The organism is Streptomyces sp. NPDC001492, assembly GCF_053597275.1.
In genome coordinates, this window is sequence record NZ_JBSFHW010000059.1 from 1 (window position 1) to 54,471 (window position 54,471).

Genomic DNA, 54,471 nt, shown 5'->3' on the forward strand with positions numbered 1-54,471 from the left:
GAACAATTCTTGAGAAAACCCCCGCACCATTCGGTGCGGGGGTTTTCTGCGTTTCAAGGCTTTTAGGCTCCGGGCCCTTCAAAGAGGGCCCTCCCCTTACAAACGTCCCGCCGCCTTCAGGGCCAGATATGCATCGGCCAGTGCCGGCGCCAGTTCTTCCGGGGTCTCGTCGACGACTGTGACTCCGTGACGGCGGAGCTGCTCCGCGGTGCGGTGGCGTTCACTTTGGGCTTGGGCAGCGGCTGCAGCTTCGTAGACGGACTCGGTGCTTCCACGGGCGTTCGCCATGCGCGCGATGTATGGATCCGCCACTGATGCCATCAGAATGGTGTGGCGCTGGGTGAGTTGGGCGAGCACGGGGAGCAGACCTTCCTCCACGGGGGCCGCGTCGAGGCTTGTGAGTAGCACGATGAGTGAGCGGCGGGGGGCCGTGCGGAGTGCGGTCGCTGTGAGGCCTCGGGCATCCAGTTCGACCAGTTCCGGTTCGATGGTGGCCATTGCGTTCACCAGGGACGGGAGGACGTCGCGTGCTGTGCGGCCCTGGACGAGGGCGCGTACCCGACGGTCGTAGGCGAGCAGGTCCACCCGGTCGCCGGCGCGTGAAGCGAGAGCTGCCAGGAGCAGGGCCGCGTCCATGGAGGCGTCGAGGCGTGGGGCGTCCCCCACGCGGCCGGCTGAGGTGCGGCCGGTGTCCAGGACGATCAGGATGTGGCGGTCGCGTTCGGGGCGCCACGTGCGCACGGCGACGGCGGACTGGCGGGCCGTCGCTCGCCAGTCGATGGAGCGGGTGTCGTCCCCTGGGACGTACTCGCGCAGGCTGTCGAATTCTGTCCCTTCGCCGCGGGTGAGCACGCTGGTGCGGCCGTCGAGTTCGCGGAGACGGGCGAGTTTCGAGGGCAGGTGCTTGCGGCTGGTGAAGGGGGGCAGAACGCGTACTGTCCAGGGAACCTGGTGGCTGCCTTGGCGTGAGAACAGACCGAGGGGGCCGTAGGAGCGGATCGTCACGCGGTCTGCTTGACGGTCGCCGCGGCGGCTGGGGCGCAGACGGGTGGTGGTCCGGCGGCGTTCGCCCGCAGGCACGGTCAGGCGGTGGCGTGAGGCCGCGATTTCCGTGCCGGGCTGCCAGCTGCTGGGGGGCCAGGCGTCACGCAGGCGGGCGCGGAGGAGACGGCGCGACGGGTTGGTGACGGTGAGGGTCACGTCGGCGGTCTCGCCCAGCCGGACGGATGTGTCGCCGGAGCGGGTCAGGCCGAGGCGCCGTACCGGGGCCGCGAGGGCGAAGTCGCAGGCGCAGGCCAAAGCCAGGGGGCCGTTCACCGCGAGGATGCCCGTCCAGCTGGGGTCCCAGATACCCATGGGGAGGGAGCCGAGTGCCGCGAGGAGCGCGGCGCGTCCGGTGAGTGGCATCAGCGGGGAACGGGGACGTGGGTGAGGATTGCGTTGATGACGGAATCCGCTGTGACGCCTTCCATCTCGGCCTCGGGGCGGAGTTGCACGCGGTGTCGGAGAGTGGGGAGAGCCAAGGCCTTGACGTCGTCGGGGATGACGTAGTCACGGCCCGTGAGCCATGCCCATGCGCGCGAGGTGGCAAGGAGGGCCGTGGCGCCGCGTGGGGAGACGCCCAGGGTGAGGGAGGGCGACTCGCGGGTGGCCCGGCAGATGTCCACCACGTAGGCCGTGATTTCCGGGGAGATCGCCGTCTTGGCGACCGCGGCACGGGCGGCCTCCAGGTCGGCCCCGCCGGCCACGGGGCGTACGCCGGCGGCACGCAGGTCGCGCGGGTTGAAGCCTTCGGCGTGTCGGGTGAGGACGTCGATCTCGTCCTGGCGGGAGGGGAGAGGGACCGTCAGTTTGAGGAGAAAACGGTCCAGTTGGGCTTCGGGGAGGGGGTATGTGCCCTCGTACTCGACCGGGTTCTGGGTTGCGGCAACAAGAAACGGGTCGGGGAGCGGGCGCGGGGTGCCGTCGACCGTGACCTGGCGTTCCTCCATGGCTTCCAGGAGGGACGACTGGGTCTTCGGGGGCGTGCGGTTGATCTCGTCCGCCAGGAGGAGGTTGGTGAAGACCGGACCGGGCTGGAACGAGAACTCGGCGGTGCGAGTGTCGTAGACCAGGGAGCCCGTGACGTCGCTCGGCATGAGGTCGGGGGTGAACTGCACGCGTTTGGTGTCGAGTTCGAGGGCGGAGGCGAGGGCGCGTACGAGCAACGTTTTGGCGACCCCGGGGACTCCTTCCAGTAGGACATGTCCGCGGCAGAGGAGGGCGACGACGAGGCCGGTCACGGCAGGGTCCTGGCCGACCACGGCTTTGGCGATCTCGGCGCGCAGGGCTTCCAGGGAGGCTCGGGCTTTGCCCGGGTCCCCGGTCTGCCCGGCGTTGTCAGTGGTCGGGTCCATCATGGACGGCGTACCTCTCTTTCGAGGGCGTCGAGTTGGTCGGCGAGGGCGATGAGAGCCGTGTCGTCGGCGGGTGGCGGGCCGAAGAGGAGGGAGTTCAGAGTCTGTCCGTCGCCGTGGAGGTGGGCGGACAGGGCGGGGAGCAGGGCCTCGGGCGCGTGCGCCTGGGCGACGGGGACGCCTACGAGGGGGGCGAGGCGGGTGCGGGTGGTGGAGCGTAGAGCGGCGGCCGCGCGGTCGCGGGCGTTCGCCTTGCGGTAGAGACGGGCGCGGCCTTCCACGGTTTCGGAGGCACGGATCGCCACGGGGAGTTTTTCGGGCACGAGGGGGCCCAGTCGGCGCGCCCGCCAGAAGGCGGCGAGGGCTGCCGCGAAGAAGAGTTGCAGTGTGCCCCAGCGCCAGCCGGAGGGGAGCAGGTCGAAGAAGCCTTTTTCGTCGCCGGTGTCGGTGGAGGAGTTGTCGGAAAGCGAGGGGAGGTACCAGACCAGATGGGGGCGGGAGCCGAGGAGCTGGAGGGCGAGCGAGGCGTTGCCCTCCTTGTCGAGGCGGTCGTTGAAGAGGATGTCGGGCGCGCCGAGGACGACGGTGTCGCCGTCTCCGGAGGTCTCCGGAATGCGCAGGAGGGTGGCCAGCCGCTCGCTGCGGTAGCACTCGTCGGCGCCGAGGCGTGTCGTCGTGTAGCGGATGCCGCCCGTCTCTGCGGTGCCCGCGCGGCGGGCGGCGGGCAGTTGGCAGTCGGGGGCGAGGGCCGAGTCGAAGCTGGTGGCGGGGTCCGCGGTGACGCCGGGGGCGAGCTTCTCGACGGACGAGCTGCCTGGGGCGACGAGGACGGTCCGGCCACCGGAGTGCGCGATCGCGGAGTGCAGCCTGGTCTGTTGACGGGGCGTCAACAGGTCGGGGAGGGTCACCAGGAGAGTTGTGTCCGGGGCGGCTGCTGCGCGGGCTCCGTCCAGAGTGGTGACCACGCGTGTGGACACACCGCGGTCCGCGAGGAGTTCGGCCACGGCCCGGCTGCCGTGGGAGTCGACGGAGCGTGGGTCGAGTTCGCCGTGCCGCGTGTCGGAGCGGATCACGGCGATCACGACGGCCGCCGCCAGGAGGAGCACTACAGCGAGTGCAATGCCGCGTGCGCGGGTCCACACCTGCCGTGCGGTGGGCGAGGCCGAGGTGGAGGGGAGCATGACCTCGGTCGTCATCCGGCGGCTCCCTGGCGGGCGTTGTGGGCAGTGCTGGGGCTGCTGCTCGCGAGTTGGGGCTTGGTGCGTTCGAGGTCGCGGTCGAGTTCGGCCATGCGGTGGTACGACTGCTCACTCGCCCTTCGGCCGCCGTATGTCACATCATCGAAGTCCCGGGCAGCGGCGTGCAGCCGGTCCCGGTGGTCGGGCAGTACGCGGCCCGCTTCTGCGGCTGCCTCGTCCGCGGTGCGGCCGGGGCGGATGTCGAGCAGCGCGCGTTCCTCGAGGGAGCGGACGATGGCGCGCATGCGTTCCTGGACGGCTTGGTTCCAGTGGCCCTGGGCGGCGTGCGCCTCGGCGGCCGCGCGGTGTTCGGCGGCGCTGCGGGGGCGATCGTCGAACAGGGTGGCGGACGAGGCGGGTTCACGCCGTGGTGTGCCCAGCCGCCACCACAGCGCGCCCAGCAGTGCGAGGACGGCCATGATGACGACGACCAGGCCGAGTGTGCCTCCGGGGGTCGCGGCCGCCGCCGAGCCGAACAGCTTGTCGACCCAGTCCCAGAAGGCGTTGAGGGCGCGCTGGAACAGGCTGGGGTCGTTCTCGTGGTACATGCGCTTCGACAGCTCTCGACGGGCTGCCTCACGTGCGGGGTCCCGAGGGATCGTCACGGGTGGCTCGTTGCCGGAGTGCGCCAGCGACAGGACGGATGTGTTGCCGGCGCGCAGCAGCGTCCGCATGGCCGACTCTGCGGCGCGCGGCAGGGCCGTTGGCACCGCTGTGAGACCTCCCCCCGTGATGCTCACCGCATCAGCCTCCCGAGCCTGTGTCGGTGCCGTAGCCCTGGACACCGGCAGCGCGTCCCAATTCGAGATCCAGGGCTTCGCGGCGGATGCGCTGGTCGATGTAAAGGAGCACGGTGACACCGGCGTTGATCGGGAAGGTGATCATGGAGCCGATCACCGAGCCGATCCCACTGATGATGAGGAAGGTCCAGCCGAGGTTGTTGCCCTCACCGTTGAGGAAGCCGACGACGCCCTCGCCGCCGAGCGCTGCGGCGAGGAAGGTGAAGGGGACGACGACGATCGCCGAGATGATGTTCGCGATGATTCCGGCGAGCAACTGGATGCCGAGGACACGCCACCAGGAGCCTCGGACCAGCTTCGCGGATCGGCTCATCGACTTCACGACGCCCTGCTTCTCCAGCATCAGTGCGGGCGACGCCAGGGAGAAGCGGATCATCAGCCACAGGGCGACGACGCCGGCGGCGAGGCCGCCCAGGACGGCGAGTGCGACACCCCCGTCGGTGTTCCCGAAGACCGCCACGAGGATGCCGGGCAGCGCGCCCCCGAACACAATGGTGATCGCGATGAGGGGCAGCAGCAGGATCAGGCCGAACAGCTTCACGACCTGAGGGCGGGCGTCGCGCCAGGCCTCGCCCGCGGTCACGGGGCGGCCGAGGACCGCGCGGCTGGTGACGGCGGTGAGCAGGGCGGTCGCCGCGACTGTGGCGATCAGAGTGATCAGGAAGACCGCACCGGAACTGAGCATGACCTCGCCCATGGCGCGGGCCAGTTCGCTCGCGGTGGCGCTCGGCTCGTCGAGGGCCGCGGTGCTGGTGTCGTTGAGCACCAGGCCCTGGAGCAGGATGACGAGGACCTGGGTGACCACCGCGACGGTCAGGGAGATGCCCAATACCGTGCGCCAGTAGGTGCGCATGGTGGAGACGGCGCCGTCGAGGATCTCGCCCACGCCGAGCGGGCGGAGCGGAATGACACCCGGCTTGGCGGCCGGCGGGGGGCCGCCCCAGCCGCCGCCCCATGCGGGGTACCCGGGAGTGCCGTGGGCCTGGAAGCCGCCGGGACCGTGGGCTCCTGGGCCGGGGGGAGGCTGGGTGCCCCAGCCCGGGCTGGGCGGTGGGGGCGGCGGAGCAGGTCGGTCGGAGCCGGCGGGCGCGGACCACTGGCCGGGTGGCGGCTGCTGCTTGGACCACTGCGGGCCGGGGCCCTGCGGGTCAGGCGTGCCCTGCGGGTCGGAACGGGGCTGGTCCGCGGGCTCCGCGGGGCCGGGGCGGTCGGTGGGCCCGGCAGGGCCGGACGCGCCGGGCTCCTGCCCGTCGGACGGGGCAGATCCGGGCGAGGCCCAGCCCGGAGTGTCTTTCATCGTCGCTCCTTCACGGTGCCCGTCCGCGGTCGCGGCGGCAGGTTGGCAGCCATCGTGCCATGGGGTGGTCGCCGGGGTACCGGCCGCGGTATGGGCTGCACACCTTCAATTGTCCGCCGGATAAGGGGCAGACTGACCGCATGGCTGATCAGTACGTGCAATCCGGCGAAGACAGCAGTCCGACCGAGATACCGGCGATCCGCTGGGAGGAGCCACCAGAAGGGCCCGTACTGGTACTTCTCGACCAGACGAGGCTGCCGGCAGAGGAGGTCGAGCGGGTTTGCACGGACGCGCCCGCGCTGGTGGAGGCGATCCGTTCGCTGGCTGTGCGCGGGGCGCCGCTGCTCGGCATCGCGGGAGCGTACGGTGTCGCGCTCGCCGCCGCGCGCGGCTTCGACGTGGACGAGGCCGCAACCGCGCTGGCGGGTGCCCGGCCCACTGCGGTGAACCTCGTTGTCGGTGTGCGCAGGGCCCAGACCGCCTACCGGGCCGAGTTCGCCAGGAGCGGCGACGCCGGGCAGGCTGCTGCGGCGGCGCTCGCCGCGGCCCGTCGGCTGCACAAGGAGGACGCCGAGGCCAGTGCCCGTATGGCCGAGTGTGGGCTGGCACTTCTGGACGAGCTGTTGCCCGGTGGCGGGCACCGGATCCTCACCCACTGCAACACCGGGGCGCTGGTGTCGGGCGGGGAGGGGACCGCGTTCGCGGTGGCGCTCGCGGCGCATCGCGCGGGGAAGTTGCGGCGGCTGTGGGTGGACGAGACGCGTCCGTTGCTGCAGGGCGCTCGACTGACCGCTTATGAGGCGGCTCGCAGTGGCATGGCGTACACCTTGCTCACGGACAACGCGGCGGGCTCGCTCTTCGCGGCGGGCGAGGTGGACGCGGTGCTGATCGGGGCGGACCGCATTGCGGCCGACGGTTCCGTGGCGAACAAGGTCGGAAGTTACCCGCTCGCGGTGCTCGCGCGGTACCACCATGTGCCGTTCATCGTGGTGGCACCGGTGACGACGCTGGATCCGGACACCCCCGACGGGGCCTCCATCGAGGTCGAGCAGCGGCCCGGCCATGAGGTGACCGAGATCACCGCACCCCAGGTGCCGGTGGCAGGAGCGGAAGCAGGAGGCGGAGTTCCGGTGGCGCCGCTGGGGACCCAGGCGTACAACCCGGCGTTCGATGTGACGCCGCCGGAGTTGGTGACTGCGATCGTCACAGAAGAGGGTGCCGTCTCACCCGTGACGGCTGAGGCCCTTGCGGAGCTGCGTGCCAGGTCGCGCGAGGTGACGATCAGCTGAGGGTGAGCTCGGCTCGCGGGCGAGGTCTGCCGGGTAGCGGTCCGGGGCCGGCAACGTGCGCTCCTCGACCGTCCGCCAGTGAGTGGGATCGGGGCGGGCAGGCCACGTCCGTCGTGGCATCGCTGCACTCTGGCCAAGGACTGCTGGACCGACCGTATGGTCAGCCTCCGCCTACCCTGGGTAGCTGACATCAGTGTCTGAGATCGACGTCGCGGGACAGGGGCAGACAGTGACGGCCGGATACGACTATCGTCACGGGCCAGTGACGCTGCTCACCTGCACCTTCGCCACCGTTATGAGAATGGGATGATGTCGTTTATGAAGGGACGAGTCCTTGTCGTCGACGACGACACGGCACTGGCCGAGATGCTCGGCATCGTGCTGCGTGGTGAAGGTTTTGAGCCGTCTTTCGTAGCCGACGGCGACAAGGCGCTGGCCGCATTCCGGGAGAGCAAACCCGACCTGGTGCTGCTCGACCTGATGTTGCCCGGGCGGGACGGTATCGAGGTGTGCCGCCTGATCAGGGCTGAGTCGGGCGTGCCGATCGTGATGCTCACAGCCAAGAGCGACACCGTCGATGTGGTGGTCGGGCTGGAATCGGGTGCCGACGACTACATCGTGAAGCCGTTCAAGCCGAAGGAGCTGGTCGCCCGGATCCGGGCGCGGCTGCGGAGGTCGGAGGAGCCGGCACCGGAGCAGCTGGCCATAGGTGACCTCGTCATCGATGTGGCCGGTCACTCCGTGAAGCGCGAGGGGCAGTCGATCGCGTTGACGCCGCTGGAGTTCGATCTGCTGGTGGCGCTGGCGCGGAAGCCGTGGCAGGTGTTCACGCGCGAGGTGCTGCTCGAGCAGGTGTGGGGATACCGGCACGCTGCGGACACCCGGCTTGTGAATGTTCACGTGCAGCGGCTGCGCTCCAAGGTCGAGAAGGACCCGGAGCGGCCGGAGATCGTGGTGACCGTCAGGGGCGTCGGTTACAAGGCAGGGCCCAGCTGACATGTCCGGTGACAGTGCCGCTTCGGCGCCGGGGCCGGACAGGGTCGGCGCGGGGCGGCCTGTCGGCCGGAGGACGACAGGATCGCGCTGGGGCCGGCTGCTGGAGGGCGGGCTGCTGCAGGGCGGCGTCCAGGGCAGCCCGGTGCTCCGCTTGTTCATGCGCTGGGTCCGTCGGCCGTTGCTGCCCGTCATGCGGCTGTGGCGGCGCAACATCCAGCTCAAGGTCGTCGTCACCACGCTGCTGATGTCCTTGGGCGTGGTGCTGCTGCTGGGATTCGTCGTCATCGGCCAGGTGCGCAACGGGCTGCTGGATGCCAAGGTGAAGGCCTCGCAGAGTCAGGCCACCGGCGGGTTCGCCGTGGCCAAGCAGAAGGCCGACGAGGCGGCGACCGGGACCAGCGACGACGGTACGGCGGCGGACGCACGGCAGTCGCAGAACCTCACCTCGTGGATGAGCGACCTCGTGGAGTCCCTGTCCAGCGGTGGCCAGGGCGCCTTCGACGTGGTGACGCTGCCCGGGGGCGTCGACAACAGTGGCGGCGGTCGCGGACCGCGGGCATCCGGGTACGTCGATCCGACGGCCAGCGTGCCCGAGGACCTGCGCGCGCGGATCAACGACGACACGACGGCCGCCCAGAGCTACACCCGCATCCAGTACAGCAACAACAAGGAATCACAGCCGGCACTCGTCATCGGCAAACAGGTCAACGATCCCAACGGCGAGCCGTACCAGCTCTACTACCTCTTCCCGCTCACCCAGGAGGAGAAGTCACTGAGCCTGGTCAAGGGCACGCTGGCAACCGCGGGGCTCTTCGTCGTCGTACTGCTCGGGGCCATCGCCTGGCTGGTGGTACGGCAGGTCGTCACGCCTGTGCGGATGGCGGCGGGGATCGCCGAGCGGCTGTCCGCCGGGCGGCTGCAGGAACGTATGAAGGTCACCGGCGAGGACGACATCGCCCGCCTCGGTGAGGCCTTCAACAAGATGGCGCAGAACCTTCAGCTGAAGATCCAGCAGCTGGAGGACCTCTCGCGGATGCAGCGGCGGTTCGTGTCGGACGTGTCGCACGAGCTGCGGACACCGCTGACGACCGTGCGGATGGCGGCGGACGTCATCCATGAGGCGCGGGAGGACTTCGATCCGGTGACCGCGCGGTCGGCGGAGCTGCTGGCCGACCAGCTGGACCGGTTCGAGTCGCTGCTCGCGGACCTGCTGGAGATCAGCCGGTTCGACGCGGGGGCGGCGGCGCTGGAGGCGGAGCCGATAGACCTCAGGGAGGTCGTACGGCGCGTCGTCAGCGGGGCCGAGCCGCTCGCCGAGCGCAAGGGCACCCACATACGGGTTCTCGGCGACCAGCAGCCCGTCGTCGCCGAGGCGGACGCGCGGCGCGTGGAGCGGGTGCTGCGCAACCTCGTCGTCAATGCCGTGGAGCACGGAGAGGGCAAGGACGTCCTCGTCAAGCTGGCCGCGGCCGGTGGGGCGGTCGCCGTCGCGGTGCGCGACTACGGCGTCGGACTCAAGCCCGGTGAGGCCACGCGCGTGTTCAGCCGCTTCTGGCGGGCCGACCCGGCACGCGCGCGTACGACCGGTGGTACGGGCCTGGGGCTGTCCATCGCCCTGGAGGACGCGCGGCTGCACGGCGGCTGGCTGCAGGCCTGGGGGGAGCCCGGCGGCGGCTCGCAGTTCCGGCTGACGCTGCCGCGGACCGCGGACGAGCCGCTGCGGGGCTCGCCGATACCCCTGGAGCCCAAGGACTCGCGGCGCAACCGGGGACTCAACGAGGCGGGGCTGCCGCGCGGCGACAAATCCGCCACCGTGCCCGCGCAGCCGGTCGCGGACCAGATACCGCACATGGCCCCCAGAGGGGGCGGAGCGGCCCCCACAGCCGACCCGACGGCACTGCCCGGGAACGGCGCGCGTGTGGTGCCCCGTCCGGCTTCCGGGACCAGACGACGCAACGAGACGCCCGGCGAGGACGGAGCCGAGACCTCGAGCCGCCCTGACACCGGGCCGGAGGACTCGAAGAAGCAAGGGGAGGCATTTCGTGGCCGCTGACCGCTTGGGGGGCGCCGGACGCAGACCGATGCGCGCGGCGGCGTACGCAGCCTGTGGCGCCGTACTGCTGGCGGGATGCGCCTCGATGCCCGACAGCGGAGACCTGCGCGGTGTGGACTCCACGCCGCGACAGGACACCCAGGTGCGGGTCTTCGCCATGCCGCCTCAGGAAGACGCCCAGCCCTCGGACATCGTCTCCGGTTTCCTCGAAGCGCTGACCAGCGACGATCCGAACTATTCGACGGCGCGGCAGTACCTGACCAAGAGGGCGTCTCAGGGCTGGAAACCAGGGCTGTCCAGCACGGTCCTCGCCAACGGGCCCGGCATCGCTCCCAGCCGCCTGGGAGGCCGGGAGGGCGACGACCTTTCGTTCACGCTGACCGGTACCAGGGTCGCGAAAGTGGACGAGCAGCAGGCGTACTCGCCCGACAACGGGCCCTACGACGCGCCGGTGCATCTCACGCGCGACAAGAAGACCAAGCAGTGGCGCATCGACATCCTGCCGCAGGGCGTCGTCATGGGTAAGTCGGACTTCCAGCGCAACTACATGTCCGTCAACAAGTACTACTTCGCCTCCAACGCCGCGGCCGGGACAACGGCGCCGCCGGCGGCCGTCGCCGATCCCGTGTACGTCCGTCGGCGCGTGGACCCCATGACACAGATGGTCCGCTCGCTGCTCAACGGGCCCACGAACTGGCTCGATCACGTGGTGCGGACCAGCTTCCCGACGGGTACGGCGTTGAAGGACAGCGTCACCACGCTGACGCCCGACGACCAGAACAAGCTGACCGTGGAGCTGAACGAGAAGGCCCGCCGGGTCGGTCACGGCCAGTGCAACGAGATGGCCGCCCAGCTCCTGTTCACTTTGCAGAACCTCACCCCCGCGGTGGACCAGGTCGAGCTGCAATCCGGCAATGCGCGGCTGTGCTCGCTTCGCGAGGCCGACGCCGCCACCGCGCGCGGCACGATGCAGCAGCCCGGTTACCTGTACTTCATCGACAGCAAGAACCGGCTCGTACGGATGGGGAGCGGCAACAACAGCAGCTCCAGGGCCGAACCGGTGGCCGGGGCGCTCGGCGAGGGTGCGAAGCAGCTGCGCTCGGTCGCCGTGTCGCACGACGAGAACAAGGCGGCCGCCGTCTCCGGCGACGACAAGGAGCTGTACGTCGCGTCGCTGGTGTCCGGCGACTCACTCGGGACCCCCCTACTGACCAGCCACGCCAAGTCCGAAAAGGACCGGCTGACGGCGCCCAGCTGGGATGTCCACGGCGATCTCTGGGTGGCCGACCGCGACCCCGGCAACCCCCGGCTGCTGTTGCTGGAACAGGGCAGGGGCGAACCGCTCGCGGTGAAGGTCCCGGAGCTGGACGGCCGTATCAAGGACGTCCGGGTGGCCGCCGACGGGGTGCGCATCGCGCTCGTGGTGGCGAAAGGCAAGAAGAAGTCCCTGTTCATCGGGCGGATCGAGCGGCGGCAGGAAGCCGCGGAGGACCGGCCCACCGTCTCGGTGCTCGGACTGCACTCCGCAACACCGGAGTTGGAGGACGTCACAGCCATGTCGTGGGCCGGGGACAGCCGGCTCGTGGTGGTCGGGCGTGAACAGGGCGGACTGCAGACCATGCGGTACGCGCAGGTCGACGGGTCCACGCCCGAGGGACCGGCACCCGCGGCCCTGTCCGGGATCAAGGAGATCACCGCGGCCGAGTCCGACCGGCTGCCGTTGGTGGCGGACTCGGAGGACGGGATCGTACGACTGCCGTCCGGCGGGCAGTGGCAGAAGGTCACGGACGGGGTGGCGCCGGTCTATCCGGGGTGACGCCGTCTCGCGGGGGAGCGGTGAGGTTGGCCGGGGCAGGGTGTTTCCGGCCGGAGTGAGGGGGCGATGTGCACCCCGGGCGACTTGTCCACAGGGAGTTATCCACAGGGCTGGCCGGGGGGCTCGGGGGTTGGCAGAGTGGTGGGCATGCGGGGGTGGTGGCAGGACCTCACCGACCTGGTGCTGCCGGCCGAGTGCGGAGGCTGCGGGAGGCCTCGCACGGTGCTCTGCCCGGAGTGCCGTGCCGTCCTGAGCGGGACCGCACCGAGCCGGGTGCGACCGGTGCCGGAGCCGCCCGGGCTGCCCGTGGTGCACGCGGCCGCCCGGTACACCGACGAGGTGCGAGCCACGCTGCTGGCCCACAAGGAACGGGGCGCGCTGGCCCTCGCGGCACCGCTCGGCACGGCACTGGCAGGGGCCGTGCGGACGGGGCTCAGGGAAGCGGCCGGCCCTGTCGCTGCGGCCGGCGGAGTGCCCGTACTGCTCGTTCCTGTTCCGTCCTCGCGTGCGGCGGTACGGGCGCGGGGCCACGACCCGGCACGACGGATCGCGCTCGCGGCGGCGGGCGAGCTGCGGCGGACCGGGACCGTGGCCCGAGTCCTCGCCGTGCTGCGGCAGCGACGCGCCGTGGCCGACCAGTCGGGACTCAACTCCCGGCAGCGGATGGACAATCTCGCGGGCGCCCTGGCGGTGGCTCCCGGGGGTGACCGGCTGCTTCGCGGCGGTTCGGTCGTGCTTGTCGACGACCTGATGACCACCGGTGCGTCCCTGGCCGAAGCGGCGCGCGCCGTGCGGGCGGCGGTCGAGCCGGAAGGGAGGGCGGGCGCGCACGGAGGGAGAGAACAAGAGGCGGCTGCGCAAGGGCAGTTCTCGGGGCTGGTTTCGTACGACGAAGCAACTTCGGCCGTGTACACGGCAGCTGCTCGGGAAGGCACAGGAGAACGGATCGTCGGCTCGGCGGACGCGGGGCCCGCTGGTATGCACTCAGTGCCAGGAATGGCGGGTGCGGGCGGCGCAGATGAGGTGATCTGCGCAGCTGTGGTCGCGGCGCCCCCAGATTCTTTCGAAACAAACCGGAACTGACTGCCAACTTGCATCGTTGCAGGTAATGAGAGGGTCAATTCACCTGAACGGAGGTACGCCGCGGTAGAGGGTGACGACATCCGTCCAGGCGAGATATGTTCGGTTGTGAGAGAAAGGCGCAGGCCATCGCTCTCGTACCCGAATGCCGTGCTGCGGGTTTTTCACAATCACCCGTCGCGGTGGAGTGGAGATCTCGTCTGCGGGGGAGGAGGTGGAAGTCACCGAGTCCGTAGGTTCCGGAGCTCGCCGGAACCTGGTGCAAAAGGGAGATGCTCCGCCAGTGGAGCGGAGTGATCCGGGAACGGAGTTCTGCGTGGACATCGTCGTCAAGGGCCGCAAGACCGAGGTGCCCGAGCGGTTCCGCAAGCACGTGGCCGAGAAGCTGAAGCTGGAGAAGATCCAGAAGCTCGACGGCAAGGTGATCAGCCTCGACGTCGAGGTGTCCAAGGAGCCCAACCCCCGACAGGCCGACCGTTGTGACCGAGTGGAGATCACGCTCCGCTCCCGCGGTCCGGTGATCCGGGCGGAGGCGGCGGCCAGCGACCCGTACGCGGCGCTGGACCTGGCGGCGGAGAAGCTGGATGCCCGGCTGCGCAAGCAGCACGACAAGCGGTTCTCCCGCCGTGGCGCGCGCAGGATCTCGGCCGCCGAGGTCCCCGACCACGTCCCGGGCGCGGCGACGCTCAACGGGAACGGCCACCCCGTCCACAAGGAAGACCAGGACGGAGTGCCCACCAAGAAGATCGGCTCACTGGAGGTCAAGGGCGAAGGCCCCCTCATCGTCCGCGAGAAGACCCATGTGGCCTCCCCGATGACCCTCGACCAGGCCCTCTACGAGATGGAACTGGTCGGACACGACTTCTACCTGTTCGTCGACTCCGAGACGAAGGAACCCAGTGTCGTCTACCGGCGGCACGCCTACGACTACGGCGTCATCCACCTCAGCACCGACCCGATGGTTGCCCAGGCGCAGTCTCCCGCGCCCGGCGGCACCCTGGGCGGCTGACCCGCGCGGCTGACGGCTGAGCCGGTGCCCCTGGAGCGCCTGTGCGCCCCCAGGGGCATCAGTGTGCGACCCCTTCACGAACCGCTCTGACACCGCGTTGTCGCCCGGGCATGGAATCATGGCGGCAAGGGCCCAACCGGTGGGCCGCTGCCTTGGGTTGGCGATGGCACAGCACCACAGGCCACACAGCCTTCAGGGGGAGGAACGATGGCGGACAGCTTCGGACCGATGCATGAGGAGGATGCCGACGGCGGCGTCGTCGGCATGGGCCCGGACGCGGGCTCTCCACGCAAGGAGCCGATCAGAGTCCTTGTCGTGGACGACCACGCCCTCTTCCGCCGGGGCCTGGAGATCGTGCTCGCGGCCGAGGAGGACATCCAGGTCGTCGGGGAGGCCGGGGACGGCGCGGAGGCCGTCGACAAGGCGGCCGACCTGCTGCCGGACATCGTCCTGATGGATGTACGGATGCCGAAGCGGGGCGGGATCGAGGCCTGCACCTCCATCAAGGAGGTCGCCCCCAGCGCCAAGATCATCATGCTGACGATCAGTGACGAGGAAGCCGACCTCTACGACGCGATCAAGGCGGGCGCGACCGGTTATCTCCTCAAGGAGATCTCCACGGACGAGGTAGCCACCGCCATTCGCGCCGTGGCCGACGGGCAGTCCCAGATCAGCCCGTCCATGGCGTCGAAGCTGCTCACCGAGTTCAAGTCGATGATCCAGCGGACCGACGAGCGCCGGCTGGTGCCCGCGCCGCGGCTGACCGACCGCGAGCTGGAGGTCCTCAAGCTGGTCGCCACCGGGATGAACAACCGGGACATCGCCAAGGAGCTGTTCATCTCCGAGAACACCGTGAAGAACCACGTCCGCAACATCCTGGAGAAGCTGCAGCTGCACTCCAGGATGGAAGCGGTGGTGTACGCGATGCGGGAGAAGATCCTCGAGATCCGCTGAAGGGCCGGTGGCCCCGGTCAGCGCATGGCCGCGACGAGCGCCCGGGTCACCTCCTTGGTGAGCGGCTCGTGCAGCTCCGGGGCGTCCACGCGCTCCACTCGTACGCTGGTGCAGTTCACCCAGCTCGCCGCCTCGACCAGCGCCTCCGCCACGGCCGGGACCACCTTGGGGCCGTCCAGGGTGACCTGCCTGGCGACCAGTGTGGCGCCGTCACGGGCCGGGTCCACCCGGCCGACCAGGCGGCCGCCGGCGAGGACCGGCATCGCGAAGTAGCCGTACACCCGCTTCGGCTTCGGGACGTAGGCCTCCAGGCGGTGGGTGAAGCCGAAGATTCGCTCGGTGCGCGCCCTCTCCCAGATCAGGGAGTCGAAGGGGGACAGCAGCGTGGTGCGGTGGCGGCCGCGCGGCGGGGCGTCCAGAGCCGCCGGGTCGGCCCAGGCCGGTTTGGACCAGCCCTCGACCGTGACCGGGACCAGGCCCGAGTCGGCGATCACCGCGTCGACCTGCTCGCCCTTGAGACGGTGGTAGTCGGCGATGTCCGCGCGCGTGCCCACGCCCAGGGACTGGCCGGCCAGGCGGACCAGACGGCGCAGGCACTCCGTGTCATCCAGCTCGTCGTGCAGCAGTGCGTCCGGGATCGCGCGCTCGGCGAGGTCGTACACCCGCTTCCAGCCGCGGCGCTCCACGCACACCACCTCCCCGTACATCAGCGCACGCTCGACGGCGACCTTGGCGCCGGACCAGTCCCACCACTCACTGGTGCGCTTCGCACCGCCCAACTCCGTCGCCGTGAGGGGGCCTTCGGCGCGGAGCTGCTTGATGACCTGGTCGTAGGTGCCGTCGGGGAGGTCGTGGTTCCAGTGCGGGCGGCTTCGGTAGGCGCGGCGGCGGAAGGCGAAGTGGGGCCACTCCTCGACGGGGAGGATGCAGGCGGCGTGCGACCAGTACTCGAAGGCGTGCGGGGCGGCGGACGGCGCCTTCCAGTACGCCTCCTCCACCTTGGCGCGGCCCACCGCGCCGAGGCGGGCGTACGCGATGAGCTCATGGGAGCGCGCCAGCACCGAGATCGTGTCCAGCTGGACCGCGCCGAGATGGCGCAGGACACCGCGGACTCCGGCTCTGCGGTCGGGTGTGCCGAGAAGGCCCTGGGCGCGCAGGGCGATGCGACGGGCTTCGTCTGCCGAGAGTTCGGCGGCGGGGCGCGGGGTCGTCATGGTCCGCACGATAGGAGGAGGCACTGACAATAGGGGGTGACCTGCGAATTCATCAGTGGACGCCCGGGGTTGAGGCGGGTGCCGGGAGATACGGCGCCGTCGACGCCAGCCCCAGGTCCGAGGGCAGCAGGGCACCGACCCACGAGTCCCGGCGCACGCCCCGGTGGATGATCGCGGAGCGCAGGACGCCCTCGATGACGAAGCCGGCGCGCTCCGCCACCGCACGGGAGGCGTCGTTGCCGACTTCCGCGCGCCATTCCAGGCGGTCGACCGACAACTGGGTGAAGGCCCAGCGGGAGACCTCGACGACGGCCTCGGTGACATAGCCGTTGCCACGGTGTTCCTTCGTGCCCCAGAAGCCGACCTCGGCCATGCTCAGGGAATGCATGGTGAGGCTGAGCATGCCCACGAGTTCCTCCCCCTCGGGGAGGAACAGAGCGAAGGTGAGTATGGAACCGTTGGCCCACCCCTTGGGGGCGAGTTCCTCGGTGAATGTCCGCGCGTGCTCGGCGAGGTAGGGCGAGGGAATCGTTGTCCAGCGCTGGATGTCGGGATCCTGGGCCGCGGCGTACACCACGTCGGTGTCCTGGGGGCCGACCGTCCGCAGGAGCAGCCGGGAGGTCGTGAGCGTGACGGGTTCCATCGGCTGATTCTCCTCGGAGGCCCGACACGGGCGCCATCCTTTTGCCGTGCGTGAGCGCGTGATCACAATTCGCGCAATTCGTGGGCGTGATGCGGCACCATCCGCAGGGCCCGTCCGTTGTCCCTTTGAAGAAGATTTGAAGCGGTGCGCCAAGCCTTCGGCGGTCGTCGTACCGGCAGGCCTCCCGGCTTGGCGGGGTCCTCGCATACGATGGCCGTTGCTCAGCAAGTCAAATGGAAACCGACCGTCCCAGGCCCGACCGGCAAGGAGACCAACCCCCGTGTCCGTCCTCTCGAAGATCATGCGTGCAGGCGAAGGCAAAATCCTGCGCAAGCTGCACCGCATCGCGGACCAGGTCAACTCCATCGAAGAGGATTTCGTCGACCTCTCCGACGCCGAGCTGCGGGCCCTCACCGATGAGTACAAGCAGCGGTACGCCGACGGCGAGAGTCTGGACGACCTGCTCCCCGAGGCATTCGCCACCGTGCGCGAGGCCGCCAAGCGCGTCCTCGGGCAGCGTCACTACGACGTGCAGATGATGGGTGGCGCGGCGCTCCACCTCGGCTATGTCGCCGAGATGAAGACCGGTGAGGGCAAGACCCTGGTAGGCACGCTGCCGGCGTATCTGAACGCCCTGTCAGGGGACGGCGTTCACCTGATCACGGTCAACGACTACCTGGCCGAGCGCGACTCCGAAATGATGGGCCGCGTCCACAAGTTCCTGGGCCTGAGCGTCGGCTGCATCCTCGCCAACATGACGCCGGCCGAGCGCCGCCAGCAGTACGAGTGCGACATCACCTACGGCACGAACAACGAGTTCGGCTTCGACTACCTGCGCGACAACATGGCGTGGTCGAAGGACGAACTGGTGCAGCGCGGCCACAACTTCGCCATCGTCGACGAGGTCGACTCCATCCTCGTGGACGAGGCCCGTACGCCGCTGATCATCTCCGGCCCGGCCGACCAGGCCACGAAGTGGTACGGCGACTTCGCCAAGCTGGTCACCCGGCTGAAGAAGGGCGAGGCGGGCAACCCGCTCAAGGGCGTCGAGGAGACCGGCGACTACGACGTCGACGAGAAGAAGCGCACGGTCGCCATCCACGAGTCCGGCGTCAGCAAGGTCGAGGACTGGCTGGGCATCGACAACCTCTACGAGTCGGTGAACACCCCGCTGGTGGGCTACCTGAACAACGCCATCAAGGCCAAGGAGCTCTTCAAGAAGGACAAGGACTACGTCGTCATCGACGGCGAGGTCATGATCGTCGACGAGCACACCGGCCGTATCCTCGCCGGCCGCCGCTACAACGAGGGCATGCACCAGGCGATCGAGGCGAAGGAAGGGGTGGACATCAAGGACGAGAACCAGACGCTCGCCACGATCACCCTGCAGAACTTCTTCCGCCTCTACAAGAAGCTCTCCGGCATGACCGGTACGGCGATGACCGAGGCGGCCGAGTTCCACCAGATCTACAAGCTCGGCGTCGTCCCGATCCCGACCAACAAGCCGATGATCCGCAAGGACCAGTCGGACCTGATCTACCGCACCGAGGTCGCCAAGTTCGAGGCGGTCGTCGACGACATCGCCGAGAAGCACGAGAAGGGCCAGCCGATCCTCGTCGGTACGACGTCGGTCGAGAAGTCCGAATACCTCTCGCAGCAGCTCTCCAAGCGCGGCATCCAGCACGAAGTGCTGAACGCGAAGCAGCACGACCGTGAGGCGACGATCGTCGCCCAGGCCGGCCGCAAGGGCGCCGTGACCGTCGCCACCAACATGGCCGGCCGTGGTACGGACATCAAGCTCGGCGGCAACCCCGACGACCTCGCCGAGGCGGAGCTGCGTCAGCGCGGCCTCGACCCCGAGGAGCACATCGAGGAGTGGGCGCACTACCTGCCCGAGGCCCTGGAGCGTGCCGAGAAGGCCGTGAAGGCGGAGTTCGAAGAGGTCAAGGAGCTCGGCGGGCTCTACGTCCTGGGCACCGAGCGGCACGAGTCGCGGCGTATCGACAACCAGCTGCGCGGTCGTTCCGGCCGTCAGGGCGACCCGGGTGAGTCCCGCTTCTACCTCTCGCTCGGCGACGACCTGATGAGGCTCTTCAAGGCGCAGATGGTCGAGCGCGTGATGTCGATGGCGAACGTCCCGGACGACGTACCCATCGAGAACAAGATGGTCACGCGCGCGATCGCATCCGCGCAGTCGCAGGTCGAGCAGCAGAACTTCGAGACCCGTAAGAACGTCCTGAAGTACGACGAGGTCCTCAACCGCCAGCGCGAGGTCATCTACGGTGAGCGCCGCCGTGTCCTGGAGGGCGAGGATCTGCAGGAGCAGATCGGCCACTTCATGGACGACACGATCGACGCGTACATCGCGGCGGAGACCGCTGAGGGCTTCGCGGAGGACTGGGACCTCGACCGCCTGTGGGGCGCCTTCAGGCAGCTCTACCCGGTGAAGGTGACCGTGGAGGAGCTGGAGGAGGCGGCCGGTGACCGGGCCGGTCTGACCGCCGAGTGGATCTCCGAGTCCATCAAGGAGGACATCCACGAGCAGTACGCGGCACGCGAGGCGCAGCTCGGCTCCGAGATCATGCGTGAGCTGGAGCGCCGGGTCGTGCTGTCGGTCCTGGACCGCAAGTGGCGCGAGCACCTCTACGAGATGGACTACCTCCAGGAGGGCATCGGCCTGCGCGCGATGGCGCAGAAGGACCCGCTGGTCGAGTACCAGCGCGAGGGCTTCGACATGTTCACCGCCATGATGGAGGGCATCAAGGAGGAGTCCGTCGGCTACCTGTTCAACCTGGAGGTCCAGGTCGAGCAGCAGGTCGAGGAGGTCCCGGTCGAGGACGCCGCGCCGGTCGACATGGAGAAGCAGGACGTGGTGCCGGCGCAGGCGGGCAGCCGTCCGGAGATCCGCGCCAAGGGGCTGGACGCTCCGCAGCGCCGGAACCTGCACTTCTCCGCGCCGACCGTGGACGGCGAGGGCGGCACCATCGAGGGCGACTTCGTCGGTGACGAGGAGCCGGTGCGCTCGGAGGCCGACGGTCTCACGCGCGCGGAGCGGCGCAAGCAGTCCCGGAGCGGGCGCCGCCGCAAGAAGTGAGCAGCGCGCCGTAGCGGCTTGAAGGGCCGGGTCACCTCGGGGTGGCCCGGCCCTTCGGCGTACGGCGGTGCGGCCCGCAGGACGGGCTGGGCCCGCGGCCGCTCCGGTCGTCTAGTCCTCGCCGGTGGGGCGCGGCGGGCGGGGGCCGCCGAGCTCCACCGCCGTGCAGCGCCAGCGCAGGTCCCGGCCCCGTTCCAGGCGGAAGGCCATGGCCCGCAGCTGGTCGCCGGCGCCGATGCGGGCGAAGGCCTCGACGGCACCGGGACGGGCTTCGTAGTAGCCGATGTCGCGGACGACGGGGCGTGCGCCGCGGGTGCGCAGGGGGCCGCGCTCGGCGAGCCAGGCCAGTTCGTCGTAGGCCCGGCCCGCGGTGTGCCGCAGCATCGAGTGGACGGGGCGCTGACCGCTCAGCACGGCGAGGAGGAGGTCGGCGAAGACGTCGGTGGGGCGGGGCCGGGGGAGCGGTCGGGAGTGGCCGGTGGGGCAGGGCGCCGCGGCGGCGGTACGCGCGCCCGGAGCCGCCGTGGCGGTCGCGGTGCCCTTGGGCGGGGCTGCCAGGCCGGGCGGGCGCCCCGGCCCGTTGAGGGCCTCGGCCGTGCTCCCGGCAGGAATGGCGGAGGCCGTCGGCGGCCGGTTGTCGGCGGGCCGTGCGCTCGGGGAGCGGCCTTCGGTCCGGGAGCCCGATGGGCGGCCGCCGCCCGGGGCGGTGCGGGTCTGGGTGCCGCCCGGAGTGCGGGGCGGGGCGCCGCCGGGGCGGCGGGAGTCGCGGCGGCCGGGCGGGCGGGTGCCTCCCTGGTGCTGTGCCCTGGTCATGATCTTGTGCATAGGTGTCCCCGTTCAGCGAGACGGATTGATACCCGTCGGTAACTTGGCGTTGGGGATCTTGTACGGGGCCAGGGGCGGCGGCAGCAAGGAAGCGGGGAGCCGTGCCGGGGTGGTCGGAATCTTCACCTATCAGGGTGAAGCGGGGGGCCCGGAACCCGGTGATCACAGGGGTGCGCCGGGTGAATTCCGAAGCCTGAAGTGGACGCATCCGGGCATCGGGACAGGGACTCGAAAGGGGACTCCCGCACGTATCCTGAAAGCCCTTCAGCAGGCGCGTGAGCGCGCCCAGCCACCGACCATGAAAGCGGCCAGCCATGCGCGTCTACGTCCCCCTGACCCTCTCCGGTCTCGCCGAGGCGTACAAGACGGGAGAGCTGGGGGCGGGGCCGCTCGTGGCATACGCCGTCACGCCCGCCCTGCGCGAGTGGTACCTCTCCGACGACATCGAGGAACTGGAGTACGCCGCCCTCAACCGCGCCGCGCTGGCCTCGCTTCGGTTGCTGGCCGCGGACCCCGGGGCGGCACGGCGCCGGGTCGTGGTCGCCGTCGACGTGCCCGACGGCGTCGCGTCCGCCGACCCCGACCGGGGCCTCGACCCGGCCGCCCTCGGCGAGGTACGGGTGACCGGGACCGTGGCGCTGGCGAAGGTTGCCGCCGTTCACGTCGACCTCGACGACGCGGAGGGGGACGTGGCCGCCGCGGCCGCGGCGCTCGAAGCGGCGGACCGTGGGGACGACGACGCGCAGTTCGTGGTGGACGGCGCCGAGGACCACGAACTGCTGTGGTACGCGACGCAGGAGATCCCCGACCTGGTCGGGTTCGCGGACTGAGCCGTCCGGCGTCCGAGTCCGGATGCGTCTCCTCCCGCCGTGCCTGCGCTCACCGGCGTCGGCTCAGTGGCCGTCCGACCTGCTGCGCTCTTGATTGTCAGTGGCGGCGGGTACGTTTTTGACATGGGGAAGCAGACAGGGGCGCACATTGTCTGGGACTGGAACGGGACGCTGTTCCACGACAATGACGCGATCATCGGGGCGACGAACGCGGCGTTCGCCGAGCTCGGCCTCGAGCCGATCACGATGGAGCAGTACCGGGCGCTGTACTGCGTACCGGTGCCGAAGTTCTACGAGCGGCTCATGGGCCGGCTGCCGACGGACGCCGAATGGGCGGTCATGGACGAGACCTTCCACCGGTACTACGCCGAGCACCGGATCGGCTGCGGGCTGACCGAGGGGGCGACGGAGCTGCTCGCCGGGTGGCGGTCGGCGGGACGGAGCCAGTCGATCCTGAGCATGTACACGCACGACGAACTCGTCCCGTTGGTGCGGGGGTTCGGCATTGAGGCGCACTTCATACGTGTCGATGGGCGGACGGGGCCCTCGGGGGGCAGCAAGACGGAGCACATGGTGCGGCACCTCGCCTCACTGGTCGGTGTGGATCCGGCTCGTACGGTGGTGATCGGGGATGCCGCCGATGATGCGGTGGCCGCGCGGCATGTGGGGGCGCGGGCGGTGCTGTACACCGGGGGGTCGCACGGGCGGGCCAGTCTTGAGGTGGTGGGGGTGCCGGTGGTGGACACGCTCAGGGACGCTGTCGCTGAGGCGGAGCGGTTGGCTGCGTAGGGGGGCGGGGCTGGGGTGCGGCGCCCGGCATCGGGGCTGGGGTGGGGGTGGGTTCGCTCGCCCGCGCTTGCGGGGTGCCGCCTGCGCCCACCCGTGCCGCCCCAGCGGCACGACTGCCCGCAGACGGCACGGCACGACTGCCCGCAGGCGGCATGGCTACATCAGGTCACCGGTGCCTTTGCGCGCAGTACCGTCAGGAACTCGCGCATCCAGGCCGGGTGGTCCGGCCAGGCGCGGGAGGAGATCAGGGTGCCGTCGACCACGGCTTCGGTGTCCTGGAAGGTGGCCCCGGCGGCCTGCATGTCGGGTTCCAGGGCGGGGTACGCCGTGACGCGGCGGCCGCGCAGGCCCTCGACCGCCGCGGTGAGCAGGGGGCCGTGGCAGATCTGGGCGACCGGCTTGTCCGCGTCGAAGAAGGACTTGAGGATCTTGCGGAGTTCGGCGTCGTTGCGGAGGTACTCGGGGGCGCGGCCGCCCGGGATGACGAGGGCGGCGTACTGGCCGGGATCGACCTCGGAGAAGGCGAGATCGGCGGGCCAGGTGTAGCCGGGCTTCTCGGTGTAGGTGTCGAAACCGGGTTCGAAGTCATGGACGACGAACTGGAGCTTCTTGCGGGAGGGGGCCGCGATATGGACGTCGTAGCCCTCCTCGCGGAGGCGCTGGTAGGGGTACAGGACCTCGAGTGACTCTGCTGCGTCGCCGGTGACGATGAGGATTTTCGTGGTCATGTCGGACGGCTCCCCTCAGGCGGGTGTGCGCTGTCATGGTCAACGTGCCTCCTGGGGGGTGGCCTTGCCAAGGGGTTCGGTCGTTTTCGGGCAAGGGGGATCAGATGAGGCGTTCGTTTCGTCGGGCCGCACGACTGTGGGGCCTTTGCCGCTGTGCAGAGTGTCAAAGTTCCACCCCCGGTTTTGTACACATACGGCTCATGACGGGCCCCCGGTACTGAGCGATAGCCTTATGGCGTGATCAGCGCGATAGCTCGCGGGGGCACCGTTGCCCCTGCCCTGCGCCCGGCGAGCACGGACCACCTCCGTGACCGGGCGGCGGTCGCTGGTCTTCGCGGGCAGGACGGGGCCGGAAGGGCTCCCGGGATGCCATTCACCCCCTGGACGCGGCCGCTGCGGAGAGCAGCGTCACACCCTCGGGGCAGCTCAAATATGGCTCATATCCTCCCGCTCATCTCACCTTGCGGCATAGCGTCGACGCAGACCGGAGAACCCGGGCCGTGGCGTCGAGCCGCAGGGGAAGAGACCGTACTTCCTTCTACGTCACGCAACGGCGCGCGACAGGAGCCAGAGGACAATGCAGACCAAGCTGGACGAAGCCAAGGCCGAGCTGCTCGAGAGGGCCGCCCGGGTAGCTGAGAACAGTCCGGTCGGGGGGCACCTACCGACCGGGACGACGGACGAGAGCACCCCAGACCGGGACACCGTGCTCGCGTTCCTCCAGCGCTACTACCTGCACACCGCCCCGGAGGACCTCACCGGCCGCGACCCGGTCGACATCTTCGGAGCCGCGCTCTCGCACTACCGTCTGGCCGAGAACCGCCCCCAGGGCACGGCCAACGTGCGGGTCCACACCCCCACGGTGGAGGAGAACGGGTGGACGTGCACCCACTCCGTCGTCGAGGTCGTCACCGACGACATGCCCTTCCTGGTCGACTCCGTCACCAATGAGCTGACGCGACAGGGACGCGGGATCCACGTCGTCATCCACCCGCAGATCGTCGTCCGCCGGGACGTCACCGGCAAGCTCATCGAGGTGCTCAGCGCGCAGTCGGTCGGCGACCTGCCGCACGACGCGCACACCGAGTCCTGGATCCACGTCGAGATCGACCGCGAGACCGACCGGGGCGACCTCAAGCAGATCACCGCCGACCTGCTGCGTGTGCTGTCCGACGTCCGCGAGGCCGTCGAGGACTGGGACAAGATGCGGGACGCGGCGCTGCGCATGGCCGACGAACTGCCCAAGGAGCCCGTCGCCACCGACCTGCGCGAGCAGGACATCGAGGAGGCCCGCGAGCTGCTGCGCTGGCTGTCCGACGATCACTTCACCTTCCTCGGCTACCGCGAGTACCAGCTGCGTGAGGACGACTCGCTGGCCGCCGTGCCCGGCACCGGTCTCGGAATCCTGCGCTCCGACCCGCACCACGCGGGGGACGACAGCCACCCGGTCAGCCCGTCCTTCGAGCGGCTCCCCGCCGACGCCCGCGCCAAGGCCCGCGAGCACAAGCTCCTCGTCCTGACCAAGGCGAACAGCCGGGCCACCGTGCACCGGCCCTCGTACCTGGACTACATCGGCGTCAAGAAGTTCGACGCGGACGGCAACGTCGTCGGTGAGCGGCGCTTCCTCGGTCTGTTCTCCTCCGCCGCCTACACCGAGTCGGTGCGCCGGGTCCCGGTCATCCGCCGCAAGGTCGAGGAGGTCCTGGAGCGCGCCGGCTTCTCGCCCAACAGCCACGACGGGCGCGACCTGCTGCAGATCCTGGAGACGTACCCGCGCGACGAGCTCTTCCAGACGCCGGCCGAGGAACTCGAGTCCATCGCCACCTCCGTGCTGTACCTGCAGGAGCGTCGGCGGCTGCGCCTGTACCTGCGCCAGGACGAGTACGGGCGCTACTACTCCGCCCTCGTCTACCTCCCGCGCGACCGCTACACCACCGGTGTGCGCCTGAGGATCATCGACATCCTGAAGGAGGAACTCGGCGGTACCAGTGTCGACTTCACGGCCTGGAACACCGAGTCGATCCTGTCCCGTCTGCACTTCGTGGTGCGGGTCCCGCAGGGCACCGAGCTGCCGCAGCTGTCGGACGCCGACAAGGAGCGCATCGAGGCACGGCTGGTGGAGGCCGCCCGCTCCTGGGCCGACGGCTTCGCGGAGGCGCTGAACGCCGAATGCGGCGAGGAGCGCGCCGCCGAACTGCTGCGCCGCTACAACAACGCCTTCCCCGAGGGCTACAAGGCCGACCACACCCCGCGTGCCGCGGTCGCCGACCTGGTCCACCTGGAGCAGCTCAGCGAGGCCCAGGCCGACAGCGGCCAGGACTTCTCGCTCAGTCTGTACGAGCCCGTCGGCGCCGCCCCCGAGGAGCGCCGGTTCAAGATCTACCGCAAGGGCGAGGCGGTCTCCCTGTCCGCGGTGCTGCCGGCCCTCAGCCGGCTGGGTGTCGAGGTGACGGACGAGCGGCCGTACGAGCTGCGCTGCTCGGACCGCACCAGCGCGTGGATCTACGACTTCGGCCTGCGCATGCCCAGGTCGCAGAACGGCGGCGGCGACTACCTCGGCGACGACGCCCGCGAGCGCTTCCAGGACGCCTTCGCCGCCACCTGGACGGGCAAGGCGGAGAACGACGGCTTCAACGCCCTGGTGCTGAGCGCCGGACTGACCTGGCGGCAGGCGATGGTGCTGCGGGCGTACGCCAAGTACCTGCGCCAGGCGGGTTCCACCTTCAGCCAGGACTACATGGAGGACACCCTCCGCAACAACGTCCACACCACCCGGCTGCTCGTCTCGCTGTTCGAGGCGCGGATGTCGCCGGACCGGCAGCGGGCCGGGCACGAGATCGTGGACGCGCTTCTCGAAGAGGTCGACGCGGCCCTCGACCAGGTGGCCTCCCTCGACGAGGACCGGATCCTGCGGTCCTTCCTGACCGTCATCAAGGCGACCCTGCGGACGAACTTCTTCCAGGAGGCGGCGGGCGGCAAGCCGCACGCGTACGTGTCCATGAAGTTCGACCCGCAGGCGATCCCCGATCTGCCGGCGCCGCGCCCGGCGTACGAGATCTGGGTGTACTCGCCGCGCGTGGAGGGCGTGCACCTGCGTTTCGGCAAGGTCGCGCGCGGAGGTCTGCGCTGGTCCGACCGGCGTGAGGACTTCCGGACCGAGATCCTCGGCCTGGTCAAGGCGCAAATGGTGAAGAACACCGTCATCGTGCCGGTCGGCGCGAAGGGCGGCTTCGTCGCCAAGCAGCTGCCGGACCCGAGCGTGGACCGGGACGCGTGGCTGGCCGAGGGCATCGCCAGCTACAAGACGTTCATCTCGGCGCTGCTCGACATCACCGACAACATGGTGGCCGGCGAGGTCGTGCCCCCGGCCGACGTCGTGCGGCACGACGAGGACGACACCTACCTCGTGGTCGCCGCGGACAAGGGCACCGCCACGTTCTCGGACATCGCCAACGGGGTTGCGGAGACGTACAACTTCTGGCTCGGTGACGCCTTCGCCTCCGGTGGCTCGGCCGGCTACGACCACAAGGGCATGGGCATCACCGCCCGCGGCGCCTGGGAGTCCGTCAAGCGGCACTTCCGGGAGCTCGGCGTCGACACGCAGAGCGAGGACTTCACCGTCGTCGGCATCGGCGACATGTCCGGTGACGTGTTCGGCAACGGCATGCTGCTGAGCGAGCACATCCGCCTGGTCGCCGCCTTCGACCACCGGCACATCTTCATCGACCCGAACCCGGACGCGGCCACCTCGTACGCCGAGCGGCGCCGTATCTTCGAGCTGCCGCGCTCCAGCTGGGCCGACTACAACACCGAGCTCCTCTCCGCCGGTGGTGGCGTCTTCCCGCGTTCCGCCAAGGCCATCCAGCTCAACGCGCACATCCGTGAGGCCCTCGGCATCGAGGGCAAGGTCTCCAAGATGACCCCGGCCGACCTGATGAAGGCCATCCTGCAGGCCCCGGTGGACCTGCTGTGGAACGGCGGCATCGGTACGTATGTGAAGGCCAGCACGGAGAGCCAGGCGGACGTCGGCGACAAGGCCAACGACCCGATCCGGGTCGACGGCGCCGACCTGCGGGTCAAGGTAGTCGGCGAGGGCGGCAACCTGGGGCTGACCCAGCTCGGCCGGATCGAGTTCGCACGGCACGGCGGCAAGATCAACACGGACGCGATCGACAACAGCGCGGGCGTGGACACCTCCGACCACGAGGTGAACATCAAGATCCTGCTCAACGGCCTGGTCGCCGACGGCGACATGACCGTCAAGCAGCGCAACAAGCTGCTCGCCGAGATGACCGACGAGGTCGGCGCGCTGGTCCTGCGCAACAACTACGCGCAGAACACGGCGCTCGCCAACGCCCTGGCCCAGTCCAAGGACATGCTCCACGCCCAGCAGCGGTTCATCCGCCACATGGTGCGCGACGGTCATCTGGACCGGGCGCTGGAGTTCCTGCCCACCGACCGCCAGATCCGCGAGCGGCTCAGCGCCGGCCAGGGCCTCACCGGCCCCGAGACGGCCGTCCTGCTGGCGTACACGAAGATCACGGTCGCCGAGGAGCTGCTGCACACCTCGCTGCCGGACGACCCGTATCTGCGCGGTCTGCTGCACGCGTACTTCCCGACGGCCCTGCGCGAGAAGTTCGCCGACCGCATCGACAGCCACCCGCTGCACCGCGAGATCACCACGACCGTCCTGGTCAACGACACGGTCAACACGGGCGGTACGACCTATCTGCACCGGCTGCGCGAGGAGACCGGCGCCTCCCTGGAGGAGATCGTGCGGGCGCAGACCGCGGCCCGGGCGATCTTCTGCTCGGCCCCGGTGTGGGACGCGGTCGAGGGTCTGGACAACCAGGTCGAGGCCGCCGTCCAGACCCGTATCCGGCTGCACTCGCGCCGACTGGTGGAGCGCGGTACGCGCTGGCTGCTCAACAACCGGCCGCAGCCGCTGCAGCTCGCCGAGACGGTCGACTTCTTCGCCGAGCGCGTCGAGCAGGTCTGGCAGCAGCTCACCAAGCTGCTGCGCGGCGCGGACCTGGAGTGGTGGCAGCAGATCTACGACGAGCTGACCGGCGCCGGCGTCCCGGACGAGCTCGCCACCCGCGTGGCCGGGTTCTCCTCCGCCTTCCCGGCGCTCGACATCGTCTCGGTGGCCGACCGCATGGGCAAGGAGCCGCTGGACGTCGCCGAGGTCTACTACGACCTCGCCGACCGTCTGCACATCACCCAGCTCATGGACCGCATCATCGAGCTGCCGCGGGCCGACCGCTGGCAGTCCATGGCCCGCGCCTCCATCCGTGAGGACCTGTACGCGGCCCACGCGGCGCTCACCGCGGACGTCCTGGCGGTGGGCAACGGCACCTCGACCCCGGAGCAGCGCTTCAAGGCGTGGGAGGAGAAGAACGCCGCGATCCTGGGCCGGGCGCGCACGACGCTGGAGGAGATCCAGAGCTCGGAGACGTTCGACCTCGCCAACCTGTCGGTGGCGATGCGCACGATGCGGACGCTGCTGCGGACGCATTCGTAGCAGGCGGTGGGAAAGCGAGGTGCCCCGGGCCGACCGGCTCGGGGCACCTCGCTCTTCGTGGCGGTGTTCAGGCGGCCTTCGGCTTGTCCGCGCCGCCGGTGAACTCCTCGTACGCCGCCATGACCTCCTCGGTCGGGCCGTCCATGCGCAGTACGCCGCGCTCCAGCCACAGCACGCGTTCGCAGGTGTCGCGGATGGACTTGTTGTTGTGGCTGACCAGGAACACCGTGCCGGCCTTCTCGCGCAGTTGGCGGATGCGTTGCTCGGAGCGCTTCTGGAAGGACCGGTCGCCGGTGGCGAGCGCCTCGTCGATGAGGAGCACGTCGTGGTCCTTGGCGGCGGCGATGGAGAAGCGCAGGCGGGCGCCCATGCCGGAGGAGTACGTCCGCATGGGGAGGGTGATGAAGTCGCCCTTCTCGTTGATGCCGGAGAAGTCGACGATGCCGTCGTAGCGGTCCCGGATCTCCTCGCGGGACATGCCCATGGCGAGGCCGCCGAGGTACACGTTCTTCTCGCCGGTCAGGTCGCCCATCAGGGCCGCGTTGACACCGAGGAGGGAGGGCTGGCCGTCGGTGTAGATGTGGCCGTTCTCGACCGGCAGCAGGCCGGCGACCGCCTTCAGCAGGGTCGACTTGCCGGAGCCGTTGGTACCGATCAGGCCGACCGCCTCGCCCTTGTAGGCGACGAAGGACACGTTCTTGACGGCGTGCACCGTGCGGACGCCGGCCGCCTTCTCGACCTGCTGGCGGCGCAGCATGCGGTTGAGGGCGGCGGTCGCGGAGCCGCGTCCGGCGCCGGTGCCGTTGACCCGGTAGACGATGTCGACTCCGTCGGCGACGACGGTGGGGATGCGTTCGATGGTGTGCTCAGCCACGGCCGTACGTCTCCTCAGCCTTCCAGAAGTAGATGAAGCCGCCGACTCCGGCGAGCAGGGCCCAGCCGATTGCGTACATCCACACATGGTGCGGCAGCTGCTTGGAGTGGAAGCTGTCGATCAGTGCGAAGCGCATCAGGTCGATGTAGACCGCGGCCGGCTGGGCCTGGAGCACCGGCTCCACCCAGTGCGGCAGGTTGCTGTGCTTGCCGGCCAGCTTGTCGATGCTCCACATCACGCCGGACACGTACATCCAGGTACGCAGGACGAACGGCATCAGCTGGGCGATGTCCGGGGTCTTGGCGCCCATCCGGGCCATGATCATCGAGACGCCGGTGTTGAAGGTGAACTGCAGGACCAGCGCCGGGAACGCCAGCACCCAGGAGAACGTGACCGGCACCCCGAAGCAGAGCAGGATGACGACCAGCGCGGCCATCGAGAACAGCAGCTGCTGCAGCTGCTGGAGGCAGAAGGAGATCGGCAGTGCGGCCCGCGGGAAGTGCAGCGCCCGGACCAGACCGAGGTTGCCGGAGATCGCGCGGGTGCCCGCCATGATCGAGCTCTGCGTGAACGTCCAGATGAACACGCCCGTGACCAGGAACGGGACGTAGTCCGGCACGTGCCGCTTGGTGCCCAGCAGGACACCGAAGATGAAGTAGTACACCGCCGCGTTCAGCAGCGGGGTCATGACCTGCCAGACCTGGCCGAGCTTCGCCTGGCTGTACTGGGCGGTGAGCTTGGCGGTGGCGAAGGCGGTGATGAAGTGGCGCCGGGCCCACAGCTGCCGTACGTACTCGGGCAGGGAGGGGCGGGCGCCGCTGACCGAGAGGCCGTGGCGGGCGGCGAGGGCCGCGAGGTCGTCGTCGGCCGGGGCCGGCGTCGGGGGCGGTGTGTCGAGGACCTGGCTCACATCCGCTGCTTTCACTCGGGGGAGGGGGGTGCCGGCGACGTGCGGCCCGTCGGCCGGACGGTCCGGCGCCCGGCGTTTCCTTACGCTTCTCTTCACGTTCTCTTACGTCGGGACGGGACCGTATCGTCGCAACGGGAGCGTAAGACAGGTTGACGTCGGAACGCAACCGTTTCGTCGTAACGCGTTCGTCGGGTCGGGCCGTCGGGACGACACCGTTTCGTCGCAACGCCTCCCGCGTCAGGACGCAACCGTTTCGTCGCAACGCCCTATGCTGGACCGCATGACGACGAACGCCGACGAGACCCAGACGCGTCCGCGCCGCCGAACTCCCGCGGGGGCGGCCGTACTGCGGGAGGACGTGACGGAAGCCATCCGTGCGGCCGTCTTCGAGGAGCTCGCGTCCGTCGGCTATGCGCGGATGTCCATCGAGGGGATCGCGCGGCGCGCAGGGGTCGGCAAGACCGCGGTCTACCGCCGCTGGCGCTCCAAGCTGCACCTGGTCCTCGACGTCGTCTCGGCGATCGCGGTGCTGGGGCTGCCGACGCCGGACACGGGCTCCCTGGAGGGTGATCTGCGGCTGCTGTACGAGGTCACCTCGCGCGCCCTGCGGCACCCGGTGGCCTCGCAGATCATCCCGGACCTGCAGGCCGAGGCGGCCCGCAACCCGGAGATCGCCGAAGCCATGCAGAAGACCCTGCGCGAGGGGCAGGAAAGCGTGGCCCTCAAGATCATCCTGGCGGCGGCGCAGCGCGGAGAGGTCAGCGCGGAGCTGAACGAGGACCTGGCGCTCGACCTGATCTCCGGGCCCCTCTACTGGCGCTCGGTGGTGATCCGCAGCCCGAAGCTGCCGAAGGGCTACCTCGCGGCGCTGGCGCGGGCCACCGCGGAGGCACTCAAGGCGCTGTGAGTATGCTGCGGCCCGGCCGCCGGGGGCCGGAAGCGAGTCGCCGCGCCCGGTGACCGGAGTTGAGGCGGAACTGCCGTGAGAGCCGCGATCGCCGAGGACACCGCCCTGCTGCTGACGTCCGACGGGCACGAGGTCGTGGCCTTCGCCGGCACCGGGCCAGAGGTCCTGCCCGCGCTCCTGGAGCACCGTCCCGACGCGGCCGTGCTGGATGTGCGCATGCCGCGCTCCTCAGGGCGCGTACTCCCGCGCGGTGTACCAGCCGTGTGCTGTCTCCCGATGTGCTCGTAGCCGGCCCTGTCAGGCTGCTCATGTCCTGGCCGTCGTGTATGTGGTGGCTGGTCGTACCCGTGTTGCGGAGCCGCGTATCGACGCAGCCGCGGGCCTTTCGGGGCGCCCCCGGTGCGGTGTCTAGCCCCGCGCCGCCTCCGGATGCATCCGTACCCAGCCCTCCCAGGCCGACGTGATCATGTCCTGGACGTCGTGTGTGGCCTTCCAGCCGAGTTCGGTGGCCGCGCGGTCCGGGGAGGCGACTACTCGGGCGGGGTCGCCGGGGCGGCGGGAGGTGATCGTCGGGGGGCGGTCGTAGCCCGTGACGGCGTTGATGCGGTCGATCATTTCGCGGACGGAGACGCCCTCGCCGCGGCCGATGTTGAGGGTGAGGTGGCGGCCCGGTGCGGACTGGAGCGTGCGGGCGGCTGCCACGTGGGCTTCGGCCAGGTCCACCACGTGGATGTAGTCGCGGACGCAGGTCCCGTCGGGGGTGTCGTAGTCCTCGCCGAAGATGCGCGGGGGTGCCTCGGCGGTGAGCCTCTCGAAGACCATGGGGATCAGGTTGTGGACGCCCGTGTCCGCGAGTTCGGGGGTCGCGGCACCCGCCACGTTGAAGTAGCGCAGGGAGGCGGTGGAGAGGTCTGTCGCCCGAGCCGTCGCGCGGACCAGCCATTCGCCGACCAGCTTCGTCTCGCCGTAGGGCGACATGGGCAGACAGGGTGTCTCCTCCGTCACCAGGGGTTCGTCCGGCATGCCGTACACCGCCGCCGAGGACGAGAACACGAAGGACGGGACACCGGCCTCGGCCACCGCCTCCAGGAGGACGCGCAGGCCCTCAACGTTCTCCCGGTAGTAGTGCAGCGGCAGCTGAACCGACTCGCCCACCTGCTTCTTCGCCGCCAGGTGGATGACCCCGCCGACGTCGTGGACCGCGAGGGCGCGCGCGACCCGCTCGCCGTCCAGCGTCGACCCCACCACCAGTTGCACGCCCCGCGGCACCCGCTCGGCGATGCCCGTCGACAGATCGTCGTACACCACGGTCCGCTCGCCCGCCTCGATCATCGCCCGGACGACGTGCGCCCCGATGTATCCGGCGCCGCCGGTGATCAGCCAGGTCATGTGCGGCCGTCCCCTTCGTCAGTTGGCCCGTGGTGGTGCGGTATCAGTGGAGCAGGAGGTGGAGACTCGCGCCGACGACGCTTCCTATGCTCCGGAGTGCTGGGGGAGGCGGCGGGTGACCGGGTCCGGTCCGCGCGTGGGCGCGGGAGCCTCGGACGCCGGGCGGGTCGAGCGCCACAGCCGGACGAGGGACAGTACGGCGGCGGCGGCGAGCAGCCCGTTGCGGGCGAGCATCAGCACACAGCCCGCCCAGGTGCAGGCCATGACCTGGCCGTACAGGGCCGGGTAGGCGACGGCGCTGAGCGCGGTCGCGCCCAGCACCAGGGCGGCCACCGGCCGCTGCACGGTGTGCCGCGAGGTCAGGCACACGGCGGCCAGGCCCAGCAGCCAGATCATGTACTGCGGGCTGATCACCCTGCTGGTGACGGTGAACAGCAGGACGGCGCTGAGGGCGGCGTCGTACGGCGTCGCAGGCGTCCAGCGCCGGGCCCGCAGCCGCCACAGGAGCAGCAGTGCGAAGGCGACCGCCGTGAGGGCGAGGGAGATGTGCGCCACGGTCCGCACGTGCGGGCCGGTGAACTCCATCGCGCCGTACTGGTAGCGCACCTTGCCCGGCCATCCGGCGTGCGTCGCGAAGGCGAGCACCGTGCCGCCGAGCGACTCGATCTGCACACCCCGTCCGCCCTGTTGCCGCAGGAAGGCGAAGGGGTTGGCGAAGAGCGCCGCGAGGACCGCGAGCGACCCGGCCCCGGTGACGGCGGCCCACGCCCAGGCCGAACGCGTCCCGCGCCCCCTCGGCGTGCCCAGCAGCACCAGCGCCGGCCACACCTTGACCAGGGCGCCGAGCGCCGCGAACACCCCGCACGCGCGCGTGGAGCGCGGCAACGTCAACAGGGAGATGACGGCGAAGGCCGTGACCTGCACGTCGTAGCGGGCGAGCGGCACGTGCAGGAGGAGCGGGAGGCCGCCCACCCACATCGCCGCCCCCAGGAGCGTGCGGCCGGGGCGCTTGCCCGCGACGGCCAGGGCCAGCGCGATGGCCGCGTCGGCGGCGAGCGTGAGGACGACGAACGCCTGGAAGTACGTCAGGCCCGGCAGCAGCGCGGGCGACAGCAGCACAGCGCCGGCCCCCGGCGGGTACTGCCACAGCGGGTCGTGCGCGGGGAAGGCGCCGTGCGCGAGGACGCCGTACCAGTCGTGGTACAGGTGCCACACCTCCCGTGCGACCGAGCCCCCGCCGAGCCGGGGCGCCGCGTCGTGCGCGAGCAGCCACAGCATCAGAGCCCGGGTGGCGATCCAGGCGGCGGCGAGGGCGAGGAGCCGGCGGTTTCCGGCGGCGGTCATCACGGCTTTGGTCACGGCGTTCATCACGGCGGATCGTAAGCCGGGCGAATGGTGTATGACTGCTAATACACCGTCAATCCTCGGTAAGAGCCCGGCTACCGCACAAAATCAGCCGTGTGCTGAGCGAGGACGCGGGGCGGGCGAACCGTCGGTGGGTGCGTGCGGAGACCGTAGCCGTGGCGGTCCCCGCCGTCGTCATACTCGCGATCGGTCTGTGGGGACTCGACCGCGGCGGCATGTGGGGCGACGAGAGCGTCACCTTCCTGGTCGGGCGGCGCACGGTGCCGCAGATCTGGCAGCTGCTGCACGGCCTGGACGCGGTGCACGGCCTGTACTACCTGTTCATGCACGTCGTCCTCGCCGTCCACCCCGGTGAGGTTCTCCTCCGGCTGCCGTCCGTGTTCGGGGCCGCCGCGACCGCCGGTCTGGTCGCGGCTCTCGGGGTACGGCTGGTCCGTCCCCGGGTCGGGCTGTGGGCCGGTCTGCTGTACGCGGTCACCCCGATGACCGGCCACTACGCACAGGAAGGGCGCTCGTACGCACTCGTCGCGGCGGGCGTGGCGGCGGCGACACTGCTGCTGGTGCGGGCGGTGGAGGGGCGGTCGCGGTGCGGGTGGTGGTGGTACGGCGCCGTCCTCGCCGTGACCTGTCTGCTGCACGAACTGGTCGTCCTGGTGCTGTGCGCCCATGCGCTGACGCTGGCGCTCATGCGGGTGCCGAAGCGGGTGTGGCTGGGCTGGGGGCGGGCGGCCGGGCTGGCGGGGGCGGTTCTGCTGCCCCTGGTGTGGGTGTCGCACGAGCAGGCGGGGCAGGTGGCGTGGCTGGTGACACCCGGGTGGGAGCAGGCGGGGCGGCTGGTGCGGGACTTCGCCCTCGCTCCGGAGGGGGCGGTGTTCTGGGTGGCCGTCGCGCTGATGGTGCTGGGGCTCGGGACAGGACGGCCGGCGGCGGTCGCACTCCCGCTGCTCGTGCTGCCGCCGGCGCTCCTGATCGCCGTGTCGCAGATCCGGCCGCTGTATCACGAGCGGTATGTGCTGTATGCGCTGGCGGGGGCGCCGTTGCTGGCCGCCGCCGGCGCCGACTGGGTGGCCGGGGTCGTGGGGCGCCTGCGGCTGGGGACCGGGCACCGCCTGCCCTGCGGCCGTCTGGGCACCCTCACCGGTGTCCTGGCCGTCGCCCTCGCCTTCGTCCAGTGCCTCCCTCTCTACCGGCAGGACCGCTCCCCGGCGCACCGCCCCGAGAACCTCGGGGCCGTCGCCGCCCGGGCCGCCCGTGACATCCGTCCCGGTGATCCGGTGCTGTTCCTGCCGTCGAACTGGCGGCTGACGGCGCTGACCTATCCGAAGGCGTTCCGCAGGGCCCGGGACATCGCGCTGCGGGAGTCCGGTCCGCGGTCCGGGACGCTGAGCGGCATCGAGACCACCCCGGAGGCGCTGCGGCGCAAGCTGGCGGGGGTGGACCGCGTCTGGGTCGTCGCCCAGTCGAGGCTCCTGAGCTCGGGGCTGCTGCCCGCCGACCCGACCGAGCGCGTCAAACTCGCCGTCGTGGAGGAGCAGTTCATCGCCCGCGAGAGATACGTCAGCGGCCGGGTGACCTTCCTCCTCTACGTCCGCCGCTCCGCCGCCTCCGCCTCCGCCGCCGTGGCCGCGTCCAGCCCCCTGGTGAGCTCGTCGAGCCGCGACCGCAGCTGACGGATCTCTTCCACGTCGAAGCCCGTCGCCGCGACGATCCGGCGCGGTACCTGAACCGCCTGGTCACGCAGGGCGGCGCCCTCCTCGGTCAGCCGGACCTCCACCGAGCGCTCGTCACGGGCGCTGCGCTCACGCCGTACCAGACCGGCCGACTCCAGCCGTTTGAGCAGCGGGGACAGGGTGCCGGAGTCGAGCCGCAGATGCTCGCCCAGCTTCTTGACCGGCAGCTCGCCGTGCTCCCACAGCAGCAGCATCACCAGGTACTGCGGATAGGTGAGTCCGAGGTCCTTGAGGATCACCCGGTAGATGCCGCCGAAGGCGCGCGAGGCGGCGTTCAGGGAGAAGCAGATCTGCTGGTCGAGGCGGAGCCAGTCGGTGGTCGGGGTGTCGGGCGCGGTCGTCATGCGTCCAGGATAGCTCTTGCGGGCCATTTAGTTGTGCACAATTGAATTGTGTGCTCTACTTGTGGTCGTGAGGCGGCCGCCAGAAGGGCCGCCGGAACACGACTCCGAGAAGGATGGTCATCCATGGACGCGCTCTACACCGCTGTCGCCACTGCCACCCACGGCCGCGACGGTCGCGCCTTCACCAACGACGGCAAGATCGACGTCAAGCTGGCCCCGCCGGTGGAGCTGGGCGGCAACGGCGAGGGCACCAACCCCGAGCAGCTGTTCGCCGCCGGTTACGCGGCCTGCTTCGGCAGCGCCCTCGGCCTCGTCGGCCGCCAGGCGAAGGTCGACGTCAGCGACGCCGCGGTGACCGCCGAGGTGGGCATAGGCAAGCAGGGCGAGGGCTTCGGACTCAAGGTCACCCTCCGCATCGAGCTGCCGGAGACCGTGGACGAGGCGACCGGCCGCAAGCTGGTCGAGACCGCCCACCAGGTGTGCCCGTACTCCAACGCGACCCGCGGCAACGTCGACGTCGACCTCGTCATCGAGTAACCGAGCAGCCGGCTGACCCTCAGCTCAGCGAGTGCGCCCGCTCCGTCGCGGGAGCGGGCACCGCCGGGGCCGCCTGCGGCTCCGGCATTTTCTCGCCCAGCAGCACCGTCCGTACGACCCGCTCGGCGGCCCGCCCGTCGTCGAACTCGCAGAACCGCTCCCGGAAGGCGGCCCTGAGCCCCGCCGACTCCTCGTCCCGCCAGGTGTCCGAGGCGAACAGCCAGGCCAGCTCCCGGTAGGAACGCGACACATGGCCCGGCGCCTCGGCGGTGATGTCGAAGTAGGCGCCCCTGCTCGCCGCGTACGCGCCCCAGTCGTCGGCGTGGATCACGATCGGCCGGTCCAGGTTGGCGTAGTCGAACATCAGGGCCGAGTAGTCGGTGACCAGCACGTCGGAGGCGAGCATCAGGTCCTCGACGTGCGGCTCGTCCGTCGCGTCGACGAGTACGCCGCGTGCATGCAGATCGGCGAGGCCGAGCCCGCGCGCCGTGCCGGTGGCGAGGGTGGGGTGCAGACGTACGACAAGGGTGTGCCCGGCACCCAGGTCCGCGGCGAACCGCGCCAGGTCGATCCGGTCGACATGCCCGCCCCGGCGGTAGTCGCGGCGGGTCGGCGCATACAGCACGACCGTGTTCCCGGCGGGGATGCCGAGCCGCGCACGGACCGCCGCACCGTGCTCCGCAGGCTGCTCGACCAGCACGTCGTTGCGCGGACTGCCGGTCCGCAGCGAGGTGAAGTGGCAGGGGTACGCCCGGTCCCACACCAGCTCGGAGTGCCGGTTGGCGACCAGGCTGAGATCCCAGCGGTCGGCGCGGTGCAGCATCTTCGGCACGCTGAAGCCGTGCCGGGCACCCGGCTTGGTCAGCAGGTCGGCACCCATGTACTTGAGCGGCGTGCCCTGGTGGGTGTGCACATGGATCTGGCCGGGGCGTTTGACCAGGGAGCCCGGCCAGTTGACGTTGTTCACCCAGTACGTGGCCCGCGCCATGACCGCGTGGTACTCCCGCGAGCCCGGCGTCACATGGTCGGTGCCGGGCGGCAGCGAGTCCACCGCGTCCTCCCGGACCACCCACACCCCGCGGATGTGCGGCGCGAGTTCGCGGGCCTTGGCGTGGATCGCAGCCGGATCGCCGTGCACCCCCGCATGGTGGGTGGCCGAGTACACGGCCAGACGCGGATCGAGGGGAAGCCTCGACTGGGCGGCGTACCAGGTGCGTTGGACCGCCGCCGATGCCTTGCCGACCGTACGCCGCTTGCCCGCCCCGGCGATCCTGCGCAGACCGCGGACCCCGCGCAGCGCCGCGTACGAGACATAGGGCGAGCTCCCCAGGAGCCGCATCTCGGTACCGCGCGGGCCGTCCGGCGGGGTGAAGCCCTCGGGGCAGTGACGGCGGTGGAAGGAGCGCATCTCGCGGTAGAACGCCGAGCGGTCCGACGGGGTCACCCGGTCCTCGCGGGCGATCACGAACAGCATGTGGTCCAGGGCCCGTTCGAAGAGCAGGGGCCGCGCCCAGGCGAGGTCGTCGCGCTCCTCCAGGAAGGCGAACAGGCCCTCGTACTGCGGAAAGATGTCGAAGTGCCTGCGCCCCGGCGTCTTGGTGATCGCGCCCTGCCGGCGCTGCCGGTACTCGACGCCGATCCGGTTCAGGCAGGCGATGCGGTCGGCCAGCACCATCGAGCGGTAGGTGACCGGCGCGTCCTCGTACAGGCCGGACGCGTACTGCAGCCCGTGCTCCTGGAAGAAGGCCCTCCGGTACGCCTTGTTCCAGGCGACCAGGAACAGATGGACGTACTGCGGGCTCTCGCGGAGGCTGAAGACGTCCTGACCCGCCGCGGCCAGCAGGGCGGAGGCGTCGCTCGGGCCGCCCCGCCCCCACCAGTGGGTGCGTACATGGTCGAACACCAGGATGTCCGGGTCCTCGGCCGACTTCAGCCGGTCGGCGACGGCGGCGAGGAGGCCCGGCGTGTAGAAGTCGTCGCTGTCGAGGAAGAGGACGTAGTCGCCGCGCGCCTCGGCCAGGCCGGCGTTGCGGGCCCGGCCGAGGCCGACGTTCTCGGGCAGATGCAGCACGCGCACCCGCTCGTCGCGTGCCGCGTACTCGTCGAGGATCGCGCCGCAGCCGTCGGGCGAGCGGTCGTCGACGGCGATCACCTCGAAGTCGGGGTACGACTGTCCGAGCACCGAGTCGATGCACTCGCGCAGGAAGCCCTGCACCTTGAAGACGGGGACGATGATGCTGAAGCGGGGCACGGGTTTCAGTTCCTCACAAGGGCGGGGACCGGGGCCGGGGTGCGTTCGGCGAGCGGGATCACGGGCGGGATCGACTCGGGCGGCTCGCCCAGCAGCACCCGGCGCACCACGCGCTCGGCGGCGCGCCCGTCGTCGAACTGGCAGAACCGCTCACGGAAGGCGGCCCGTGCCGCCGTCGACTCCGCTCCCGCCCAGGAGCCGTCGCGGAAGACCCGGGCCAGCTCCTGCGGAGTGCGGGCCACCGGCCCCGGCGGGTGCTCCATCAGGTCGAAGTAGACGCCCCGGGTCTCCCGGTAGACGTCCCAGTCGTCGGCGTACACCACGACGGGCCGGTCCAGGTTGGCGTAGTCGAACATGATCGACGAGTAGTCGGTGATCAGGGCGTCCGCGGCCAGGCACACGTCCTCGGAGGAGCGGTGCGCGGTCACGTCGATGATCCGGCCGGTGCTCCGCGCCCCGCCCTGGTCGTAGAAGTAGTGGGCGCGCAGCAGCACGACCACGTCCTCGCCGGCCTCCTCGCAGAAGGCCTCCAGGTCCAGGCCCGTCTCGAAGCCCGTGTGGTAGTCGCGGTGGGTGGGCGCGTACAGGACGGCCGTCTTCCCTTCGGGGACGCCCAGCTGTCGCCGGATGCGGGCCACGTCGTCCGCCGTCGCCGTGTAGTACACGTCGTTGCGCGGATAGCCGTACTCGAGCGTCTCGTGCGCGCCGGGGAAGGCCCGCTCCCACATCTCGGTGGAGTGGCGGTTGGAGGTGAGGTTGTAGTCCCAGCGGTCGATGCGGGCCAGCAGCTTGGCGAAGCTGCCGGTGGCCGCGGCCACCACGGGGTAGGTCGCCTGGTCGACACCCATCTTCTTCAGCGGGGTGCCGTGCTGGGTCGACAGGTGGACACTGCCGGGGCGCTTGACGACGGCGTCCGCGAAGTTGGCGTTGTTGACGAGGTACTTGGCGGCGGCCAGCACGTCCCAGTACTTCGCGCTGCCGATGACGGCGTACTCGATGCCCTCCGGCATGGTGTGCTCCTGGTCCGGTTCGACGAGGAACACCGAGCGCAGATGCGGGGCGAGTTCGAGGGCCTTGGCGTGGATCGCGGCCGGGTTGCATGCATAGCCGCGGCCCCAGTACGCGCAGTAGACGACGAGGTTGGGGTCGAGCGGGCGGCGCAGATTGCGCGCGTACCGCAGGCGCGTGCGCACCATGTGGGGGCGCGGCAGCCGCTCGGCCGCCTTCACCGCCGCCTGGTTGGCCTCCCGCAGGGCACGGAACGCCGTGTACGCCCCGGCCGCCAGCAACCGGTGCTGCAGGCCGAGGCTGCCGGGCGGGGTCCGGTGGCCGACGGGGCGGTGCCGGCGGTACAGGGTGCTCGCCAGCCGGAAGAAGGCGCGGCGCCTGCCGGACAGCCGCCTGGGATGGGCGGCGGTCTTCAGCACGGCCGCGAAGAGCTGCTCGAAGAGCGCGGCCGACCGGTCGCAGGGCAGATCGAGTTCGGCGGCGCGGGTGAGCACCAGGTCGGTCTGGGCGAGCAGTTCGAGGTGGTGCTCGCCGGGCAGTGCGAGCCGGCTGCCCTGTCTGCGGACCAGATGCCGTACGACGACCTGGCGCAGCACCGCGGCCTTCTCGGCCGCCAGCGTGACCAGGCCGCAGAAGCCCACATCGGTGAAGTGGCCGTCGGGGAAGCCGATGCACTGCTCGACCAGGAAGGCCCTGCGGTAGGCCGCGCTCCACGCCGGCAGCTGCACGCCCGTCAGCTGGGGCACCTGGTCGGGGGAGAAGGCGCCCGCCGGCGTCCTCGGCAGGAGTAGCGCGGCCGGATTGGTCGGCTCGCCCTCCCACCAGGGCACCCGCTCGTGCTCCAGGTACAGGACGTCCACGTCACCCGTCTCGGCCAGACGTGCGTCCACGGCCGCCAGCGCCCCCGGGACGAGGGTGTCGTCGCAGTCGAGGAACAGCAGATAGGAGCCGGTCGCCGCCCGCATCCCGGTGTTGCGCGCCCCGGACAGACCGGCCGTGGGGGGCGAGTGCACCGTGGTCACCCGGGAGTCCCGCTCGGCGTACCCGTCGACGACGTCCGCCGTGGGCGTGTCGGGGCCGTCGCAGACCGGGATCAGCTCGAAGTCGCCGAAGGACTGCGCGAGCACGGAGTCCAGCGCCTGGGACAGCCGGCCTGCCACCCCATGGGACGGGACGATGATGCTGAAGCGGGGCATGCTGCTCTTTCTGTCGATGTGCGTGCGGGGACCCGGGTGCGTCTCAGCCGAGGCGTCCCGGCCGCCCTGTGGGACGCCAGGTGGACGGCCGGCTCGGTGTGGGCCGCGACGGGCTGGAGGGCATGCGAACTCCCCGGAGTGAGAACGGCGTTCAGAGGCTGTCGGTGACGGTCAGCGGGCCGCCGGGTTGTGGCACCGTCGCCTGCGGTGAGCGCGCGAGGGTCGCGGCCGCGGAGGGCACGGGGTGGCGCTCGGCGAGCGGGGTCACCGGCGGCAGACCGGTCTCGCCCAGGACGACACGGCGTACGACCCGCTCGGCGGCGCGTCCGTCGTCGTACGGGCAGAAGCGCTCGCGGAACGCGGTCCGCAGCTGCGTCGAGCGGGAGCCGCGCCAGTGGCCGGTGGCGAAGATGTCGATCAGCTCGTCCTCGCTGCGGGCGACCGCGCCCGGCGGGAAGGCGCGCACGTCGAAGTAGGTGCCGCGGGCCGCCTCGTACGCCGCGCGGTCCTCGTCGGCCGAGTGGAGCACGATCGGGCGGTCCAGGCCCGCGTAGTCGAACATCAGGGACGAGTAGTCGGTGAGCAGGACGTCCGAGGCCAGGCAGAGGGACTCGACGCCGGGGTGGCCGGTCACGTCGATGATCCGGGCGCCCTTCGGTACGGGGCCGTGGGTGCGGGCGAGGACGACGTACCGGGGGCCCAGGCGGCGCAGGACGCGTTCCAGGTCCAGGGGGGAGCGCTGGGTGCGGCAGTGGTCGCGGCGGGCGGGGGCGTACAGGATCGCGACGCTGTCCTCGGGGATGCCGAGACACTCGCGCAGACGGGTGACGTCGTTCGAGGTGGCCTTCTGGAACACGTCGCTGCGCGGGGAGCCGCATTCGAGCGTGGTGTAGCTGCCGGGGTAGACCCGTTCCCAGGTGAGGGTGGAGTGGCGGTTCGCCGACAGGACGTAGTCCCATTTGTCGACGTCGTCGAGGAGCCCCTCGAAGTCCAGGCCGCGCGCCGCGGCCGGGCGTTCCTGGAGGTCGAGGCCCGCGTGCCCGAGCGGGGTGCCCTCCAGCGTCTGCACCAGGATCTGCTGGGGCCGCTTGACCAGGCGGGGCTCGAAGCCGGTGTCGCTGACGAGGTACTTGGAGCGGGCCAGGGCCGTCCAGTAGGCGGCCGTGTCGGGGCGGGCGAGCCACGCCGTGCGGATGTGCGGCGCGAAGGTGCGGAAGGCCTCCTCCAGGGCGCCCGGGTTGCAGCCTTGGTCGCGGCCCTCGTAGGCGGTGAAGGCGGCGCGGTCGGCGCGCAGGGGCAGCCGGAGCTGGATGCGGTAGTGCAGGCGCAGCGCCGTCGCCCTCGCGGTGCGCAGGAGTTTGACGCAGAGCTTGACCGTCCGGCGGTGCAGGGCCGCGGCCAGCTGCAGTGAGCGGTAGGTGCGGTGCAGGCCCCAGCGGATCAGGGTGTGGCGCAGGCGGGAACCCGGCGGGAGGGGCGGGCCGGGAACGCGGTAACGGCGGTAGTGGGCACAGGCCCTGCGCAGGAACTCGGCGCGCAAGCCGCGCGGCAGGCGGTCGCGGCGGGCGAACACCTTCGTCACGTGGTCGACCATGCGGCGGAACAACACCGGTCGCCAGCGGGCGAGTTGGGGGTGTGCGTCGAGGAACGCGAAGACCCGGTCGTACTGTTCGAAGAGGTCGAAGTGCTTACGGCTGGTGGTGGAGAGGATGCTGCCCTGGCGGCGCTGCCGGTAGTGCACGCACACCCGGTCGAGGGTCGTGATGGACTCCGCGGCCATCAGCACCGGGAACGTCCACGGGGTGTCCTCGTAGTAGCCGGGCGGGAAGGTGAAGCCCTCGCGCTCGACGAACTCCCGCCGGTACGCCTTGTTCCAGGCCACCATCAGCAGCTTCAGCAGGCCGGGGCGGTCCTCCAGGCGGAAGGGGGCCGGCCCCTGCTCGGTGAGCTGGTCGGCGACGATGTTGCGGACGGTCTCGCCCGACCAGTAGGTGCGCGCGTAGTCGTACACGACGACGTCCGGCTCGCCCGTCTCCTTCAGGCGGTCGGCGATGGCGCGCAGGGCGTGCGGGGTGAGGGTGTCGTCGCCGTCCAGGAAGACCAGGTAGTCGCCGCTCGCCCGCTCCAGGCCCGCGTTGCGGGCGCGGCCCAGGCCCTGGTTCTCGGCCAGGTGCACGGGGTGCACGCGCGGGTCGCGGGCCGCGAACTCGTCGATGATCGCGCCGCTCGCGTCCGGGGAGCAGTCGTCGACCGCGATCAGTTCGAGATCGGGATACGACTGCGTCAGCACCGATTCCAGGCATTCGTGCAGATACGCCTGAACCTTGTACGCGGGGACGATGACACTGAACCTGGGCAAGGCACATCCATGGGGTCGGCGCGGACGACGGGGCCTTGCCCGGGAACGGCCGATGGAGTGACTTGGTTACGGTGCCTGCGGCATACGGGGGACCTCGGGTGAACGGAAGGGGGCGGGACCGTAACGTCCCACCCCCTCCGGCGCGTTGTCCCCCAGGGTTATTTGACGGCGCCCGCCATGACACCCGAGACGAACTGCCGCTGGAACGCGAAGAACACCACCAGCGGGATCACCATCGAGATGAACGCGCCGGGGGCCAGGACGTCGACGTTGTTGCCGAACTGGCGTACCTGCGTCTGCAGGGCGACCGTGATCGGCTGGCTGTCGGCATTGGTGAACACCAGCGCCACCAGCATGTCGTTCCACACCCACAGGAACTGGAAGATGGCCAGGCTCGCGATGGCCGGACCGCCGAGCGGCATCACGACCCGGAAGAACAGGCGCAGTTCACCCGCCCCGTCCAGTCGGGCCGCCTCCAGTAGCTCTCTCGGGATCTCCGCGAAGAAGTTCCGCAGCAGGAAAACCGCGAAGGGCAGACCGAAGCCGACGTGGAACAGGATCACCCCGAAGATCGACCCGAACAGCCCGATCTTGCCGAACAGTTCGGCGATCGGAATCAGCGCCACCTGCACGGGCACGACGAGCAGGCCGACCACGCCCAGGAACCACCAGTCGCGGCCGGGGAACTCCATCCAGGCGAACGCGTAGCCCGCCAGGGAGCCGATCACGACGACGAGAATCGTCGCCGGCAGCGTGATCAGCGCCGTGTTCACCAGGGAGTTGGTGATGTCGCTGTTCTCCAGCAGCTTCTGGTAGCTGTCGAAGGTGAGCGAGGAGGGCTCGGAGAAGACGTTCCACCAGCCGTTCGCGCCGATGTCCTGCGGGGCCCGCAGCGAGGAGACGAGCAGACCGAAGGTCGGCACCAGCCAGAACAGGCCGACGACGATGAGGAACACCCGCAGCAGTCCGCCACTGACCCCTTCGGTGAGCCGCGAGCCCAGCGACCTCTTCGCCCTGACGGCCGTGACGGGCGGGGCCGCCTTCCTGAGACTTCCGGCATGCGTCGTCATCGCCGCACCTCCCGCTTCAGCCGGCGAACGTTGAACCACATCACCGGAATCACCAGCAACAGCAGGAACACGGCGATGGCGCTCGCGATACCCGGCTGGTCCTCGGAGAAGCCCTTGCGGTACAGCTCCAGGGCAAGCACGTTCGCGTCGTCCTGGGAGGAGTTCGGGGCGATGATGAAGACCAGGTCGAAGATCTTCAGCACATTGATCATCAGGGTGACCGTGACGACCGCGAGCACGGGCGCCAGCAGCGGCACCGTGACCCTTCTGAACACCTGCCACTCGCTCGCCCCGTCGACACGGGCGGCCTCCAGGAGTTCACGCGGCATCCCCGCGAGCCCGGCCGCGATCAGCACCATCGCGAAGCCCGCCCACATCCAGATGTACGACCCGATGATGGCCGGCGTGACCAGCGACGGGCCCAGCCAGTCCAGGCCGTTGTACGGCTCCTTGAAGTTGCTCGCCGGCAGCCGCAGCTGTGCTCCGTCGGCCTTGGCGGGCAGCGTGAAGGTGCCGTCGCCGGCGGCCTTGGTGGACGCGACCACCTTGCCGTCCTTGACGGCCTCGATCCGCATGCCCGAGTAGCCCAGCTCGGACGGGTCGACCCCGCCCAGCTTGCCGACGCCCTTGCCGCGTGTGAAGTCCTGCCAGGTCGTGCCGGTGATCTTCCCCGGATCCGGCTTCGCCCGTACGGCCTTCTTGGCGCCGTCGGGCATCTGGTCGGGGGCGACGCCGACGAGGGGAAGCGCGACCGAATCCCCGGTGTGGACCGCCGCCTTGGTGATGAAGCCGCCGCCCTGAGCCGTCAGCGGCGACTGACGGCCCGGGTGCGCCTTGGGGAACGCCGAGGACTGGGCGAACGTGTCGTGGACGCCCACCCACACCGCGTTGGCGACGCCCTTCTCCGGGTCCTGGTCGTACACCAGGCGGAAGATGATGCCCGCGGCCAGCATCGAGATCGCCATCGGCATGAAGACGACCAGCTTGAACGCCGTGCCCCAGCGCACGCGTTCGGTCAGGACCGCGAAGATCAGGCCCAGCGCGGTCGAGATCGTCGGCGCGAACACCACCCAGATGATGTTGTTCTTCAGGGCGGTGCGGATGCCGTCGTCGGTGAACAGGGCCTTGTAGTTGTCGAAGCCGGCGAAACCGTCGCCGGAGGAGTTGTAGAAGCTGCGGACGATCGAGTACCCGATCGGGTAGACCACGAGCGCGCCGAGCAGCACCAGCGCGGGCAGCAGGAACATCGCCGCCACGGTCTTCCGGGTGCCGGTCACGCTCTTGCGCTTCGGGGCGGCAGGGGTGGGTGGCACCCCTGCCGCCGTGGCCGACGCCATGGCCGGATCAGCTCCCGCTGCCGTATGCCGCTGCCGCGTCCTTCTCCAGCTTCGCCTGCGTGCCCGCGACGTCCGTCGGATTCTTCAGGAAGTCCTGGAGGTCCTTCCACTCACCCTTGCCGGGCGTGCCGCCGAAGGCCTGCGGGGCCTGGTCGGACATGTCGAAGCGGAAGTTGTCGCCCGAGTCGATCAGCGCCTTGGCGATCGTCCGCTGGACCGCGTTCGGATACGCCGAGTTCGGCACGCTCTTGTTCGGCGAGAGGTAACCGCCCAGCTTCGCCTGGATGGTTGCCGCGTCCGGGGAGGCCAGGAACTTCGCCAGCGCCTGTGCGCCCTTGGAGTCCTTGAAGACCACCGCCGCGTCACCGCCGGTCACCACCGGTGCGGTGGCACCGACGGTCGGGAACGGGAACACCTTCGCGTCCGTGCCGATCTTCGCCTTGGTCTGCGCGATGTTGACCTGGACGAAGTCGCCCTCGTACACCATCGCCGACTTCGGCTGGTCGCCACCGGTGAAGGTGTTGGTGACGGAGTCGGTGAACGAGGTCTGCAGCGCGCCGCTCGCGCCGCCCGCGACGTAGTCCTTCTTGCCCCAGATCTGGGCCAGAGTGGTGAGCGCCTGTTTGACGGACGGATCCGTCCACTTGATCTTGTGCTGGGCGAGCTGGTCGTACTTCTCCGGGCCGGCCTGCGACAGATAGACGTTCTCGAACCAGTCGGTCCCTGGCCAGCCGTCGGCGCCGGCCACGGAGAAGGGGGTGACACCGGAGTCGTAGACCGTCTGCGCGGTGGTCAGCAGGTCCTTCCAGGTCTTGGGCTCCTTCGCGCCCGCGTTCGCGAAGACCTTGGCGTTGTACCAGATCAGCGACTTGTTGGCGGCCTTGTAGTAGACGCCGTACTGCTTGCCGCCCACCTTCCCGATGTCCTGCCAGCCCTGCGAGTAGTTCTTGGCGAGCTCCGACTGGACGTCGGCGTTCACCGGCTTGGCCCAGCCCTTGTCCACGGCCTGCTTGATGGCGCCGGGTTGCGGGAGCATCGCGACGTCCGGCGGCTTTCCGCCCGCGATCTTCGAGCCGAGGAAGTTGATGATCGGGTCCTGAGCGGGCACGAAGGTGACCTTGGCCCCCGTGCGCTTCTCGAACTCCGAGAGCACCGCCTTGAAGTTCTTCTGCTCGGCGCCGGTCCACACGGCGGCGACCTCGAGACTCACGCCGTTCAGTTTGGGGAGCGTGACGGTGGCGCCGGTTTCCTTGCCGCCTCCGCCGCCGTTGTCCTTCTTGTCGCTGCCGCCGCACCCCGTGAGTGCCAGCGCGAGTGCCGCCGCCAGGAGGGCGGCTGCGGATTTGGCGGCCCTGTGTGTCCGGTTCTTGCTGCTCGTGCTGCGCATCACTGCCCCGTTCTCCGTTCTTCGTCGAACGTCGAGCGCTGTCCCGTGTGATCTGGTCTACGCCCGTGGGGTGGGGTCGGCAAGTGTGCGTCCCGTGTCAACCGGGGATTCGTGACCGCCTCGTGACCAGGCGTCCGGCGGTGGTGTGACCGTCGACCGGGGGTTGTGCCCCAGACTCCCTTCGGCCTGAACGGCCTTGTCCTCGAACTCCCCCACTCTCGGCTTCGCTCGAGCGGGGGGACCCCCACGACGGGCTGGGATGGCCGACCGCGGCTGAGAAGGACTGACCGAACAGGACCTACAGCAGCGAAGGAACCTCCGACGCCGAGACTTCCCGTGCCGCCCGTTCCAAGGCGCTGGCCAGCAACGCCAGGTCGGTGGGGCCGTTGCCCAGTTCTCGTACGGGTCTGCGGGTCGGGGGGTCGCCCATGCGCTGCCAGTCCAGGGGGACGACCGTGGGGCGGAGGGTGGCCGTACGGGGGATGCGGCCCGTGACGCGGCCGCCCTGGAAGGGGGTCGTCCGGCCGTCGGGGCGGGTCAGGGCGCCGCGGCCCGGCGCCGGGTCGTCAGGGCCGGTGCCCGGGGCGTCGAGGATCACCCGGAGGGTGGCCGTCCGGGCCGGTTCCGTGTCCGCCGTACGGCCGCCGGGGGCGGTTGCCGCCACCAGATGGACGCCGAGCCGCTCGCCCTCGCGCGCCACCGCCTCCAGCGCCCGCATGACGGAACCCGCGGCCGGGCGGCCGGGCGAGCCGAGTGCGGGGGAGACCAGGGCGTCCAGGTCGTCCACGACCACCACCAGCCGGGGGAGGGGCGGTGCCGCCTCCGTCTGCCGGCGCGCCGCCCCCGGACGCAGCCGAATCGTCGAGCTGGGCGGGGAGTCCAGGTCGCCGGTCGCGGTCGTACCGGTCGCCCGCTGGGCCACCATGCGGCCCGACAGCTCCCGGCCCGTGTGCCACTCGGCGAAGGCGGAGCGGCCCAGCAGCTCGGCCCGGCGCTTCAGCTCGGCGCTCAGGGACTGGGCGAACTCCCGCATGCGGACGGGGTCGTTGGCGGTGAGGTGGGTCGTGACGTGCGGGACGTCCGTACAGACCCGCAGGCCGTCGCCGCTTCCGGAAGGGCTGCTCCCGGCGCCCACGCTGTCCCGGCCGTCCATCAGGACGATACCCAGCCGGTCGGGGCGCTCGGCCGCGGCCAGCGAGGCGACCACGGCCCGCAGCAGCTCGGTGCGTCCGCTGCTCGCAGGGCCCTCGATCAGCAGGTGCGGGCCGTCGGCGGCGAGGTCCGCGCCGACCGGGCCGCGCGGACCGGCACCGAGCACGGCCAGGGCCCGTCCGCCGAGCGACTGCGCGTCGTCCGCCGCGTCCGCCCAACGAGCCATCAGCGACGCCGGGGTGGCCCTCGCCAGCCCCAACTCGTCCAGCAGCCGCGCCGCCTGGGGCAGCGGCACGGACACGCGTGCGTGCCGCTCGGTCCCGGAACCGTCCGTCCTGAGCGGCGCCAGCGCCCGCGCGAACCGCTCGGCCCAGGCGAGCGAGACGGCGTCCACGGCGGCCACGGTGCCGGGGCCTATCGGACCGGGGCGCGGATGGGCGGTGGGCGTGGTCATGGGCGCGGGCCTGGCCATGGTGTGGGTGTCGCCCGGTGACACCGGTTCCGTGCGGTCGGCCGGGTCCGCCGGCGTCGGCGGGAGGTCCGGCGCCGCGCCTGCGGGGATCGCGGAACCGGTCCGCGCCACCCGCATCAGCCGCAGCGCCGTCGCCACGTCCCCGCTCAGCAGCGCGACCGCGCCGCAGTCCCGGAAGGCCGGTGCCACCGCGCACGCCGCCTCGTACGTCTCCGTCACCGGCGACGCGGGCGAGGCCGACACCGTCTCGGCGAGGCAGACGACATGTATCCCGGCCCGCGGCCCCTCCAGAGCCAGCCTGGCCACCGCCTCCCGCACCGCGGCGCCTCCCGGGTCGCCGTCCACGACGACCACGGTGTACGGCCCGGGGAAGCCGTCCGGTTCCTCCGCGCCGTCGTCCGGCCGGGCCCAGGAAGGCCTGCGGGCCTGGGAACGGACGTCCGGGGTGCGTGGCGCCGGCCGTGTTCCGTTCCGTGCCTCCGTCTGCTGGTCCTCCAGGCGCCGCAGCAGCTCGTCGGTGCGGGCCGTGGCCTGCTCGCGGTCGTAGGCGAGGAGCAGGCGGCAGTCCTGGCCGTGGCCCGGGCGCAGGTGGGGGAGCCAGCCCAGCCAGGACCATTCCGCGGTGCGCTCCTCCAGCGGCCGGGAGCGGTCCGCGGCGATCAGGACGATCTCCAGGGCTTCGGGCGAGTGCAGCGCGGCCAGCTGGGCCAGCACCGCGCGGGCCAGCCCGGACAGCCGGGTGCGGGGACCGGCCAGGCCCAGCGCGCCGGCCTCGCGCAGATCCGCGGTCACCGGCACCGCGGGCAGCAGCCCGGAGCCGTCGGGCGCCGCCCGGTCCGCCGTACCGAGCCGCACCGTGAGCGCCTCCGGGTGTCCCGGCCCGCGCTCCCACAGCCGGGGGCCGGGGCCGAGCGCCGTCAGCAGCAGCGCGGCCGGGTCGGGCCAGGCCTCCGGGAGCCGGGGGGCGGTGCGGGGTGCGGGCCCCGCTGCGGTGTCCGGGCCGTCGTCCTCGTCGTACGCGTCATGCCCGGCCATGGCCTGCTCGCCGCGGCCGCCGGCCAGCCGTCGTGCCCAGGCGGAGAGCCCCCCGCGCCTGCGCAGGCCCGGGGGCACATCGGTCCCGCGGAGCGGGGTTCCCTTGCGGCGGCCGGTCTCGGAGGCTTCCGTGCCGTCCTGCGCGGCGGAGGTGTCCCATGCCACCGCACCGAAGCGGCCCGCGTGAGTGTCGCCGCCCGCGGATGCTTCAGCCGCCCTCATCTCCAACCGGGGTGCTCCGCCCTGCTCGGGCACCAGCGGGGGTTCGGCGGAGCGCGTGCCGCGCGAGGGGGTGGCGGAGGGGTCGCCGCCGTCGGCCACGCGCGCGTGAGGCGTCGCTTCGGGCGCGGGGATGCTGCCCGCAGGGGCCGCCGGTGTCCCGTCGGCGGTCTCCGGCTCGCGGTCGCCCCCGGAGGCCACCCGGACATGCCCCTCCCCGTCCGGGGCCGTCGGCACCCGGGCGCCCGGTCCCCCGGCCGGAGCAAGCCGCAGCGCCGACTCCCCGATACGGAGCAGTGCGCCCGGCGCGAATCGCACCGGGCGGGTGCCCAGGCGGGTGCCGTCCAGGGTCGTGCCGTTCGTGGAGTCGAGGTCGGCGACCGAGACCTGGCCGTCCGCGGCGACCGTGACCGCGCAGTGGAGGCGGGAGACGTCCGGGTCGTCGAGCGGGACGTCGGCGTCGGCGGAGCGGCCGATGCGGATCTCGCCGCCGTGCAGGAGGTGCACGCCGCCCGCGTCCGGACCCGCGATCACATGCAGCTGGGTCGGGGCGTCGTCCAGCTCCGGATGCGGCTCCGGCTCGGCGGGGGCGCCCAGGGAGAGCACCGCGCCGTCGATCAACGGGGGCTCGCCGAGGGTGCTGCGGCGGTCGTCCAGGCGCTCCGCGCCCGCGTACAGGACCACCGCGCCGCCGGAGGCCGAGGCGCCCGTGTCGCCCGCGACCGCCGAGGCCAGTGCCGACGCCACCGCGGCCAGCGCCGTGCCGGCGGGCGCCGTGACCAGCACGTCACAGCTCGCCGTGCGGCCCCGCGCGCGGTCGGGCGGGCCCAGGGGGTCTACGACGGTCAGCCGGATCTGCATCGCCGTCAGCGGTCCCTTCTGCGCGGGTCTGCGCGGGCGCGGACTACCCCCACCCCACACGAGCACATCGGCCAGTACTGCTACGCAAGGCATCCTCGCACCTGCCACTGACAAAGCGCCCGCCGCTCCGGGGCAAGTGATCTTGATTGGTCGGCTCTGCCCGCAAAAGTGCCTGACAGATGACGTACCGGCGACCGCTTGAGATCGGTCACGTCCGCTTCGGGCAACCGGCGGACCGAGTCGAGCGTCTTTCCTTCGAACATGGACGGGGAGGCGTACGTAAGACGCTTGGGACGGCGACAGGTCGGTGCCACGCGCAGCGGCACTACAGTGGGTTGGAACGGTAAGCAAGCAGCAGGGAGCACATGACGTGCGGCCGGTAGGCAGCAAGTACCTGCTCGAGGAGCCGCTCGGTCGCGGCGCCACGGGCACCGTCTGGCGGGCCCGCCAGCGAGAGACCGCGGGGGCCGAGGCCGCCGTGGCCGGTCAGCCCGGCGAGACCGTCGCGATCAAGGTCCTGAAGGAGGAGCTCGCGAGCGACGCGGACATCGTGATGCGCTTCCTCAGGGAGCGCTCCGTGCTGCTGCGCCTGACCCACCCGAACATCGTCCGGGTGCGCGACCTGGTGGTCGAGGGCGATCTGCTGGCGCTGGTCATGGACCTCGTCGAGGGCCCCGACCTGCACCGCTACCTGCGCGAGAACGGCCCCTTCAGCCCCATGGCCGCGTCTCTGCTCACCGCCCAGATCGCCGACGCGCTCGCCGCCAGCCACGCCGACGGCGTCGTGCACCGCGACCTGAAGCCCGCCAACGTCCTGCTCAAGCAGGACGGCGGCCAGATGCACCCGATGCTCACCGACTTCGGCATCGCCCGCCTGGCCGACTCCCCGGGCCTGACCCGCACCCACGAGTTCGTCGGCACGCCCGCGTACGTCGCACCGGAGTCCGCCGAGGGCCGCCCGCAGACCTCCGCCGTCGACATCTACGGCGCCGGCATCCTGATGTACGAGCTGGTCACCGGCCGTCCCCCGTTCGGCGGCGGCTCGGCCCTGGAAGTACTGCACCAGCACCTGAGCGCCGAGCCGCGCCGCCCGTCCACGATCCCGGACCCGCTCTGGACGGTCATAGAGCGCTGCCTGAGCAAGAACCCGGAGGAAAGGCCCAGCGCCGAGAACCTCGCGCGCGCCCTGCGCGTCGTCGCCGAGGGTGTCGGAGTGCACGCGAACGCCGCGCAGATCGCCGCCGCGGAGGCCGTCGGCGCCCTGCTGGCCCCCGACCCGATGCCGGCCGCCGTCCCCGGCTCGGCCGACCCCACGCAGGTCCTGCAGCACGGAGCGGGCTCGTACGACCCGAACGCGGCGACCAGCTTCCTGCCCCACACCGGCGGACCGGGCCCGGCGGGCGCCGCCGACCCCACCGCCGTCCTCCCGAACACCGGGGCCGCGGACCCGACCGCCGTCATGCCGCCGCTGCCCCAGGGGCAGCCCGGCCAGCAGCCCGAGCAGCCGCACCCCTGGCAGAACCAACTGCGCGCCGCCCGCGACCGCAACGAGCAGACGCAGGTCCAGCAGTACCTCGACCCGAACGAGGACCCGCTGCGCCGCCGCCCCCAGCGCCAGGTCGCCCGCCCGCAACAGCAGCGCCCCCAGCAGCAGCGGCCGCAGCAGGCGTACGGCTATCCGCAGCAGCAACAGCCCCAGCAGTACGCCCCGCCGCAGCACCAGCAGCCCCAGCGGTACGCGCCTCCTCGCGAGCCCCAGCAGCCCGCCCGGGAGCCCAGGGAGCCGCGACAGCGGCAGCGCAGCGCCAACCCGATGAAGATCCCCGGGCTCGGCTGTCTGAAGGGCTGCCTGTTCACGATCGTCATCCTGTTCGTCGCGGGCTGGCTGGTCTGGGAGCTGAGCCCGCTCCAGGAGTGGATCGGCACGAGCAAGAGCTACTGGCAGCAGTTGTCCGACCTGTTCGGCACCGTGAGCGGCTACATCGGGAAACTGGGCGACCTGGTCGGCAGCAAAGGCGGCAAGTGAGCAGCGGGCTTGGTGATTTGTCGACACCTGGCGGGTGATTTCTGTCTCTGCGGTGAAGGTTGGCTCCTCGGACGCGTAGCTTTAGCGACACAACGCGTCTCGTAGGAGCAGTCTTGGCACGGAAGATCGGCAGCCGGTACACCGCGAACCAGATCCTGGGGCGGGGCAGCGCCGGCACGGTGTGGCTGGGCGAGGGGCCCGAGGGGCCCGTCGCCATCAAGCTGCTGCGCGAGGATCTCGCGTCCGACCAGGAACTCGTCGGCCGCTTCGTGCAGGAGCGCACGGCGCTGCTCGGCCTCGACCACCCGCACGTCGTCTCCGTCCGCGACCTGGTGGTGGACGGCAACGACCTCGCGCTGGTCATGGACCTCGTACGCGGCACCGACCTGCGCACCCGCCTGGACCGCGAACGCCGGCTCGCGCCCGCGGCGGCGGTGGCGATCGTGGCCGACGTCGCGGACGGCCTCGCCGCCGCGCACGCGGCGGGCGTCGTGCACCGCGACGTCAAGCCGGAGAACGTGCTCCTCGACATGCAGGGCCCGCTGGGCCCCGGCGGCTCCCACCCCGCCCTCCTCACCGACTTCGGCGTCGCGAAGCTGATCGACTCCCCGCGCCGCACCCGTGCCACGAAGATCATCGGCACCCCTGACTATCTGGCCCCGGAGATCGTGGAGGGCCTGCCCCCGCGCGCGGCCGTCGACATCTACGCCCTCGCGACCGTCCTCTACGAGCTGCTGGCGGGCTTCACCCCGTTCGGCGGCGGCCACCCCGGCGCCGTGCTGCGCCGTCACGTCACGGAGACGGTGGTTCCGCTCCCCGGTATCCCGGACGAACTCTGGCAGCTCCTCGTGCAGTGCCTGGCCAAGGCACCGGCCTCCCGGCTGCGCGCCTCGGAGCTGGGCGCCCGGCTGCGGGAACTGCTGCCACTGGTCGCGGGGATGCCGCCGCTGGACGTGGACGAGCCGGACACGGAGCCGACTCAGGAGCCGGAGACGACGGCCGGGGAGGCCGCGGCCCCGGCCCGGGAACGGGTACGGCGCGGCGCGGTTCCCCTGGTACCGGGCGCGAAGCCGGCCGACTCCAACCGGGACACCCATACGTCGATGAGGGTCCCGGCCCCGGACGAGCTGGCCGGCGGCGCCCGCGGAACGGCCCGGGTGCCCCGGCCGGCGGGAACACCGCGACCGGGTTCCGCACGGCACCGCGCCGTCACGCGCCGGCGCCGGATGGTGCTGGGGACGGCCGCGGCGCTGCTCGTGGCGGCCGCGGGGGTGGGGACGTGGCTGGCGACCTCGGGGGACGACGCGACACCACAGGACTCGAAGCACTCGGCACCGGCTTCGCCGTGAGCTCTCTGGCGCCGGCCGGGGCTTGATCTTTCAGCCCGTCCGGCGTTTGAGGACGAGGCCGTTCAGGCCGAAAGCGGGGGTCTGGGGGCGGCAGCCGATCTCCTCTTCGCCGCCGAGC

Annotated in this window: 37 protein-coding genes and 1 pseudogene; 17 read left to right on the forward strand and 21 right to left on the reverse strand. The window is 70.9% G+C overall.

The features are described 5' to 3' along the window. Window positions 1-96: 96 nt before the first annotated feature. The 5 genes from ACWC1K_RS44275 to ACWC1K_RS44295 all read right to left on the reverse strand — a co-directional run bounded on the left by ACWC1K_RS44275 (window position 97) and on the right by ACWC1K_RS44295 (window position 5,731). Window positions 97-1,407, reverse strand: a complete 1,311-nt coding sequence (locus ACWC1K_RS44275) for a DUF58 domain-containing protein (protein WP_450839187.1) — start codon at window positions 1,405-1,407, stop codon at window positions 97-99. Beyond that, complete coding sequence (locus ACWC1K_RS44280) at window positions 1,407-2,396, reverse strand: AAA family ATPase (protein ID WP_450839188.1); 990 nt, start codon at window positions 2,394-2,396, stop codon at window positions 1,407-1,409. Before ACWC1K_RS44280 ends, ACWC1K_RS44275 begins: the two co-directional genes overlap by 1 nt. After that, window positions 2,396-3,592: a DUF4350 domain-containing protein gene (locus ACWC1K_RS44285; protein ID WP_450839189.1), complete on the reverse strand. Its 1,197-nt coding sequence runs from the start codon at window positions 3,590-3,592 to the stop codon at window positions 2,396-2,398. Before ACWC1K_RS44285 ends, ACWC1K_RS44280 begins: the two co-directional genes overlap by 1 nt. Continuing rightward, entirely contained in the window at window positions 3,589-4,308 is a 720-nt protein-coding gene (locus tag ACWC1K_RS44290) for a DUF4129 domain-containing protein (RefSeq protein ID WP_450839236.1), read from the reverse strand. Before ACWC1K_RS44290 ends, ACWC1K_RS44285 begins: the two co-directional genes overlap by 4 nt. A gap of 70 nt (window positions 4,309-4,378) precedes the next feature. Then, complete coding sequence (locus ACWC1K_RS44295) at window positions 4,379-5,731, reverse strand: glycerophosphoryl diester phosphodiesterase membrane domain-containing protein (protein WP_450839190.1); 1,353 nt, start codon at window positions 5,729-5,731, stop codon at window positions 4,379-4,381. Window positions 5,732-5,871: 140 nt separating this feature from the next. Here ACWC1K_RS44295 and mtnA point away from each other — a divergent pair, with 140 nt between their 5' ends. The 7 genes from mtnA to ACWC1K_RS44330 all read left to right on the forward strand — a co-directional run bounded on the left by mtnA (window position 5,872) and on the right by ACWC1K_RS44330 (window position 14,928). After that, complete coding sequence (mtnA, locus tag ACWC1K_RS44300) at window positions 5,872-7,020, forward strand: S-methyl-5-thioribose-1-phosphate isomerase (protein ID WP_450839192.1); 1,149 nt, start codon at window positions 5,872-5,874, stop codon at window positions 7,018-7,020. A 306-nt stretch (window positions 7,021-7,326) separates the two neighbouring features. After that, window positions 7,327-8,016 carry a two-component system response regulator MtrA gene (mtrA, locus tag ACWC1K_RS44305; RefSeq protein WP_016438163.1) on the forward strand — a complete coding sequence of 230 codons (690 nt, stop codon included), beginning with the start codon at window positions 7,327-7,329 and terminating at the stop codon, window positions 8,014-8,016. Between the two features lies 1 nt (window position 8,017). Then, on the forward strand, window positions 8,018-10,069 hold the full coding sequence (mtrB, locus tag ACWC1K_RS44310) for an MtrAB system histidine kinase MtrB (protein ID WP_450839193.1): 2,052 nt from the start codon (window positions 8,018-8,020) through the stop codon (window positions 10,067-10,069). Beyond that, window positions 10,059-11,885, forward strand: coding sequence for an LpqB family beta-propeller domain-containing protein (locus ACWC1K_RS44315; RefSeq protein ID WP_450839195.1), 1,827 nt, complete (start codon window positions 10,059-10,061; stop codon window positions 11,883-11,885). The genes mtrB and ACWC1K_RS44315 overlap by 11 nt, the downstream gene beginning before the upstream one ends. A gap of 147 nt (window positions 11,886-12,032) precedes the next feature. Beyond that, on the forward strand, window positions 12,033-12,968 hold the full coding sequence (locus ACWC1K_RS44320; RefSeq protein ID WP_450839196.1) for a ComF family protein: 936 nt from the start codon (window positions 12,033-12,035) through the stop codon (window positions 12,966-12,968). A 313-nt stretch (window positions 12,969-13,281) separates the two neighbouring features. Beyond that, a complete protein-coding gene (gene hpf / locus ACWC1K_RS44325) occupies window positions 13,282-13,974 on the forward strand; it encodes a ribosome hibernation-promoting factor, HPF/YfiA family (protein ID WP_450839198.1) in 693 nt (230 codons plus the stop codon). A gap of 207 nt (window positions 13,975-14,181) precedes the next feature. After that, window positions 14,182-14,928, forward strand: a complete 747-nt coding sequence (locus ACWC1K_RS44330) for a response regulator transcription factor (protein ID WP_351476258.1) — start codon at window positions 14,182-14,184, stop codon at window positions 14,926-14,928. 17 nt (window positions 14,929-14,945) lie between these two features. Here ACWC1K_RS44330 and ACWC1K_RS44335 read toward each other — a convergent pair whose 3' ends face one another. Continuing rightward, complete coding sequence (locus ACWC1K_RS44335; RefSeq protein WP_450839199.1) at window positions 14,946-16,142, reverse strand: winged helix-turn-helix domain-containing protein; 1,197 nt, start codon at window positions 16,140-16,142, stop codon at window positions 14,946-14,948. Window positions 16,143-16,194: 52 nt separating this feature from the next. Beyond that, window positions 16,195-16,785, reverse strand: coding sequence for a GNAT family N-acetyltransferase (locus ACWC1K_RS44340; protein WP_450839201.1), 591 nt, complete (start codon window positions 16,783-16,785; stop codon window positions 16,195-16,197). Between the two features lie 280 nt (window positions 16,786-17,065). Here ACWC1K_RS44340 and secA point away from each other — a divergent pair, with 280 nt between their 5' ends. Continuing rightward, a complete protein-coding gene (secA, locus tag ACWC1K_RS44345) occupies window positions 17,066-19,879 on the forward strand; it encodes a preprotein translocase subunit SecA (protein ID WP_450839202.1) in 2,814 nt (937 codons plus the stop codon). A gap of 111 nt (window positions 19,880-19,990) precedes the next feature. Here secA and ACWC1K_RS44350 read toward each other — a convergent pair whose 3' ends face one another. Next, window positions 19,991-20,704: an Rv3235 family protein gene (locus tag ACWC1K_RS44350; protein ID WP_450839203.1), complete on the reverse strand. Its 714-nt coding sequence runs from the start codon at window positions 20,702-20,704 to the stop codon at window positions 19,991-19,993. A 314-nt stretch (window positions 20,705-21,018) separates the two neighbouring features. Here ACWC1K_RS44350 and ACWC1K_RS44355 point away from each other — a divergent pair, with 314 nt between their 5' ends. Continuing rightward, the gene (locus ACWC1K_RS44355; RefSeq protein ID WP_450839205.1) at window positions 21,019-21,534 is read left to right on the forward strand and encodes a DUF6912 family protein; all 516 of its coding nucleotides are present in this window, start codon (window positions 21,019-21,021) and stop codon (window positions 21,532-21,534) included. Window positions 21,535-21,657: 123 nt separating this feature from the next. Next, the gene (locus tag ACWC1K_RS44360) at window positions 21,658-22,323 is read left to right on the forward strand and encodes an HAD family hydrolase (protein WP_450839206.1); all 666 of its coding nucleotides are present in this window, start codon (window positions 21,658-21,660) and stop codon (window positions 22,321-22,323) included. 161 nt (window positions 22,324-22,484) lie between these two features. On the opposite strand, the gene ACWC1K_RS44365 is transcribed toward ACWC1K_RS44360, so the two are convergent. Beyond that, the gene (locus tag ACWC1K_RS44365; RefSeq protein ID WP_450839208.1) at window positions 22,485-23,051 is read right to left on the reverse strand and encodes a DJ-1/PfpI family protein; all 567 of its coding nucleotides are present in this window, start codon (window positions 23,049-23,051) and stop codon (window positions 22,485-22,487) included. A gap of 577 nt (window positions 23,052-23,628) precedes the next feature. On the opposite strand from ACWC1K_RS44365, the gene ACWC1K_RS44370 reads away from it, so the two are divergent. Then, the gene (locus tag ACWC1K_RS44370) at window positions 23,629-28,575 is read left to right on the forward strand and encodes an NAD-glutamate dehydrogenase (RefSeq protein WP_450839210.1); all 4,947 of its coding nucleotides are present in this window, start codon (window positions 23,629-23,631) and stop codon (window positions 28,573-28,575) included. 67 nt (window positions 28,576-28,642) lie between these two features. Here the strand turns inward: ACWC1K_RS44370 and ACWC1K_RS44375 are convergent, their stop codons facing one another. After that, window positions 28,643-29,449: an ABC transporter ATP-binding protein gene (locus ACWC1K_RS44375; protein WP_450839212.1), complete on the reverse strand. Its 807-nt coding sequence runs from the start codon at window positions 29,447-29,449 to the stop codon at window positions 28,643-28,645. Beyond that, window positions 29,442-30,359 (reverse strand): ABC transporter permease, encoded by a 918-nt coding sequence (locus ACWC1K_RS44380; protein WP_450839213.1) that lies wholly within the window; start codon window positions 30,357-30,359, stop codon window positions 29,442-29,444. The genes ACWC1K_RS44375 and ACWC1K_RS44380 overlap by 8 nt, the downstream gene beginning before the upstream one ends. A 280-nt stretch (window positions 30,360-30,639) precedes the next feature. Between ACWC1K_RS44380 and ACWC1K_RS44385 the strand changes: the two genes are divergently transcribed. Then, a complete protein-coding gene (locus ACWC1K_RS44385; RefSeq protein ID WP_450839215.1) occupies window positions 30,640-31,266 on the forward strand; it encodes a TetR/AcrR family transcriptional regulator in 627 nt (208 codons plus the stop codon). Window positions 31,267-31,341: 75 nt separating this feature from the next. Continuing rightward, window positions 31,342-31,488: pseudogene (locus tag ACWC1K_RS44390) on the forward strand (DNA-binding response regulator); the annotation flags it as partial. 186 nt (window positions 31,489-31,674) lie between these two features. Here the strand turns inward: ACWC1K_RS44390 and galE are convergent. After that, complete coding sequence (gene galE, locus ACWC1K_RS44395; RefSeq protein ID WP_450839216.1) at window positions 31,675-32,655, reverse strand: UDP-glucose 4-epimerase GalE; 981 nt, start codon at window positions 32,653-32,655, stop codon at window positions 31,675-31,677. A gap of 84 nt (window positions 32,656-32,739) precedes the next feature. Continuing rightward, the gene (locus ACWC1K_RS44400) at window positions 32,740-34,023 is read right to left on the reverse strand and encodes a glycosyltransferase 87 family protein (protein WP_450839217.1); all 1,284 of its coding nucleotides are present in this window, start codon (window positions 34,021-34,023) and stop codon (window positions 32,740-32,742) included. 131 nt (window positions 34,024-34,154) lie between these two features. Here ACWC1K_RS44400 and ACWC1K_RS44405 point away from each other — a divergent pair, with 131 nt between their 5' ends. After that, the gene (locus tag ACWC1K_RS44405) at window positions 34,155-35,690 is read left to right on the forward strand and encodes a glycosyltransferase family 39 protein (protein ID WP_450839219.1); all 1,536 of its coding nucleotides are present in this window, start codon (window positions 34,155-34,157) and stop codon (window positions 35,688-35,690) included. Here the strand turns inward: ACWC1K_RS44405 and ACWC1K_RS44410 are convergent. Continuing rightward, complete coding sequence (locus ACWC1K_RS44410) at window positions 35,603-36,094, reverse strand: MarR family winged helix-turn-helix transcriptional regulator (protein WP_450839221.1); 492 nt, start codon at window positions 36,092-36,094, stop codon at window positions 35,603-35,605. The two genes, ACWC1K_RS44405 and ACWC1K_RS44410, sit on opposite strands and share 88 nt — an antisense overlap. Window positions 36,095-36,217: 123 nt before the next feature. Between ACWC1K_RS44410 and ACWC1K_RS44415 the strand changes: the two genes are divergently transcribed. Further along, window positions 36,218-36,631: an organic hydroperoxide resistance protein gene (locus tag ACWC1K_RS44415; RefSeq protein WP_351476210.1), complete on the forward strand. Its 414-nt coding sequence runs from the start codon at window positions 36,218-36,220 to the stop codon at window positions 36,629-36,631. 19 nt (window positions 36,632-36,650) lie between these two features. On the opposite strand, the gene ACWC1K_RS44420 is transcribed toward ACWC1K_RS44415, so the two are convergent. The 7 genes from ACWC1K_RS44420 to ACWC1K_RS44450 form a co-directional block, all read right to left on the reverse strand. After that, window positions 36,651-38,882, reverse strand: coding sequence for a bifunctional glycosyltransferase/CDP-glycerol:glycerophosphate glycerophosphotransferase (locus tag ACWC1K_RS44420; protein ID WP_450839222.1), 2,232 nt, complete (start codon window positions 38,880-38,882; stop codon window positions 36,651-36,653). A 5-nt stretch (window positions 38,883-38,887) separates the two neighbouring features. Then, entirely contained in the window at window positions 38,888-41,086 is a 2,199-nt protein-coding gene (locus ACWC1K_RS44425; RefSeq protein ID WP_450839224.1) for a bifunctional glycosyltransferase/CDP-glycerol:glycerophosphate glycerophosphotransferase, read from the reverse strand. Between the two features lie 151 nt (window positions 41,087-41,237). Continuing rightward, window positions 41,238-43,445 carry a bifunctional glycosyltransferase/CDP-glycerol:glycerophosphate glycerophosphotransferase gene (locus tag ACWC1K_RS44430; RefSeq protein ID WP_450839226.1) on the reverse strand — a complete coding sequence of 736 codons (2,208 nt, stop codon included), beginning with the start codon at window positions 43,443-43,445 and terminating at the stop codon, window positions 41,238-41,240. A 158-nt stretch (window positions 43,446-43,603) separates the two neighbouring features. After that, a complete protein-coding gene (locus ACWC1K_RS44435) occupies window positions 43,604-44,515 on the reverse strand; it encodes a carbohydrate ABC transporter permease (RefSeq protein WP_450839228.1) in 912 nt (303 codons plus the stop codon). Further along, a complete protein-coding gene (locus ACWC1K_RS44440) occupies window positions 44,512-45,852 on the reverse strand; it encodes a carbohydrate ABC transporter permease (RefSeq protein ID WP_450839230.1) in 1,341 nt (446 codons plus the stop codon). The genes ACWC1K_RS44435 and ACWC1K_RS44440 overlap by 4 nt, the downstream gene beginning before the upstream one ends. Window positions 45,853-45,859: 7 nt before the next feature. After that, window positions 45,860-47,239 carry an ABC transporter substrate-binding protein gene (locus ACWC1K_RS44445; RefSeq protein WP_450839231.1) on the reverse strand — a complete coding sequence of 460 codons (1,380 nt, stop codon included), beginning with the start codon at window positions 47,237-47,239 and terminating at the stop codon, window positions 45,860-45,862. A 298-nt stretch (window positions 47,240-47,537) separates the two neighbouring features. Further along, the gene (locus tag ACWC1K_RS44450; protein WP_450839238.1) at window positions 47,538-50,978 is read right to left on the reverse strand and encodes an FHA domain-containing protein; all 3,441 of its coding nucleotides are present in this window, start codon (window positions 50,976-50,978) and stop codon (window positions 47,538-47,540) included. A gap of 370 nt (window positions 50,979-51,348) precedes the next feature. Between ACWC1K_RS44450 and ACWC1K_RS44455 the strand changes: the two genes are divergently transcribed. Both ACWC1K_RS44455 and ACWC1K_RS44460 read left to right on the forward strand, forming a co-directional pair. After that, window positions 51,349-53,004: a serine/threonine-protein kinase gene (locus tag ACWC1K_RS44455; protein WP_450839232.1), complete on the forward strand. Its 1,656-nt coding sequence runs from the start codon at window positions 51,349-51,351 to the stop codon at window positions 53,002-53,004. Between the two features lie 113 nt (window positions 53,005-53,117). Next, the gene (locus ACWC1K_RS44460) at window positions 53,118-54,353 is read left to right on the forward strand and encodes a serine/threonine-protein kinase (protein WP_450839234.1); all 1,236 of its coding nucleotides are present in this window, start codon (window positions 53,118-53,120) and stop codon (window positions 54,351-54,353) included. Window positions 54,354-54,471 lie beyond the last annotated feature (118 nt).

Bases quoted from the DNA above. Each gene is read 5' to 3' on its own strand.
- ACWC1K_RS44275 (WP_450839187.1), bottom strand. From the start codon at position 1,407: ATGCCACTCACCGGACGCGCCGCGCTCCTCGCGGCACTCGGCTCCCTC.
- ACWC1K_RS44280 (WP_450839188.1), bottom strand. From the start codon at position 2,396: ATGGACCCGACCACTGACAACGCCGGGCAGACCGGGGACCCGGGCAAA.
- ACWC1K_RS44285 (WP_450839189.1), bottom strand. From the start codon at position 3,592: ATGACGACCGAGGTCATGCTCCCCTCCACCTCGGCCTCGCCCACCGCA.
- ACWC1K_RS44290 (WP_450839236.1), bottom strand. From the start codon at position 4,308: ATGCGGACGCTGCTGCGCGCCGGCAACACATCCGTCCTGTCGCTGGCG.
- ACWC1K_RS44295 (WP_450839190.1), bottom strand. From the start codon at position 5,731: ATGAAAGACACTCCGGGCTGGGCCTCGCCCGGATCTGCCCCGTCCGAC.
- mtnA (WP_450839192.1), top strand. From the start codon at position 5,872: ATGGCTGATCAGTACGTGCAATCCGGCGAAGACAGCAGTCCGACCGAG.
- mtrA (WP_016438163.1), top strand. From the start codon at position 7,327: ATGATGTCGTTTATGAAGGGACGAGTCCTTGTCGTCGACGACGACACG.
- mtrB (WP_450839193.1), top strand. From the start codon at position 8,018: ATGTCCGGTGACAGTGCCGCTTCGGCGCCGGGGCCGGACAGGGTCGGC.
- ACWC1K_RS44320 (WP_450839196.1), top strand. From the start codon at position 12,033: ATGCGGGGGTGGTGGCAGGACCTCACCGACCTGGTGCTGCCGGCCGAG.
- ACWC1K_RS44330 (WP_351476258.1), top strand. From the start codon at position 14,182: ATGGCGGACAGCTTCGGACCGATGCATGAGGAGGATGCCGACGGCGGC.
- ACWC1K_RS44335 (WP_450839199.1), bottom strand. From the start codon at position 16,142: ATGACGACCCCGCGCCCCGCCGCCGAACTCTCGGCAGACGAAGCCCGT.
- ACWC1K_RS44340 (WP_450839201.1), bottom strand. From the start codon at position 16,785: ATGGAACCCGTCACGCTCACGACCTCCCGGCTGCTCCTGCGGACGGTC.
- ACWC1K_RS44350 (WP_450839203.1), bottom strand. From the start codon at position 20,704: ATGCACAAGATCATGACCAGGGCACAGCACCAGGGAGGCACCCGCCCG.
- ACWC1K_RS44355 (WP_450839205.1), top strand. From the start codon at position 21,019: ATGCGCGTCTACGTCCCCCTGACCCTCTCCGGTCTCGCCGAGGCGTAC.
- ACWC1K_RS44360 (WP_450839206.1), top strand. From the start codon at position 21,658: ATGGGGAAGCAGACAGGGGCGCACATTGTCTGGGACTGGAACGGGACG.
- ACWC1K_RS44365 (WP_450839208.1), bottom strand. From the start codon at position 23,051: ATGACCACGAAAATCCTCATCGTCACCGGCGACGCAGCAGAGTCACTC.
- ACWC1K_RS44370 (WP_450839210.1), top strand. From the start codon at position 23,629: ATGCAGACCAAGCTGGACGAAGCCAAGGCCGAGCTGCTCGAGAGGGCC.
- ACWC1K_RS44385 (WP_450839215.1), top strand. From the start codon at position 30,640: ATGACGACGAACGCCGACGAGACCCAGACGCGTCCGCGCCGCCGAACT.
- galE (WP_450839216.1), bottom strand. From the start codon at position 32,655: ATGACCTGGCTGATCACCGGCGGCGCCGGATACATCGGGGCGCACGTC.
- ACWC1K_RS44400 (WP_450839217.1), bottom strand. From the start codon at position 34,023: ATGAACGCCGTGACCAAAGCCGTGATGACCGCCGCCGGAAACCGCCGG.
- ACWC1K_RS44410 (WP_450839221.1), bottom strand. From the start codon at position 36,094: ATGACGACCGCGCCCGACACCCCGACCACCGACTGGCTCCGCCTCGAC.
- ACWC1K_RS44415 (WP_351476210.1), top strand. From the start codon at position 36,218: ATGGACGCGCTCTACACCGCTGTCGCCACTGCCACCCACGGCCGCGAC.
- ACWC1K_RS44425 (WP_450839224.1), bottom strand. From the start codon at position 41,086: ATGCCCCGCTTCAGCATCATCGTCCCGTCCCATGGGGTGGCAGGCCGG.
- ACWC1K_RS44435 (WP_450839228.1), bottom strand. From the start codon at position 44,515: ATGACGACGCATGCCGGAAGTCTCAGGAAGGCGGCCCCGCCCGTCACG.
- ACWC1K_RS44440 (WP_450839230.1), bottom strand. From the start codon at position 45,852: ATGGCGTCGGCCACGGCGGCAGGGGTGCCACCCACCCCTGCCGCCCCG.
- ACWC1K_RS44445 (WP_450839231.1), bottom strand. From the start codon at position 47,239: ATGCGCAGCACGAGCAGCAAGAACCGGACACACAGGGCCGCCAAATCC.
- ACWC1K_RS44450 (WP_450839238.1), bottom strand. From the start codon at position 50,978: ATGCAGATCCGGCTGACCGTCGTAGACCCCCTGGGCCCGCCCGACCGC.